This window comes from Psychrobacter sp., assembly GCF_030454045.1.
Taxonomy (GTDB): Bacteria; Pseudomonadota; Gammaproteobacteria; order Pseudomonadales; family Moraxellaceae; genus Psychrobacter.
In genome coordinates, this window is sequence record NZ_JAKDJE010000018.1 from 1 (window position 1) to 46,031 (window position 46,031).

General features: G+C 43.7%; 34 protein-coding genes. 12 read left to right on the forward strand and 22 right to left on the reverse strand.

Going from position 1 to position 46,031, the window contains the following annotated elements; translation table 11 throughout:
- Positions 1-58 precede the first annotated feature (58 nt).
- The 3 genes from L0G63_RS05170 to ychF all read right to left on the reverse strand — a co-directional run bounded on the left by L0G63_RS05170 (position 59) and on the right by ychF (position 3,370).
- Positions 59-1,477 carry a deoxyguanosinetriphosphate triphosphohydrolase gene (locus tag L0G63_RS05170; RefSeq protein WP_301449677.1) on the reverse strand — a complete coding sequence of 473 codons (1,419 nt, stop codon included), beginning with the start codon at positions 1,475-1,477 and terminating at the stop codon, positions 59-61.
- A gap of 78 nt (positions 1,478-1,555) precedes the next feature.
- Positions 1,556-2,092: a hypothetical protein gene (locus tag L0G63_RS05175; RefSeq protein WP_301449678.1), complete on the reverse strand. Its 537-nt coding sequence runs from the start codon at positions 2,090-2,092 to the stop codon at positions 1,556-1,558.
- A 186-nt stretch (positions 2,093-2,278) separates the two neighbouring features.
- Positions 2,279-3,370: a redox-regulated ATPase YchF gene (gene ychF, locus L0G63_RS05180; RefSeq protein ID WP_301449679.1), complete on the reverse strand. Its 1,092-nt coding sequence runs from the start codon at positions 3,368-3,370 to the stop codon at positions 2,279-2,281.
- Between the two features lie 443 nt (positions 3,371-3,813).
- Here ychF and L0G63_RS05185 point away from each other — a divergent pair, with 443 nt between their 5' ends.
- From L0G63_RS05185 to L0G63_RS05200, 4 genes are all read left to right on the forward strand, one after another.
- Positions 3,814-5,556, forward strand: a complete 1,743-nt coding sequence (locus L0G63_RS05185) for an ATP-dependent helicase (RefSeq protein ID WP_301449680.1) — start codon at positions 3,814-3,816, stop codon at positions 5,554-5,556.
- A gap of 152 nt (positions 5,557-5,708) precedes the next feature.
- Positions 5,709-6,152 (forward strand): 3'-5' exonuclease, encoded by a 444-nt coding sequence (locus tag L0G63_RS05190; RefSeq protein WP_301449681.1) that lies wholly within the window; start codon positions 5,709-5,711, stop codon positions 6,150-6,152.
- A 264-nt stretch (positions 6,153-6,416) separates the two neighbouring features.
- Complete coding sequence (locus L0G63_RS05195; RefSeq protein ID WP_160020936.1) at positions 6,417-7,664, forward strand: FAD-binding oxidoreductase; 1,248 nt, start codon at positions 6,417-6,419, stop codon at positions 7,662-7,664.
- A 54-nt stretch (positions 7,665-7,718) separates the two neighbouring features.
- On the forward strand, positions 7,719-8,057 hold the full coding sequence (locus tag L0G63_RS05200; RefSeq protein WP_367618354.1) for a RidA family protein: 339 nt from the start codon (positions 7,719-7,721) through the stop codon (positions 8,055-8,057).
- A 178-nt stretch (positions 8,058-8,235) separates the two neighbouring features.
- Here L0G63_RS05200 and L0G63_RS05205 read toward each other — a convergent pair whose 3' ends face one another.
- A complete protein-coding gene (locus tag L0G63_RS05205) occupies positions 8,236-8,361 on the reverse strand; it encodes a hypothetical protein (protein WP_301449683.1) in 126 nt (41 codons plus the stop codon).
- A 258-nt stretch (positions 8,362-8,619) separates the two neighbouring features.
- A complete protein-coding gene (locus L0G63_RS05210; protein ID WP_301449684.1) occupies positions 8,620-9,120 on the reverse strand; it encodes a lactoylglutathione lyase family protein in 501 nt (166 codons plus the stop codon).
- 107 nt (positions 9,121-9,227) lie between these two features.
- Here L0G63_RS05210 and L0G63_RS05215 point away from each other — a divergent pair, with 107 nt between their 5' ends.
- Entirely contained in the window at positions 9,228-10,097 is an 870-nt protein-coding gene (locus L0G63_RS05215; protein WP_301449685.1) for a LysR family transcriptional regulator, read from the forward strand.
- Between the two features lie 100 nt (positions 10,098-10,197).
- Here L0G63_RS05215 and L0G63_RS05220 read toward each other — a convergent pair whose 3' ends face one another.
- The 7 genes from L0G63_RS05220 to ppsA all read right to left on the reverse strand — a co-directional run bounded on the left by L0G63_RS05220 (position 10,198) and on the right by ppsA (position 18,654).
- Entirely contained in the window at positions 10,198-11,334 is a 1,137-nt protein-coding gene (locus L0G63_RS05220) for a glycerate kinase (protein ID WP_301449686.1), read from the reverse strand.
- A 39-nt stretch (positions 11,335-11,373) separates the two neighbouring features.
- Positions 11,374-12,732, reverse strand: coding sequence for a GntP family permease (locus L0G63_RS05225; RefSeq protein ID WP_301449687.1), 1,359 nt, complete (start codon positions 12,730-12,732; stop codon positions 11,374-11,376).
- 1,011 nt (positions 12,733-13,743) lie between these two features.
- Positions 13,744-14,250, reverse strand: coding sequence for a 50S ribosomal protein L9 (gene rplI / locus L0G63_RS05230; protein ID WP_301449688.1), 507 nt, complete (start codon positions 14,248-14,250; stop codon positions 13,744-13,746).
- 20 nt (positions 14,251-14,270) lie between these two features.
- Positions 14,271-14,501, reverse strand: coding sequence for a 30S ribosomal protein S18 (gene rpsR, locus L0G63_RS05235; protein ID WP_010198808.1), 231 nt, complete (start codon positions 14,499-14,501; stop codon positions 14,271-14,273).
- Between the two features lie 16 nt (positions 14,502-14,517).
- Positions 14,518-14,922, reverse strand: coding sequence for a 30S ribosomal protein S6 (gene rpsF / locus L0G63_RS05240; protein WP_301449689.1), 405 nt, complete (start codon positions 14,920-14,922; stop codon positions 14,518-14,520).
- A 264-nt stretch (positions 14,923-15,186) separates the two neighbouring features.
- Positions 15,187-16,158, reverse strand: coding sequence for an RDD family protein (locus tag L0G63_RS05245; protein WP_301449690.1), 972 nt, complete (start codon positions 16,156-16,158; stop codon positions 15,187-15,189).
- 114 nt (positions 16,159-16,272) lie between these two features.
- Positions 16,273-18,654, reverse strand: a complete 2,382-nt coding sequence (gene ppsA / locus L0G63_RS05250) for a phosphoenolpyruvate synthase (RefSeq protein WP_301449691.1) — start codon at positions 18,652-18,654, stop codon at positions 16,273-16,275.
- A gap of 655 nt (positions 18,655-19,309) precedes the next feature.
- Between ppsA and L0G63_RS05255 the strand changes: the two genes are divergently transcribed.
- From L0G63_RS05255 to sthA, 3 genes are all read left to right on the forward strand, one after another.
- Entirely contained in the window at positions 19,310-20,143 is an 834-nt protein-coding gene (locus L0G63_RS05255; protein ID WP_301449708.1) for a pyruvate, water dikinase regulatory protein, read from the forward strand.
- 69 nt (positions 20,144-20,212) lie between these two features.
- The gene (locus tag L0G63_RS05260) at positions 20,213-20,614 is read left to right on the forward strand and encodes a DUF4377 domain-containing protein (RefSeq protein WP_301449692.1); all 402 of its coding nucleotides are present in this window, start codon (positions 20,213-20,215) and stop codon (positions 20,612-20,614) included.
- 76 nt (positions 20,615-20,690) lie between these two features.
- The gene (gene sthA, locus L0G63_RS05265) at positions 20,691-22,340 is read left to right on the forward strand and encodes a Si-specific NAD(P)(+) transhydrogenase (RefSeq protein ID WP_301449693.1); all 1,650 of its coding nucleotides are present in this window, start codon (positions 20,691-20,693) and stop codon (positions 22,338-22,340) included.
- Between the two features lie 88 nt (positions 22,341-22,428).
- On the opposite strand, the gene L0G63_RS05270 is transcribed toward sthA, so the two are convergent.
- The 5 genes from L0G63_RS05270 to L0G63_RS05290 form a co-directional block, all read right to left on the reverse strand.
- Positions 22,429-23,631: an ABC transporter permease gene (locus L0G63_RS05270; RefSeq protein WP_301449694.1), complete on the reverse strand. Its 1,203-nt coding sequence runs from the start codon at positions 23,629-23,631 to the stop codon at positions 22,429-22,431.
- The gene (locus tag L0G63_RS05275) at positions 23,631-24,869 is read right to left on the reverse strand and encodes an ABC transporter permease (protein ID WP_301449695.1); all 1,239 of its coding nucleotides are present in this window, start codon (positions 24,867-24,869) and stop codon (positions 23,631-23,633) included. The genes L0G63_RS05270 and L0G63_RS05275 overlap by 1 nt, the downstream gene beginning before the upstream one ends.
- Before the next feature lie 3 nt (positions 24,870-24,872).
- The gene (locus tag L0G63_RS05280; protein ID WP_301449696.1) at positions 24,873-26,036 is read right to left on the reverse strand and encodes an HlyD family secretion protein; all 1,164 of its coding nucleotides are present in this window, start codon (positions 26,034-26,036) and stop codon (positions 24,873-24,875) included.
- Between the two features lie 48 nt (positions 26,037-26,084).
- Positions 26,085-26,951, reverse strand: a complete 867-nt coding sequence (locus L0G63_RS05285; protein ID WP_301449697.1) for a YihY/virulence factor BrkB family protein — start codon at positions 26,949-26,951, stop codon at positions 26,085-26,087.
- Between the two features lie 225 nt (positions 26,952-27,176).
- On the reverse strand, positions 27,177-28,835 hold the full coding sequence (locus L0G63_RS05290; RefSeq protein ID WP_301449698.1) for a TolC family protein: 1,659 nt from the start codon (positions 28,833-28,835) through the stop codon (positions 27,177-27,179).
- Between the two features lie 505 nt (positions 28,836-29,340).
- Here L0G63_RS05290 and glpK point away from each other — a divergent pair.
- From glpK to L0G63_RS05310, 4 genes are all read left to right on the forward strand, one after another.
- Positions 29,341-30,951 carry a glycerol kinase GlpK gene (glpK, locus tag L0G63_RS05295; RefSeq protein ID WP_301449699.1) on the forward strand — a complete coding sequence of 537 codons (1,611 nt, stop codon included), beginning with the start codon at positions 29,341-29,343 and terminating at the stop codon, positions 30,949-30,951.
- Positions 30,952-31,469: 518 nt separating this feature from the next.
- Positions 31,470-31,982, forward strand: coding sequence for a hypothetical protein (locus L0G63_RS05300; RefSeq protein ID WP_301449700.1), 513 nt, complete (start codon positions 31,470-31,472; stop codon positions 31,980-31,982).
- Between the two features lie 192 nt (positions 31,983-32,174).
- Positions 32,175-33,194, forward strand: coding sequence for an endonuclease/exonuclease/phosphatase family protein (locus L0G63_RS05305; protein ID WP_301449701.1), 1,020 nt, complete (start codon positions 32,175-32,177; stop codon positions 33,192-33,194).
- Positions 33,195-33,431: 237 nt separating this feature from the next.
- Entirely contained in the window at positions 33,432-34,124 is a 693-nt protein-coding gene (locus L0G63_RS05310; RefSeq protein WP_301449702.1) for a TetR/AcrR family transcriptional regulator, read from the forward strand.
- Positions 34,125-34,222: 98 nt separating this feature from the next.
- On the opposite strand, the gene L0G63_RS05315 is transcribed toward L0G63_RS05310, so the two are convergent.
- From L0G63_RS05315 to L0G63_RS05335, 5 genes are all read right to left on the reverse strand, one after another.
- The gene (locus tag L0G63_RS05315; RefSeq protein WP_301449703.1) at positions 34,223-35,008 is read right to left on the reverse strand and encodes a hypothetical protein; all 786 of its coding nucleotides are present in this window, start codon (positions 35,006-35,008) and stop codon (positions 34,223-34,225) included.
- A 135-nt stretch (positions 35,009-35,143) separates the two neighbouring features.
- On the reverse strand, positions 35,144-40,477 hold the full coding sequence (locus L0G63_RS05320) for a hypothetical protein (RefSeq protein WP_301449704.1): 5,334 nt from the start codon (positions 40,475-40,477) through the stop codon (positions 35,144-35,146).
- 145 nt (positions 40,478-40,622) lie between these two features.
- Complete coding sequence (locus tag L0G63_RS05325; RefSeq protein ID WP_301449705.1) at positions 40,623-42,698, reverse strand: hypothetical protein; 2,076 nt, start codon at positions 42,696-42,698, stop codon at positions 40,623-40,625.
- A 112-nt stretch (positions 42,699-42,810) separates the two neighbouring features.
- Entirely contained in the window at positions 42,811-43,275 is a 465-nt protein-coding gene (locus tag L0G63_RS05330; RefSeq protein WP_301449706.1) for a hypothetical protein, read from the reverse strand.
- Positions 43,276-43,624: 349 nt separating this feature from the next.
- Positions 43,625-45,658, reverse strand: coding sequence for a hypothetical protein (locus L0G63_RS05335; protein WP_301449707.1), 2,034 nt, complete (start codon positions 45,656-45,658; stop codon positions 43,625-43,627).
- Positions 45,659-46,031 lie beyond the last annotated feature (373 nt).

A 46,031-nucleotide genomic window follows, 5' to 3' on the forward strand; every position in this document is an offset into this window, starting at 1 on the left:
TAAAAAATAGTCGCTGTCAGTGCCATGGTCGAATGTTCAACACGCCCTAATTAATCTTTTAAACCACCGTACCCCAGTGACCCTGCAGTTCTTGCGCTAGTCGATAGGCTTCGTGGTCATTCATGCCTGTTATAAAATCTAAAATATTCAATATATTGTGATAAACATTGTCTGATAATGCGCGGCGATGCTCATCTAAGTGTGGCTGTAGTAATCTTAACAGACTCTGTTGCTCAAACGACATAGATGATGACGTAGCCTCACTCGTCTCAGTCCCCGTCCAAGCCAGTGGTACAAAAGCATCCATTAGACGATGCAAGCATTGATTGGCCATTAGCTCCATTCTTACCTTGTTTGGATGATTAAATATTTTTTCGCGGGCCAATTGCTTGGCCTGCAAGATACCGTTTTGCACACTGGTGTTGCAATGGGCAAACAAGCTGCCTTGGAGTGTACCTGCCAGCAAGTCTTCACTATTGGCCACAAAAGCATCGGTGATCGTATTGACCAAGCGCATCATAGCGCGTGATCGCAAAGAGGCCAGACTCTGCCTGACTGACATATGCACAGGCAGGCTGACGCTATCAGGACGCTCGCCAATCAGCTCATAAAAAATCGTAGCCACCTCACTATAGGTTAGCATATTCAGATTAATACCATCTTCTAAATCTATCAGCGCATAGCAGATATCATCTGCAGCTTCTAACAGGTACGCCAACGGATGGCGTGCAAAGCCATCGTGATGTGTTGAGCGCGGCAAATGCAAACATGCTGCCAGCTCCTCTAACTGAGAGGTCTCGCTATAAAAGCAGCCGAATTTCTGTACATTATGGGCGTTGTCATCTGCATCATTGCTGTGAGTGGCAAGCCAAGGATATTTCATAAAAGCGCCTAGCGTTGCGCAGGTAAGACGCATTCCGCCTTTATCAGGATGATGCTCGTTACGTACCAATAACCGAAATCCTTGTGCATTGCCTTCATAAACTAGCAAGTCCAAGCGCTCATTGGGGTTTAATTTTTGTAGTATCGCTTGAGGGTTAGACTGCCGAAACCAGTCACGAATGGCGTACTCTCCAGCATGACCAAACGGCGGATTACCAATATCGTGAGCGAGGCAGGCTGCTTGTACAATTACGCCAATATCAGATGGCGAGACTCCTGCTAGTAAACCATTGCCTAGCTTATCATGGAGCTTTTCTGCGGTCATCATCCCTAAAGAGCGTCCAATAGAGGAGACCTCAAGCGAATGGGTCAGGCGAGTATGGATACCCAGCTGATTGGTCAATGGATGAACTTGGGTTTTTTGATTCAACTGCCTAAACGAGTGAGAGAATACCAGTCTGTCATAGTCTTTGTGAAACTGTGAGCGAGTACTTGTATTAGCGCCGTATTTTTTGGCAGCGCCAAGACGCTGTGGGTTGAGAAGATGAGACCATTGCGCAGTAGAAGACGACAAAGAGGTTGGGGTACTTAGCATATTGGAACATCCGAAACCAAGGGAGCCTCTAGCATAACAAAATAGAGCCGTTGGTACAGCCACTAAGCGCCATGGCAATTAAGATTTATGACAATCAAAAATTACCTCTTCCTCGTCGATAGGCACATCACTATTTAGTGTTTTGTTTAGCAAGGTTGCGTTGTCACCATCCACTTGCCATATAATGCCATGAGTGTCATCTAATCCAATATCACTTGTGTATATGGTTTTGTCAGTAAGGGCGTCGCTACCAGAGGCAGCTGTCAAATCGTATTCGATACCGTCAATAAGTAGGTGCGCGGTCTGCGGTGTGGTATCGGTATGATAGTAGACGCCGATAGTAGCAGTAGGCTCACAAGAGAATGGTGTGCTGTTGCTAGCGTGCTCAGAATGGTCGTGACCCTCATGATCATGTCCTTCGTGAACGTCCATGTCATTATGACTTTCATGGTCATGTCCTTCATGATCGTGTTCCATATCATCATGGGCTTCGTAATCATGCCCCTCATGGGCATGTTCATCGTGCTCTGCATGATTGTCTACGGTTGTCACATCTTCAGATGCTGCTGGCTCACCGTCTGTTTTTGGCTGACATCCTAACAATGAAACTGTCATAACACTGCCTACTATAGCAGCACTTGCAAATTTGGAAAAAGAGAAAAAGTCAGTCAAAGTATAAGCCCTCAAATAAGTAAAATAAAGATATGTTATAATATAACAAAAGGATAATAAAATAAAGCCGATGCTGGAAAATATCCAACATCGGCTGATTAGCTATCAGACAGTATTGACTAGCTAAAGCTACACGTTAAATCTAAAGTGCATGACATCGCCATCTTGAACGATATAGGTTTTGCCTTCTAGGCGTGACTTACCAGCGGCAGCGGCGCCTTTTTCACCGTTGTATTCGATGAAATCATCATAAGCGATCACTTCAGCACGGATAAAACCACGCTCAAAGTCAGTATGAATCACGCCAGCGGCTTGCGGTGCCGTCGCGCCAACTGCGACTGTCCATGCACGGACTTCTTTGACACCAGCGGTGAAGTAAGTCTGCATATCAAGTAAGTCATAGCCACCGCGAATCACTTGATCAAGACCAGCCTCTTCCATGTCCATTTCAGCCAAAAAGTCTTTTTTGTCTTCTTCATCAAGCTGGGCAATTTCAGCTTCGATTTGGTTGCATAGAGGAATGACGATAGACTCTTCCCCCGTGGCATAGTCACGAACAGCGTCGAGATAGGGGTTGTTTTCAAAACCATCTTCAGAGACGTTGGCGATATACATGGTTGGCTTTAGGGTGATGAGGCCGTAGCTACGGATGAGTTTTTTCTCATCAGCGTCTAGATTGGCCGCGCGCGCCGCTTTACCTTCTGCTAATAATGGCCCAATCTTTTTGAACACATCCAGCATGGCGCTAGCGTCTTTGTCACCGCCTTTGGCTTTTTTGGTCAAGTTCAGTATCGCGCGTTCAACCGCTTCTAAATCTGCCAATGCCAACTCAGTATTGATGGTTTCGATATCATCGATTGGGCTGACGCGACCATCGACGTGTACCACATTGTCATCATCAAAACAGCGAACGACGTGGGCAATCGCATCAGTTTCGCGGATGTTGGCGAGGAACTGGTTGCCCATGCCTTCGCCTTTTGACGCGCCTGCCACCAAACCTGCGATGTCTACAAACTCCATCGTCGTTGGCAATACGCGCTCAGGATTAACGATATCAGCCAATTTCTTTAGGCGTGGATCTGGTACTGGTACGATACCGGTGTTGGGATCTTTGGTACAAAACGGAAAGTTTTCAGCGGCGATACCCGCTTTGGTCAACGCATTAAACAAGGTGGATTTACCCACGTTTGGTAGGCCGACGATGCCGCAATTAAAACCCATAACATTCTCTCAATGTATTAATAAAATAGTTGGTACTGAGTGACTATCAGACTGGTCATACAAGTCGTCCAAACCTACGCTTGTATAAACTCAGCCCACTTACAGTATCAGTCAAATAGACAATTAAAATTGGGCACATTGTAGCAAATTTACGGGAATAGGGGTGAGGTTGTTACTTTATATGCTAAGGTTTTTATTCAGCGTTGTTGGGTGTTTTTCTACTAAGGCTCAGATAGGTTAAACGCTGAAAAATGAATACGATTGGTCTTTCCTTATTTAGATAAGTTGTATTCGATTTGGTATTCAGTATTTTTTGCTATAGTACGTTATCATAGATAAATAGTGGCATTAGCTCACAAGCAGTCAGTACAATTTGCTGATTGGAATAATTTTTTTCAAACAATCAGCTCGCTCCAAAACACAATGTAAGGCAATATCCGATAATGACAACTTCGATTTTTGATACACGCCGCTATAAATATCCACAAAACTTCCTTGAGATGAAGCCCAAACTTGCTCGACTTGAGCAGGCCATCAAAAAGCTCGAAACAAACCTCATCGATGCTAATGTTCAAGCAAATACGAAGCTGTTGACGCAAAGGTTGGATAGTCATTTGGGATTGAAGGTCGACTATGCCAGTGAGCTCAATCCCGATCAGCTCATGGCTGCCACCACTAGCGAAGGTAAAGTGTTGGTGATTGCGGGTGCAGGATCGGGTAAAACCAAAACCTTGACCTATCGCACCAGCTATTTACTAGAAAATGGCGTGTCGCCCAAAGAGATTTTGCTATTAACCTTTACTCGTAAAGCGGCAAATGAAATCAAAGATCGCGCTAAATCTTTGCTGGCAAGTAGTCTTTCAAATCAAGAGCTATCTGATGACGCATTGGCTGAAGATAAGCTACCAACAGATAAAGCATTAAACAGTATCACCAGTGGCACCTTTCACTCATTTTGCAATATGCTGCTGCGCCAATACTCTGGTCTGCTCGGTATCAATCCACGATTTACGATTTTAGATACTGGCGATAGTGAGGATGCTATCGACTTGGTACATAAAGAAAAAAAGTATCCTACCCAAACCAAAACCCAAGCCTTTCCGCGCAAAAAAACATTGCAAAATATCATTTCAACCTCTAGAAACAGACGCATTCCTATTCGCGACCTAATAGAAAGTAGCTATCCTGATATCGCCGTACATATTCCTATCATCGAGCAATTAGCAATTGATTTTCATGAGTATAAGCGCGCCAATCACTTATACGATTTTGACGACATTATCAGTCAAGTGGTACGTCATCTAAAAACCAATGAGACCTTTAGGCAGCGACTTCAAAACACGTATCGTTATGTCATGGTTGATGAATATCAAGACACCAATATTCCGCAAAAGCAGCTAATTGACTTAATATGTGAGCCTGATTCGGTGTCACTAATGGTCGTTGGCGATGACAATCAAAGCATCTATGCCTTTCGCGGTGCTAATTACGAAAATATTTTGCTATTTGGTGAGACGTATCCCAATGCCAAACTTATCAAGCTTGAGCAAAATTATCGCAGTACACCTTCGGTACTAAACTATATCAACGCGTTGTCAGCGCAAATCACGCTAGGCTATCAAAAGCAGCTGTATTCTGATGCGCCAATAGCAGGCGACAAGCCAATATTTCGACGACTCAGCGATGAGACAAAAGAAGCGAGTTATATCATTGATAAGATAGTCGCGCTCAAGCCTGAGTATGATTATAACGACTTTGCGGTATTGTGCCGCACGTCTTTTCAGTCCAATTATGTACAGCTAGAATTTATGGCGCGCAATATTCCCTTCATCGTGGTGGGCGGTATCAAGTTTATTGAAAGACGCCATATCAAAGACGTGTTGGCTTTTGTCAAAGTTCTCTATAACCCGAACGATACGATTGCTTGGCATCGTATTTTAACTTTGTTTAAAGGGGTAGGCGCAGTCACGGCGACGCGCTTAACCCAAGCCATCACCGCTGACAATAATGCGTTTGAGTCGCTACTGGCAGCATCGTTTGCCAAAAAAAGCGATCAGCTAAAGCCTCTATATCACACGCTTACCAAGGCCCAGCAAGCAGAAACGGTTGAGGCAGCCATTGAGCATATTCTTGAGTTTTATATCCGGTGGTGTTCTAAAAAGTATGCTGGCGATAAAAGTCAATAAAAGATCTATGCTAAGTTATCTGATTCTATAGGGCTTTCAAGGCTTCAAAAATTGTTCAAATTTTAATCAGCATACTTTTTAACACACCACCTTATATCCCTGTGTTAAAGTTGATAGAAGACAACTGGCGTGAGCGTAGCGAGGACTTTCGGGTGCTAAAAAATTTAGCGACAGAGCACACGAGCCTCGATAGCTTTTTAGAAAATCTTGCGCTCGATCCGCCCAATGACTCGGTTGCTGTCATGGGAAGCGCTGACGATGGACAAAGTAATGATAAAGTCACGATCTCAACCATTCATAGTGCTAAGGGGCTTGAATGGCCAGTGGTGTTCGTTAACTCGTTGGTCGATGGCATCACGCCGCATCATCGTTCATTAGATGGCTTTGAAGCATTAGAAGAAGAGCGTAAGCTGTTCTATGTGGCCTGTAGTCGTGCAAAAACGCAGCTGTATCTGACCGCGCCGAATTACTTCTCTAGTTACTCTGGATACTTTGATATGGCCTCACGCTTTATTGCGGAGCTATCGGCTGACGAGGTAACAGTAGAGACGGTAAAATCGCCTATCAAGAAAAATGATGACCCAATATGGTGGTGATTTTTTGAGGATATTGATGGTATCTATCATACTAGGTTTTAGTGTGTATTTTGCGGATTTTGGTAGTCCAATAATGGCTTGATACGCCAACTATTCCTTTTGAAAATGACCTACAAATAAAGGTATAGCCAAAAGTATTTAATAGCAAAAATATTTTTCAGATAAGGGTTTAATATTGAGCACAATGCGTTACTATGACCACCTAATTCTGTTAGACCTTTATATTTGATACTCTGTATTAACACCCTAAGAAAAGGATAGGTTATGCGCTACGAAGTGATCGTTATCGGTGCAGGTATGGTTGGCACGTCAATCGCGTGGCATCTACAAAAAAATAACTCAAACGTATTACTCTTAGACAAGAAATTGCCAGGGTCAGAGACCTCATATGGTAATGCCGGTTTGATTCAGCGCGAAGCGATTCATACGCATCCTTTTCCTCGTCAGCTGACAGAGATGATCCGAGTATTACCTAACCAAGGTACTGATATTCGTTATCGTATTCCAGCTATTCTGCGTTATCACCAAGCGCTGCTACAGTACTGGAAATACTCAACGCCTGCGTCAGTCAAAAAAATCGAATCTGAGTGGCAGACCTTGATTGAGCATTGTACCAGTGAGCACCAAACCATGATTAGCGCCTCTGGTGCTGATGAGCTCATTACTCGTGATGGTTGGCTACAATTGCATCGCTCAGAAGAGACTTTCAAAGAAGCGCAAGCATCCGCCATTGATGCACGTAATCAAGGGGTTGAGCACAATGTATTGAACCTTGAACAACTAAAAGCAATGGAGCCTCGCGCCAATTTTGACGGTTTCGTTGGTGCTATTCATTGGTTGAATTCATGGCAGGTATCAAACCCAAGCTCGCTGGTAAAAGCCTATGCAAAAAACTTCCAAGACATGCAAGGTACGATCAAAGAAAACGATGTCAAAGAAATCGTCAAAGAGGCGGATGGCTGGAAAATCATCACTGACAAAGATACCTATTATAGTGATAAATTGGTCATCGCAGCAGGCCCTTGGTCAAATGATTTGATCAGACCACTTGGTTACAATCTGCCATTGTTCCCAATGCGTGGCTATCATCAGCATTTCAAAGTGACAGACAAGAATACAATCCATCACAGTATGTTTGATATGGATAAAGGGTTTGTCATGGGGCCAATGCAGCAGGGTATCCGTATCACTACGGGCGCTGAGATGACTACCATGAATGCGCCAAAGAATTTTGGTCAATTACAAACGGTATTGAAGCTTGCAAGAAAAATTTTGCCATTAGAAGATGCGGTTGAGAGTGAAGCATGGGCAGGATCGCGTCCTTGTATGCCTGACATGAAGCCCGTCATCGGTCCTGCTGATAAGCATGACAAGCTCTGGTTCGCATTTGGTCACAGCCATCAAGGCTTCACTTTGGGACCAATGACAGGCCGTCTGGTTGAAGAGATGATTCATAATAAGCCAGCATTGGTCGATTTAGCGCCATTTAGCGCTCAGCGTTTTTCTAACTAAGCGCGACTTGACTGACTAAACACAGATTCAAATTAATAAAAAGGTATAGACATGATTAAGAAGCTACATAGCAATCAGCGCATGAGCAAAACCGTAATCCATAACCAGACGATCTATTTGTGTGGTCAGGTCGGTAATGTAGAAGACGATATCAAAGCACAAACGTTGACGTGTTTGGAAAAAATCCAAACGCTATTAGAAGAAGTGGGCAGCGACAAATCAAAGCTACTATCAGTCACCGTTTGGATCAAAGACATGGCGGATTTTGCTGCTATGAATGAAGTCTATGACCAGTGGTTTGAAGGCATACAGCCACCAGCGCGCGCTTGCGGCGAATCAGCATTGGCACGTCCTGAGCTATTGGTTGAGATGATTGCCATCGCTGCTGAGTAATAAGCGGCTCGTAGTACTTGTATCAAACATAAATGAAAAAGGCCATGATAGCGATATCATGGCCTTTTCTATGCGTAGCAATAAGCCAACTCGATTATTGAAAAGGAATATGCTAGCTTTTTAATCCAAGCACGCGCCGTATAACGTCAGCGAAGCAATACAATGATTATTATAGGAATTAGCATTCTTTCCATACCGCTTGGCGTTTCTCAATAAAAGCATCAATCCCTTTACCCACATCGTCTGCCATCATATTACCCGTCATGACCTCACTGGCATAGTCATAAGCGTCTTCGACACTCATATCCAGCTGCTTATAAAACATACAGAAGGTCATCTCTATCTAGAGTGGTGCCTAATTGAGTCATTTATCATCCTTGATAATGGGTTGGTTTATAGTTTTATATATAGCTGACTAAATAGTAGCATGGCTCATATTCTATACAATAGATGGAGCACATAGAAAGCGCATAAAAAAATAGCGCACTCAGGTGAGGAGTACGCTATTGGTTTTTCAGTTAAATATAAGCTAAATTCATACTAAGCTGTATTTATACTGAACCTAGTATGCGCCTTCACTATAGATAAGCTCGTAGCTGTGGCTATAAATCTCGACGATGTTGCCGAACGGGTCTTCCATATAGATCATGCGATATGGCTTTTCGCCAGGGTAGTAGTAGCGTGGTTTTTCCATACGTTTTTTGCCACCTGCGGCAACCATACGCTCAGCCAGCGCTTCAACGTTTGGATCTTGGACGCAGAAGTGAAAAATACCTGTTTTCCAGTATTCAAAGTTATTTTCAGGGTTTTCCTGATTTTTAAATTCAAAAATCTCAACACCGATACGGTCACCAGTGGAGAGGTGAGCGATCCGAAAGCGGCCCCAACCAGCACCGAATACTTCAGTACACATCTCACCAATCGGGCTGTCATCTTCAACAATCTCAGTAGGCTCCATGATGGTGTACCAACCCATCACGTCAGTATAAAATTTTACGGCGGCATCTAAGTCAGGGACTGAAAGACCGATGTGCGAAAAGCTTCGTGGATAAACATTGTTCATAGCTTGTGCTCCTGTTTGCTGTACTCTTGTTTAACGTGAGGCCAGTATACAAACGCATTGTCATTATGTAAAATTATCAAATATTATAAAAATAAGTATAAAAAGTAATGATTAATGTCACATGGCTACGAACTTTTTGTACGCTTGCCGAAGTTGGGCATTTTACTCGTACCGCTGAACGTCTATATATGACGCAGTCTGGTGTGAGCCAACACATACGTAAGCTAGAGGAGAAGCTGGATACGGACTTGTTAATTCGACAAGGAAAGCAGTTCTCATTGACCAATGCAGGTGAGCAGCTCTATAGGGAGGCAGACGAGATATTACAGCGTCTATCTAATTTGGAGCAGCGCATCGGTGAAGATCCGCCTAACGAAGGGCTAGTACGGTTGATGTCACCGGGTAGTGTGGGACTCAAGCTATATCCGCAGCTTTTGACCTTACAGCAACAGCATCCAAAGCTAGTGATTGATTATCGCTTTGCCCCCAATGCTGATATTGAGCAGGCATTGGCAAATCACGAGATCGATATTGGTTTTATGACGGATATCTCAGATGATGTCACCGTCAGTTGCACGCCTATGGCTCAAGAAGCATTGGTACTCGTAACCCCTGCGGCAACAGCAGCGCCAAGTTGGGAGCAGCTTGCCGAGCTTGGATTTATCGATCATCCAGATGGGGCGCATCATGCCAGCATGCTACTGACTGCCAATTATGAGCAATTTGAACATATTAACGATTTTGAGAAAAAAGGCTTCTCTAATCAGATTGGTCTAATTTTAGAGCCAGTCAGCAGAGGAATAGGCTTTACGGTCTTGCCAGCACATGCGGTGGCTGCTTATCCAAAGCCTGAGCTGATTAATAGTCATCATTTACCAGTTGCCGTTAGTGAGACGCTATATCTGGCAGTCAGACGACAACAGGCGCCCGCCAATAGAATGCTGACAGTCATTGATGAAATTAAAAAGTGGTTATAGGGGTTTTGAGAATAAAAGCACACGGCACAGCTATTGAGGGTGTGGTAGCTGTGCCGTGATTATGAGCAGATATGATAAATATATGGCTGTTAGAGCACGACTATTTTAAGTGTTGTCCAAGTTTGATACTCGCGGCGATATTCACCGCAGTCGTCTCAATGTTGTTGTAAGCGGAGCCTAATACGTTATCGATCGTGTCTATTTTTTGGATACTTGGCATCACAACATTGAACTGACTGGTCTGAGCAGGTTTTAGTCCGTCAACACTGCCGCAGATAGCGATGACTGGGGTACGGCTGGCCTGAGCAATTTGACTGATACCACCAGCGACCTTACCCATGGCGGTTTGTGCATCGAGCTTGCCTTCACCTGTGATGACAAGATCAGCCTCTGCGATATGCTGTGACAGGTGAGCCACTTCGGCAACCGTATCAAAGCCTGACTTTAGCTGAGCGTCAAAGAACGTCATCATCGCATAGCCAAGACCGCCTGCCGCGCCTGCGCCTTCAACATGCTGACAGTCTTCGTAACCATGATTGCCGCAGACAGTTGCAAAGTGACTGAGCGCTTTATCCAAAGTATTGACTTGTTCTGGACAAGCACCTTTTTGCGGGCCAAACACGGCGCTGGCCCCAAGCAGACCACAGAGCGGATTGGTCACATCACAAGCAACCTCAAATACTGTGTCTGATATCTTTGCGTGAAAGTTAGTATTATCGAGTTTGTGCAGGCTGGCGAGGGCACCGCCGCCATGAGTGAGCAGACTGTCATTGATATCATGAAAGGTGATCCCGAGGGCCATTAGCATACCAAGACCTGCATCATTGGTTGCGCTACCGCCCAGACCAATGACAATACGCTTAGCACCTTCTGCTAACGCATCTTCGATCAGCTCACCAACGCCATAAGTGCTAGCAACGATAGGATTACGCTCATCGGCTGTTAGTAGGTGCAACCCGCAGGCTTGGGCAACTTCAATAACCGCCGTCGCATTGGGCAATAACAAATACTTGGCGATGATTGGTCTCATCAATGGATCATGCACTCTGACTTCTTTCCAGCGCCCACCCAAGACATAAGACAATACCGCTGAGGTGCCTTCACCGCCATCCGCCATCGGCAATAATTTGTAATCAGCATCTAGAAACACTTGGCTAAAACCAGATTGAATGGCGTGGCAAACATCGAGTGCTTCTAGGCTTTCTTTAAACGAGTCAGGGGCGATCAAAATTTTCATGAATGTCTCTTTATATCTTTTTGGATAAATGCTAGCGCCTTAGATAAATACTAGGGTTAACAGCCAGATGAATACGATGCTAGTCACCCCTTGAATACCAGTGGCCATTGAGTGCGCTTTGTACGCTTGTGCCACGCTCATGCGACTAAACTGACTCACGATCCAAAAGAAGCTGTCATTGGCGTGAGAGATCGTCATGGCACCGGCACCAATTGCCATCACGCAGAATACACGGCCAAGTTCACTGTCCAAGCCAATTTGGTTCAATAGTGGGGCAACCATTGCAGAGGTTGTGACCAATGCCACCGTGGTTGAGCCTTGTGCTGTTTTTAGCGCAGCAGAGACGATAAATGGCATAAAGATACCTAAACCCAAGGCCGATAACGTTGAACCTAGATAATCGCCAATTGGTGTGACTTTTAGCATGGCACCAAATGCGCCGCCAGCACCAGTAATCAGTAGGATAGGGGCGGCCACTACCAAGCCTTGTGAGATACTGTCACTGATTTGCTGCGTTTTTTGCTCTGAATCAATCAATAAAAACGATAAAAACAAACCAATCAACAATGCAGTCAGTGGATTACCGATGAATATCAAAACCTCTGCCAGCATGCCACTACCGAACGGCGCACTTGGGAAATTGGCAACCGAAGACAGACAAATTAATATGATAGGCACAATAATCGGTAAAAAAGCCATTGTTGCTGAAGGCAGTTTGCTGTAGTCATCGCGTGTTTTTATGCCTTCAGGTAGGGTCGCTGCTTGAGCATCTGTGGCATTGATATTGTCTGGCGTGGCATTAAGAAAGCGATTCGACCACCACCAACCGGCCAATACGGCAACAGCCGTGACAACCACACCGACCATGATAACCAAGCCTAAGTTTGACTCTAGTCCTAAATTACCTGCCGCCGCGATTGGACCTGGAGTTGGCGGTACGAAGGTATGAGTGGCGTATAGGCCAGTAGCTAAGGCAATGCTCATCGACACACTAGAGACGTGCAGACGTTCTGCTAAAGACTCTTTTAAAGAGTTTAAGATAATGTAGCCAGAATCACAAAATACAGGCACTGAAACCACTGCACCAACGATAGACATGGTCAAGGTAGGAAAGCGCGGCCCCAATACATTGATGACTGACTCTGCCATCACAATAGCAGCCCCTGTTTTTTCAAGGATTAAGCCAATAATCGTACCAAACACAATCACAAGACCGATGTAGCCTAGAATCCCACCAAATCCGTCAGAGATTGTCTTTGCAACAGTGTTGAGCGGTACTTGGTAAAAAAGGGCAACCAAAAAAGCAGACAAAATCAACACCAAAAAAGGATGCCACTTGAGTTTTGCGGTTGCGAAAATAATAAAAAGAATGGTCAGCACAAGCCAAAATACAATCATCACTGTCTCAATATGGTTTATATCTTAATGGGTTATCGATGCAGATACAGTCAATCTTGTATAAGCCATATACAATGTCAGATTCACTCAGCCGACATAAACACTTGCGCGCGCTTTATGTGCAAATGAGCTATTTTAAACTCACTATAACCATCAATAACAGTACGAAATTTTGAAGGGGCATATTTTATAGTAAATAGGCGCTATTAGGAAACACCTTTGGCAAAGAGAGGCTGTTTATTGAATGATGATATAAAAATCTGCCAGTAATGAGGACGTCTTTCAGACGCTAAGAGTGGCTTATAAAATTGCTTGGAACGACCTTTTTAACCAAAAAGGACTGATCATGATAGTGAGCAGTCCTTGAAGACATTGCTGATTCCATCGATATTATAATTTTATGATGAGATGGTTCTACAAGCAATGAGGTTAAGCGATTTTATCAAAAAAAGCTTTATTGTTGGTGGCTGTCATAGAATCAAAGCTTACATAAATACCTTCATCATCTAGTGTCGCATACTAGTGATCACCATCGCCGCTGGTGAGTATTTGGAAGTATTTATCGTTAACGATTCTACCTACCGTATAAATCTCTCCCTCTGAATAAAAGTCGTTGCCCTTGATACAAAGTAACTTGTCGTCGGTGTTTATTTCATCAGTGTTGGTCATATTAAAGTACTCTATCAATGAATAGTATAAGAATAGAAAAACCTTTCTACTCGTTATGATGAATACAATTATATAGATAGTATCTTGTTGGTTGGTATAGCATTTTTAAGTGAGTTGTTGCAAATGGTTACTGCAAGATATCGTGTTGGCAACTGATACTGTGGTCAGATTTTGACTAAATTACACAGCCTTGCTACATTTAGAACAAGAGCCAACCAAGTAAGTCTATGTTAGCTAAAACGACGAGAGATATTAATCTGCCCATATATAAAATTCCCATAAAAAAAGCCAGCAACAAAAGGTTGCTGGCTTTTTTTAGACTGAATCTAATTATTTAGAAGATTACTCTTCAGAATAATCTTCTTCAGCTTCTTCTTCGTCAGCTACATCTTCATTGTTACCATCTTCAGAAAGAATGGTCACTAAGATGCTAGCAGTCACGTCATGGTGTAGCTGAATATCAACATTGTATTCGCCAACTTGACGTAGCGTGCCTTCAGGCAGCTTGATTTCAGCACGGTCAACTTCTAGACCTGAGTTAGTCAATGCTTCAGCGATATCGCGAGTACCGATAGAGCCAAATAGCTTGCCTTCGTCACCTGATTTAGCACGCATGATAACATTAACGTCAGTTAGTGCATCAGCACGCTCTTGAGCAGTAGCGATTTCTTTTGCTTCTTCAGCTTCAAGCTCAGCACGACGTGCTTCGAACTTTTCAATGTTAGCTTTGGTCGCAGGTAGCGCTTTGCCCTGAGGGATAAGAAAGTTACGTCCGTAACCTGGTTTTACATCGACAGTTTCACCGAGTTTACCAAGGTTGACGATACGCTGTAACAAAATAATTTGCATGAGTCATTCCTAGTTAGCGGTTAACCTTGATGGTTATCAGTGTATGGAAGTAGCGATAAATAACGAGCTTGCTTGATAGCAGTCGCTAGTTGACGCTGATATTTTGTAGACGTACCAGTAATACGGCTTGGTACGATTTTACCATTATCACTAATGTACTGTTTTAGCAATTCAACATCTTTATAATCGATGTGAGTGATGCCTTCAGCAGTGAAACGGCAGAATTTGCGACGGCGATAGAAACGTGCCATGAGTATTCTCCTTTAATTAGTCTTCACTGTTGTCGTTGTCGCCATTATCGTTTTCACGATTGTCTGGACGACGAGTAGTTGCTTTGCGTGCGCGTTTTTCATCGGCATTCTTGGCTAACTGCGACTCTTCAGTGACAGCTTCGTCACGGCGCATAACTAGACTACGAATGATCGCGTCGTTATAACGGAATAATTCTTCAAGTTCTGCCAAAGTCTCGCCGTCAGTTTCAATGTTGAAAAGAACGTAGTGAGCTTTGTGAATCTTGTTGATTGGATATGCCAATTGACGACGGCCCCAATCTTCTAGACGATGGATAACACCGTTGTTGTCTTGAACTAACTTGATGTAGCGCTCAACCATGCCAACCACTTGGTCGCTTTGGTCTGGGTGTACAAGTAACACCAGTTCGTAATGTCGCATTATGACTCCTTACGGATTAGTAGCTATTAACCCTATGTTAATAGCAAGGAGATTTATAAGGTAAACCCAAATTCTCAAAATATAATGAAAAATAAGCTTAGTTTATAAAGCGCCGTATTATAGCAGCACTTGGCGATTAACACAAAGGGTAATCACCAAGCGGCTGCCAATAAGATATAAAAAGGTGGAAAATAAGCGTTGCTCAATAAAAATGCTGCGATCTTGCGCAGCGTTTTTATCTGAAACAATGTGGTGAATAAAATATTATTCAGACTTCGATTTTTTGACCAGTTGGCTACTGTCTGCTTTGACGACTAATGTTTTAGCCAGTTTGTCATGCCAGCCAATATTTTTAGGGTTTTTTGATGCCATGTAATAATGGATGGTTAAAGGTAGTAATAGTATCGGCCATGTAGTACATAAAGGGACGTAAATTAGTGATAGTAAGAAAGTACGTATTATAACTAATCTGAGAAAAGAAGGCAGGCGATGATGAGTCTGATCTACAACACGAATCCCCGTAATTATTTTACCTAAAGACTGACCTCGTAAGATAATAAAGAGTAATTGCAAAGCGATAAGACCGAATACCATGACATTCGACATTAGCTGTGTCGCTTTCGGAATGCGTTCTGATAAAGTTGCCGAGTATTGAAGTGCTGCATCTATACTTTGAAAGCTTGTAGGTATGTCGCCTAAGTTTCTCATAGCCAACATTAATGGTAAGAATGCCATTATCAATAGCAGCCAATCAATAGCCGTTGCCAATACGCGTGACATAATCGGCGCAAGTACCACATCACCAATGACTTTATCATTATCTGCGACCGTCTTTTTGAGAGCAGTTTTGTTTAATGACACATTGTTGTGCGGTGTTTGATGACGGTTGGTTGTCATGTCTGCTTTGACATTCTTTGAACGCTCAGGCTTGCCATACAATCTATCTAGCGATACTGACTTGTCGTCTTTAGTAGTAAAATTCGTATCTTCAGGGAAGACGGTGACGTTATTAATGATGGAGTCATTAGTTTCAGGACTGCCTGAATGAGTCGGCCGATAAACTGTCTGGTTATTGGTCACATTACCGAGGCGCTGCCACTGATCTAAGCCTTCATGCCAGATTAAATCATCAAGCAATACTTCGCCTGATGCCAGCATAATATTAAGCTGCTCCAAATTGTATGGACCAGCTTGTACGTTATTTCGAGCAAGGAAAATCTGCATAGTTGCCTGCATAGTTAGTCATGTCTTAAGACATTATATTAGGGTCTATTTGAAAAAATCAAATAGACCCTAATAGTCGTATCTTTAATGACTGTGTGAGTTACCGCTGCGACTAAACGTAACGGTCTACTTTTCTTCGCCAGCTAGGAAGAACCAAGTATCTAGAACAGAATCAGGGTTTAGTGATACTGAGCTGATACCTTGTTCCATTAACCAGAACGCTAGATCTGGATGGTCTGATGGACCCTGACCACAAATACCAACGTATTTGTTTTGCTTACGGCAGGCATCAATGGCCATCTTTAACAGTTTCTTCACAGCAGGATCACGCTCATCAAATAGGTGTGAGACGATACCTGAGTCACGATCAAGACCGAGCGTCAACTGAGTCAAATCGTTAGAACCAATTGAGAAGCCATCAAAGTACTCTAAGAACTCTTCTGCGAGTAACGCGTTGGTTGGAAGCTCGCACATCATGATGACACGCAGCCCGTTCTCACCACGTTTTAGACCGTTTTTCTCAAGCAACTCGATCACTTGGGCAGCTTCGTCAGTCGTGCGAACGAATGGAATCATGATCTCGATGTTGGTCAAGCCCATCTCATCACGTACGCGCTTTAGGGCTCTACACTCAAGCTCAAAACAGTCACGGAAGTTGTCAGAGACGTAACGGCTAGCACCGCGGAAACCAAGCATGGGGTTTTCTTCTGATGGCTCATATAGCTTACCACCAAGCAAGTTAGCATATTCGTTTGATTTGAAATCTGACATACGAACGATAACTGGCTGATCCATAAAGGCAACGGCTAGGGTTGAGATACCTTCGACCAATTTGTCCACATAGAAGTCAACTGGTGAGGCATAGCCTGCGATACGCTCTTGGATGGCCTGTGCGATCTCACGTGGCAAGCTATTCATGTTTAGCAGCGCTTTTGGATGCACACCGATCATACGGTTGATGATGAACTCTAAACGCGCAAGGCCGATACCTTCGTTTGGCATTTGGGTGAATGAGAAGGCGCGATCTGGGTTACCAACGTTCATCATGACTTTGAATGCAAGCTCTGGCATAGACTCAACCGAGTTGGTTTGTACTTCAAAGTCGATCTGACCTTCGTAGATAAAGCCTGTATCGCCTTCAGCACAAGATGCAGTCACGTCTTGACCGTCGACCAATAGCTCAGTGGCGTTACCACAACCAACGATAGCTGGCACGCCAAGCTCACGAGCAATGATAGCCGCGTGACAGGTACGACCACCACGGTTGGTGATAATGGCAGACGCGCGCTTCATGACGGGCTCCCAATCTGGATCAGTCATATCTGATACAAGTATGTCGCCTTCTTCTACTTTGTCCATCTCGTTTAAGTTGCTAACGATACGTACTTTACCTGAACCGATACGCTGGCCGATTGAACGACCTTCACACAATACTTTTGCGCCAGTCGTGTCGATAACATAACGCTCCATGACATTGCTGTCTTGGCGGCTCTTAACAGTCTCAGGACGTGCTTGAACGATAAAGATCTCACCGCTATCGCCGTCTTTTGCCCATTCGATATCCATTGCATGACCATAATGCTGCTCAATGGTTACTGCTTGCTTGGCAAGTGAGATCAGCTCTTCGGTAGTCAAAGAGAACTGCATGCGATCTTGTTTTTCAACATCAACGGTTTTTACTGATTTTGCGGTACTGCCTTCATCACCATAAACCATTTTCTTGTGCTTGCTGCCTAGGTTACGGCGAATCACTGACGGCTTACCATTAGCGAGCAATTTCTTTGAGATATAAAATTCGTCTGGGTTGACCGCGCCTTGTACAACCATTTCGCCAAGACCATAGCTTGAGGTAATGAAGACCACTTGATCAAAGCCGCTTTCGGTATCAAGCGTGAACATAACACCAGCCGCACCAGTCTCTGAGCGCACCATACGCTGTACGGCAGCGGACAATGCAACGCCTTCGTGCTCAAAACCTTTGTGTACACGGTAAGAGATCGCACGATCGTTATATAAAGAGGCAAACACTTCTTTAATGGCAATTAGGATGTTATCAATACCGCGAATGTTCAAGAAGGTTTCTTGTTGGCCAGCAAATGAAGCATCTGGCAAATCTTCAGCGGTGGCAGAAGAGCGTACCGCAACTGCGATGTCTTCGCCACCACTCATGGTTTCGAACGCTTGACGTACTTCTTGCTCAAGATCGCTTGGCAATTCTTGCTCAATAATCCAAGTACGGATCTTTTTACCAGTCGCCGCAAGCTTATTAACATCATTGACATCCAATGTGTTTAGCTCGTTGTTGATTTTTTCTAATAAGCCTGTTTCTGTCAAAAAGCGATTGAATGCGTTTGATGTGGTGGCAAAGCCGCCTGGAACACTGACACCCAAATCAGAAAGATGACTGATCATCTCGCCTAGTGAGGCGTTCTTGCCGCCAACCATTTCAATGTCGTCTTTTCCTAGCTGATCAAGATTGATTACAAGTGCTGTAGATTGCGCTGCCATGATAACTCCAGAAAATAAGGTTATTTAGTAAGGATTATAACGGTGAATTATACCGCCATATTAAGAGGATTTCGAGGGGTTTGACCAAAAAACTTGTTAAAAATACACAAATTGTAGGATTTGCTACACAGAGTAAGGCCAGTTTCTCGCTATCTTACCTGCAGCAAGATAAAAAAATATCAAGAGCGAGCAGAATAATAGGTGACAAAAGAAGCCACTCCATCTATAAATAGATGCGCTTGAAATGCTTGCCAACAAATGACTTGTGCGCTTTATGCCTTATATGTGACAGGTGGTTATAAAAAGCGCTTGCTGATAGACAGTGACGGCGGCAGAGACGCGCAGAGTAGAGTGGATTTGTAAGTGTACACCTGTAACATTGATTTCTATTCAGGCGCTAATATGCGTATAATGTAGCGCATAGATAGGTGGTGTAGATCGCTCAATAGATACGTCATATAAAGGTGGTCATCGACCTTTGTGCCAAGCATAAAATGTGTGCTTGGCCGGCAAGAGGCGGTAGTTATCACCAACCCATTACTGAACGCTACATGAAGACCATTACTGAGTTTCCAACTAAGGTGTCAATGTTATGTACTCAAGCAATCCATCTGAATCCGCTAAGTCCACTATTCAAAATCGTCATGCGCTGAACTTGGATAGCTCACAAGCCATTAGAACGGCATTTTTTATCTCAGATGGAACAGCGATCACGGCTGAGACACTTGGGCGTGCTATTTTGAGTCAATTTGCTTCTGTGCCTTTTGAGACGCGTGTCTTGCCCTACGTGGACAGTCTTGAGCGTGCTGAGGATGCGGTTGAACAAATCAACATGGCGTATCAACGAGATGGATCGTTGCCGCTGGTATTTGACACGATTGTCAATGCTGAGATTCGTGAAAAAATCAATTCTGCAGATAGTTGTAATTTAGATATGTATGAAGGTTTGATTGGCCGCGTCGCAGAAGAAACAGGCGTTGAGCCAGATGGTCACTCGGGCCATGCGCATGACGACGTTGATTCTGAAACCTATAAAGAGCGTATTGATGCGGTACATTTTGCCTTGGATAACGATGATGGGGCGCGCACACGTCATTATAATGCGGCAGATATTATTTTGATTGGTGTGTCACGCTCAGGTAAGACACCGACTTCTTTGTATTTAGCATTACAATTCGGTATTCGCGCTGCCAACTATCCGTTGACCGAAGATGACTTATACGACAATCAATTGCCAAAAGCGCTACGTGAGCACAAAGATAAGCTGTTTGGTTTGCTCATTGATACCGATCGATTGGTAAAAATACGTCAAGAGCGCCGTGCGGGCAGTCGTTACTCAAGTTATCAGCAATGCCAGCAAGAACAGCGTGCGATTCAGGGCATTTATATCACGCATGGTATCCCAAGCTTGGATGTATCCGAGATGTCTGTTGAAGAAATCGCCACGCGTATATTACAGATGACAGGTCTCAAGCGCCGTATTGGGTGATGGTTTACTCATTTTACACAATCACGAACACCTCACTTCACACCATATAATTATCATATAGAGAATGTTATGATTTCATTTTATCGCTCTAATAGGTCATCGTTATTATTGGCAGGTTTACTCAGTACAGCAACGCTACTTAGCGCTTGCCAGACATCGCCTTTTGCTCGCGAGCCGGTGCCTGAGCCACGTTATATTCCAAGTATTGTATTGGCAGAAGCACAGACGCTAACCATTATGCCAAATCGTGTTGCTTGTGCCTCAAGTCTGCCGATGCAGTGTTTGCTTGCTAAGTCCAAAGATGGCAGCGTGTTCCAAATTCCTTACGATTGGATTGATGACTTTACGCCAAGCCTTGGCACAGAGTATGTAATCAGCGCCCGTCCACAGGTTGATGAGGCAAAAAAAAGCGCCACTGGACGCTGGACGTTGCAGACCATATTGTCACAGCGTATGGTCAATATGCCTTAGTACTATGAGCTTGTATCAGTCCACTGATTCACTCACATTCTAAATATCTGATCAATAAATATATAAAGAGGACATAATGGCAAGTAAGAATATAAGCGACGCCACCAATGATACTGGCGAGGACATCCATACGGAAGTATCAAATAAATCCAATGGCCGCTCACCTAATCCCGAACACACTGAAGGCAAAAACAAAGAAGAAAAAATCGAGCAGACTCATGAGCAGGTCACTGAAGATATCATGCATCACCCTGATCTCATCAACCCGCTTGATGACACTCGTATTGATATCAAATCTGGTTATACGAAAGATTCTCGTCGTCTAAAAAGCGACGATCATGAGTATGAGTATGATGCGGTTGTTTTAGGGGCAGGTCCTGCTGGTGAAGCCGCTGCCATGAAGCTGACAAAATCTGGCAAAAGAGTGGTGGTGGTTGATCCGCGAGATCAGGTCGGTGGTAACTCTACTCATGTGGGTACTATTCCTAGTAAAGCATTGCGCCAATCAGTATTTAACTTGATTAACTTCCGCCGTGATCCAATGTTTACCAAAGCGATGGAATATAAGCAAGTACCGCTAAATAGAGTGCTTGCCAATGCTCGAAAAGTCATTCGCAATCAGGTTAGTACGCACACCCGATTCTATGAACGCAATCGCATTGAAGTAATTCAAGGTTGGGCAAGTTTTATTGATGCTCATACTTTGCGTGTTGAAACCGATGACAATGTCTTTGAAACCATTACCTTTAATAAAGCCATCGTAACGGTTGGTAGTCGTCCTTATCGCCCTGAAATTTTAGACTTTAACCATCCGCGCGTTTTTGATTCTGATAAAATCTTGCAAATGGATTATGTGGTCAAAAAAATCATCATCTATGGTGCTGGCGTGATTGGCTGTGAGTATGCCTCTATTTTTACAGGACTTGGTTATAAGGTTGATCTTATTAATAACCAAGATCAGCTACTGAACTATTTGGATAGCGAAATCAGCGATGCCATCGCGCATGACTTTAGACAATTTGGTGTTCTGATCCGCAGCAATGAAGAGATTGATCATCTCGAGACTCATGACGACTATGTGGTTCTACATTTAAAAAGCGGTAAAAGAATCAAATCAGATGCCATTCTATGGTCAAATGGTCGCTCAGGTAACACAGAAGGCTTAAACTTAGAAGCCATTGGGCTAAAAGCAAATAGCCGTGGTCAGTTAAAAGTAGATGATACTTACTGTACGGACGTCGACAATATTTATGCTGCTGGTGATGTCATCGGTTGGCCATCATTAGCCTCTGCTGCCTATGATCAAGGTCGCTGTGCTGCTGCCTTTATGGTCGGTGATAGTGATGCCGAGCCAGTATCTAGTGTTCCAACTGGTATCTATACCATTCCTGAAATCTCTTGTATTGGTAAAACAGAGCAGGAGCTAACGGATGAGAAAGTTCCGTATGAAGTGGGTCAAGCGTTCTTCAAACATCTGGCACGTGCCCAAATCATTGGTGAACGCTCGGGCGTATTAAAGATATTGTTCCATCGTGATACGTTGGAGATTTTAGGCATTCATTGCTACGGCAACCACGCTTCAGAGATTATTCATATTGGTCAAGCGGTGATGAAGTGTAAGAGCAATAATACGCTTGAGTATTTTGTCAATACGACCTTTAACTATCCAACGATGGCAGAGGCATATCGGGTGGCTGCGCTTAACGGCTTGAACCGAGTTTTCTAATTTTTAAACGCCACTCAAGGTATAGTGTCATATATAAAAGCGCCTGCTCATACGAGCGGGCGCTTTTTTGTTCAGTTCACAAGCATCATTATTTGGGGGAATGATAAGCGGGGAATCTTTGCGGTATACGCTGGCGTAAGAGGAGCAGTAGAATAAGATAAAATAGCCACAAGCCAGCGAGCGCATAAAATCCAACCGCCACTTGTGAGATACTAGCGCCCATTTGGTTTAGCTGTACAGAGGTGTTGATCGCAGGGGTTGTTGGCACAATCCAGCGGATTACTTGCAAAACTTGGGGCAACTGGTCTGCTGGCCACGGATAGCCGCTCAAGAAAAATATGGGCAGGGAGATAAAGATTAATATCTGCATACTGCGCTCACGCTGCCCGAACCATAGCCCGAGCACGCAGCCAAGGGTTGCAACGGTCGGACAAAACAGTGCTAAAAACAATAGCGTTCCGAGCATATTTTGCCCACGTGGATAATGATGCAGCTCAAAAGCCCAGCCATAGTAAAAACACCCAATAACAAAACTTAGTGAACTCAGCGCTCCGATACGTCCGAGCCAACCGCGTATACTCGCAGCATGACGGCGCTGCTCATACCATGTACCAATCAGCATGGCGGTCGCCATCAATAGCGTTTGTTGCAAAATAATAACAGAGACCGCGGGTACAACATAAGCACCGTAGCCCTCTGTCTGGTTATAAAGCGGCACAATCTGTAATGGCACCGCTTGAGTGCTCTGTGCTGCGGTAGGTGCATAAGCGCCTTTAGCAACACTTTTCTTTACTTTGATGCCTGCAGATACCGTACCAACTGCTTTAGAGAAGCCCAATTGGACATTTTTATTCAAAATAAAATAGCTGCCATTACCCAAAACACTGACATACGCTTGTTGTCCTGATAGTACTTGCTCTTCAATCCCACTTGGAATGACCATATAGCCTGCGATCTGATCTGACCATATTGCTTCTTTGGCAGCCTGCTCACTGACAAAGCGCTCAGTATCTAAGTATGGGCTAGCACTGGTATAGCGAACAAGCGTACGCGACAGATTACTATTGTCATAATCGACAATACCCACGGGCACATGGTTGACCACTTCAGTTGAATAGGGCCACGGATAGAAAAAGCCATAAATAATAGGCGCAATGATCAACATCAAAAGCACGCCTTTATCCCCAAAGACATCTTTTATAGTTTGAGAGAAGCTTGCCCAAAAAGTCTGCGCAGTTAAAGAAGTGGTGGCTTTAGCGTTGTTTTGCTTGGTATTTAAAGGTGATGACATCAGCGTGCTCCCCAGCGTTCAGGATGCGCCAATGCGCGTTTGGTCAATAGGGCTGTCAGTAGCATGGCGATGATAGTGGCAAGCGCCAGACCGTAGACAATAGGCACAGAGATAGCAATAGGCGCTTGCATTTGCAATTGAGCAATGTGTAGCTTGAGGTAGTGGGTTAAGGGCAAGGCATTTGACCAATACTGTGCGCTGTCGCTAATCGCAATATAAGGGAAAGTTACACCAGCAAAAGCATAAGACGGGGCTGAGATAAAGCCTGTCGTCGACAGCCCCATACGTAGCGAGAAGGTGTTCAAGGTAAAGATGGCCCCAAGCCAAAATGATAAGATCATGAGACATAAAAGACCGATATAGACCGTGAGGAGCGACATTAAGCTGATGGATTGATTGGCAGTGACAAACCAGAGTGTGAGAGCCGACCACGAGCTATAAGCCAATATTGGCCAAAAATATTTGCCCAAGAGACCAAACAATAAGACGGATAGGCTAATCGTACGAGGGGATTTGGCAGAGTCTGTTAGGGTAATATCTTTTATGCTAATAAAGCGATACCAGCGGCCAATGTTTTTATCACGCAGCTCTCGACCAATGGTGGTGGCACCAACGACCATCGCCAATATGTGTAGCAGGGCAGGGATGACCGTTGAGGCCAAAAACTGTTGATAGTTGGTTGCAGCATTAAATAAACTAATGCGCTGAATGCTGATAGGCGAGTAAGCCGTCATGACTTGTGATGACGCTACGCCTTGCTTTACCAAGCGCTTGATCTCCACACCTGCAGACAAAGTACTTGCAACGGTTTGAACCGCTGTTTGAATAATGCCAGAGTGTGTACCATACTGTGCGTTTACTTGTAGGATCAATGGGGACGGTTTGTTAGACAAAATATTGCGCGAAAAATCCTCAGGGATGATGACAACCGCGTAAATATCACGTTGTAAGATGGCAGCTTCTGCATCCGCTTGTGAATAATAAAGTTGTTTGACCGTCAGCGTAGGGCTGGCTTCCAAATAGCGTACTGCCGTATTGGCGACAGGGCTGTTATCCTGATCAATCACACCAATAGGCAAGTCAGTAATCTGCGTTTGTGAAAATATCCACCAAATCAAAAGTACTGTCAACAGAGGTATCCACAGCACCATGCTCAAATCCCAAGGGTTTTTGGCTAAAAAACGCCGCTCATAAGCGGCACTGCGCAAAAAAGCCTCACTCAACTTAGTCAAGAGCATGGCTTACTCTTGGGTCTGATTGATAGGGTTGATATGTACGATCACACTCATTCCCGAGCGAATGCGACTGTCTGGCGTGGATGGTCGTGCTTTGACCTCAAAGGTACGCACATCGAAGCCATCGTCATTGTTGGTTGGTCGCCAAGTCGCAAAATCAGATAGCGTAGACGTTGCATAAACGGTGAATTGCTTATTATAAGGAGCGCTTGCCGAGGACAATGCGGGAATAGTACCTGTAAAGGTTTGACCAATAGCAAATTGGTTCAAATAGGATTCGGTAACATTGAGCACAACCCATTGATCTTTGGTATCGACCAGCGTGAGCAAAGGAACGCCTTGACCGATGACCTCTCCTGCACTGACGATGACATCGTCAACGATCCCTGCGATAGGGCTTTTCAGGTTGGCTTCTTTTTTAGCTGCCAGTGCCTCATCTAGCTGAGCATCGACTTGGGCAACTTGTGCCGTCGCTGCAGATTTATCTTCACTACGTGCGCCTTCTAATGCCAGATCATACTGCAAACGTGCCGCTTCAGTCTGATCTTGAGTGGCAAGGTATTGAGCATAAGCTTCATCGCGTTTTTGCCGTGCCATCAATCCTTCTTCGTATAGGCGATTGACACGCTGATAGGTGTTTTCTGCCAAGTCAGACGCCGCTTTATTGGCTTGCCATGCCGCTTTTGCTTGCGCGATTTCTTGTGGACGTGCGCCATTTTCGGCTTTGTCTAGCTGACTTTGCGCCATTTGTTTGCCAGCACGGGCTTGATTGATTTTTGCATTGATCTCAGGCGAGTCCATTTCAATCAGCTGTTGTCCTACGGTGACCATATCACCTTCTGTGACCATGATTTTCGCGATACGCCCCGGGACTTTTGCAGCGATAGAGGTTTGCTGCATCTGCATTTGCCCCTGAAGCGTAATGACTTCTGGCTCACTATGCTGATTGCTTTTATACAATCCGTATGCAATAACCCCTAGAACGATCAAGACAAACAGTACAAGTACGATTTTCTTGGTATGATTCGGTTTGTCTACTTTGGAGTTGCCGCGACTATAAGCAGGTATAGGCTGCTCTGGTGTGACATCAGTATGGTTCTGATGAGTCACTGACTCGGTTGAATCAACGGATTTATTGGAGTCGTTTGATTCGTTTGGCAGTTCAGTCATGACGGTGAGGTTCCTAAAGCAGCAAAGTTAAAAGTAAATAAGTTATGATCAGTACACTCGAACAGCATAAGGTTTGGCGTTGTCGATTGCTTCAGAATTAAAAATCGCACCAAACGCGACGATAAAGGCTGAATAGTACAGCCAAAGCATGATGACCACAGCAGCAGACAGTGCCCCAAATTCAGCGCTGTAGTTATTAAAGTTTTGGACATAGATAGAAAAGAGCACCGACAATATAATCCACAAAATCGTCGCAAGCGCGGCTCCTGGCACCAGTTTTTTTAGTGCGACGGCATCACGATTTGGCGCGAGACGATAAAGACTCAAAAAGCTCAAAAAGATAATACCTGCCAATACAGGCCATCTGCTCCAAAGGGCAATTGTTTCAGCGATTTGAGGGAAGGGGAAGTAGTCTGCTCCCACAGGAATAATAGCGATAGAGGAGACGGCGATAATCAAAACCACCACCGCCCCAAAGGTCAATCCGATCGCTCGTATCGTCCCTGATATAAAGCTGCGCTCTTGAGTGATATGAAAAGCCAGATTGATAAGCGCAATCAAAGACTTAATGCCTTTAGAGCCAGCATAAAGCGCCAGTAGGGTCGAGACGACAAGACTGAACGTCAAAGTGGACTTGGTGTTAGAGACCAAGTCGCTCAAGCGTGAATTGAGGACGTCATATACCGTATCAGGTATAAATGGGCGCAAAATTGAGATATGTTCTTGCATCTCGACAGGCGAAAAGATGAGCCCATAAATCAGTACAAACACCGCCATTGCTGGAAAAATGGACAAAAAACCAAAAAAACCAACGCTTGCACAATGTGCCCAAACATTGGTGGTATTGGCGATCCCCCACGTTTTTAATATGGTCTGTAGCCAACTATTTATCGATTTGGAGGTCACTTTTTTCATAAAACAGGGGTTCACAATACAATGAGTGATAATAAGAATGATTGGGTGTTAGTTTTTATCGCGTCAGCACAGTCAGCTCACTATCAAAACGTCACATTTTAACCTGACCTAAAGCATTCATACAGACTATGATGAACAGACTTTGACGAAGCGATCTTAGCGGTTTTGTAAGCCAAAACAAAAACAGCGTACTTACTATGACACTGTATGAGCCTTATTATAAAATCATTCTTCAGGATATAAGGTTGGCAGTCGAATATCAGCGGCATTGAGGTACGCATTAAAAGCCAGTGGCGTACCGCAGCTTTGCATGAGTGCTGCCAATGCCTGTACATAGTCGTTTGCTGCTTGCGCTTGCTCAGTACGTGCTTTGAGTGATTGTGTTTGCGCTTGTACCACATCGACAGTGGTGTTCACGCCTTCTTGTAGACCCAAACGACGCAGCCGCAAAACTTCTGCTGCCAAATCAACATTACTTTGTAGTGCTTGATAGCGTGATTGCGCATTATTGACATCGTGCCAGTTTTTTTCAACCAATAATAGCAAGTTATCACTGACTTCTATTTCAGAGAGATCGGCTTGACGTATTTTAGCGCTGCTTGATGCCAGCGATGCGGTTTTGTCCAGTCCGCCCCAGAGTTTCCAGCTGGCAGACACACCAGCGACCCAGCTTGGGTTTTTTTCAACTTGTCCATAGCCGTAGAGCAAGACGGTTGGTTTATAGCCAGTATCCGATAGTGCGTGCAACTGCTGAGCTTGTGCACGCTTGGCCGCGACTTTTTGTAATCCTGGGTGATTATTCAAAGCCAAATCCTGAAAGTAGCTGACGTCTGGGAGCGGCTGGCTAGAGACAAACAAAGGGGTGGTTGGTTTGATACGGTATTCGGTGCGCAGTAATCGTTGTAGCGCAATCATAGCGAGGCGAGCGTCATTGTTGGCGTTGATAGATTCGCTTTTGGCATCGGCAAGCGCAGACTGTGCTTCTAGTCTATCGACACGCGAGATAAAGCCTTCTTCAAACAAACGCTCTGCCATATGGTCGGTCTGCTGCAATGTGTCGTAAGCATCTTCACGCAGGTAGGCGGCAATAATCGCCAGCTGGGCCTTAAAGTAGCGTTCAATTAACGTATTATAAAGCGCATTTTTATCAAGGGTGCTGTCTGCTAGCGCCTCCAAAGTGCGTGCTTCTGATACACCAGTCAGCGCATCCGTCCGCCCGGCGGTATAGATAGGCCATACCACCCCAAGTCCTGCGCTTGTTGTAGAGCCTGAGCGCTTGAGGTTATACGAATCTGGAATTCGCTCACCGACCAATTCTCCAAAGTTTGGTAAATCTGGTAGTTGTGCAATCGGAGGAATAACGTCATCAACACTATTGCTTACTTCGTTAGCAATGTCATTTTTGAGAGATGAGAGATCGATATCTTCGTCTAGGTGGTAAGCACTGGCAGAAGCACGAGCAAATACTAATGGATTGTCGATAGTTTTTAGGGCATCAGTTTGATATTCGCTGGCAGCGATGGCTGCTTGATTGGCCGCTATCTTTGGGGAGACTTGCACCAAAAGATTTTGCGCTTGCTCCAGACTCAAAGAGCTCGAGACTGCCAAGGGGTAACTATGCTCAACGGCTTTATGCGTGATTGGGTCGATAAAGGTATCTAAGGCAATTTTATCGATAGGATTCTCTGTGAGCATTTGATCGGAGGCGATGGTATCACTATGATTTTGATTCTCAGCATCTACAATTTCTGTCACCGTCACATCAGGTATCTGAGTGAGTGATGTTATGCTGTCTGAGTCAGTACTTGCATAAGTCACTACAGGCCCGCTCATGAGTACCACTGTCATCATAGCAGTCGGTAGCGCTGATAAAGTAAATTTCATAAGTCGCATAAGCCATTAATTAGTATGTAAAATAACAAACAACATCAATAAATCTCATTGCTTAGGATATAGCGTGGCGACACTATTATAAACGATTTGCGAGTAAGTGAATAAATGATGCTGAAATAAAGTATTTGTCGTTAAATATAACGGCGCTTTTAAGAGAAGCGCGTTAAAAAAGTTAATATAGAGATAAGGCGTACACTGTAGAGCCACAAAAGTGACGGGTCAATGCTCAGTATTTTTCTATTGTCTATTGTATCAACGCTGGCGGTATGATAGTGGCTTTGAGTATTTTTTAAATAGTTGTTTATAAGTAATACCATAGCGAACAACTGGTCTTAAATATCAGTAGGCCATACTTTTGAGTTTCTTTTTTAAATTTTTTATGAATATGTTTTATGAGTCGTTGATAAAATAAATAGCGAATGATAAATCGCACAAAATGGTGAGTGGTGATTTTCTCATCGAATAGAACAAACAATATTAATAGAGGTGACGCATAATGTCAGGATATATTTTGGCGCTGGATCAAGGCACAACATCGAGCCGTGCGATATTGTACGATGATCATGCGCGTCCCATCAAAATAGTACAGCAGCCAACGACGCTTCAAACGCCAAGAGCAGGCTTTGTCGAACAAGATGCACAGCAAATCTGGCAGACTCAGATCAGCTGTGCGCATGATGTCATCAATCAGGCAGGCTTGCTGGCCACCGACGTCACTAGTATCGCAATTACCAATCAGCGTGAGTCTATCGTGATATGGGACAAAAAAACAGGTAAACCATTAGCGCCTGCCATTATTTGGCAAGATAGACGAATGGCAAATTACTGCAAGACTCTCGCGGCTGAAAGCGCTACCAATAGTATGGATGATAGCGTTCATCAGGGTGCTGATAGCGCCAATATGGCCGATGAGGTTCAGCGCATCACAGGCCTGCGGTTGGACCCATATTTTAGTGCCAGTAAAATCACTTGGCTACTAGAAAATCATCCCAAGCTTAGCGTGCGCGCCAGCAAAGGCGAGATAGCCGTTGGGACCATTGACAGCTGGTTGATTTACAAACTAACAGGCGGTGAGCATGTCATCGATGTGACCAATGCCTCTCGCACATTGCTGTTCGATATTCATAAGCTGGCATGGTCAGAGGCGCTTTGTGACAGATTTGCCATTCCAATCAATATATTGCCCAAAGTACTGCCCTCTGACGGTGATTTTGGCAAAACCAAAAAAGGTTTGTTTGCAAAGCAAATACCCATCCAAGCCGTACTTGGCGATCAACAAGCCGCACTTTTTGGACAAGGGTGTCTGGATGCTGGCATGGCCAAAAACACCTACGGTACAGGCTGCTTTATGCTAATGAATATCGGTCAACAGCCAAAACTAAGTGAGCACAAACTACTAACCACTATCGCATGGCAACGCAAAATAGCGCCAGCTCGTCCAGACAATTTATCGTTTGACCAAATCGTGCAATCAGGCAAGCGAATACTACAGCCACCCAAAAAAGAAGTTACTTATGCGTTGGAGGGCAGTGTTTTTATGGCAGGGGCTATCGTCCAGTGGCTGCGTGACAATTTGGGGATGATTCAGCAAAGCAGTGACGTCGAAGATCTGGCCCGTCAAGTAGACAGTAGCGAGGAGGTGGTGTTACTGCCTGCCTTCACTGGACTGGGCGCGCCTTACTGGCGCTCTGATATCAGTGCTAGTATCACAGGGATGAGCCGTGGCACTACCAAGGCTCATATCGCACGTGCAGCGTTGGAGGCAGTTGCTTATCAGACTTATGATGTACTCATTGCCATGCAAAAAGACAGTCCTCATCCATTGACTGAGCTCAGAGTAGATGGCGGTGCTGCAAACAATGACTTGCTGATGCAGTTTCAGGCAGACTTATTAGATGTACCCGTACTACGTCCAAGAGACACAGAAATCACTGCCAAAGGAGCGGCATTGCTCGCCGGTTTAAAAACTGGACTGTATGATGAATCAACGATGAAGGCCTCATGGCAAGTAGATCGCACCTTTGAGCCAAGTATGTCGACTGAGGTTCGTGAGCAACATCTTGATAAATGGCAACGTGCTGTTGCCAGATTACTAATGCAAGTATAGCTTTGATTTTTATAGAAGTTTTATCGTTGTCATAGGTTTATAATTACTCAAAATATGAGTTCACTGTACACAAACGTGATAAAGATACAGGCTGTAACCTAAGACAATCGCAATATGAACAGAGTTTACATAATAAGCCTATCTGTCTCTACCCATAAATTCCTATACTTCAGTTGACTCTAGCAAAGCTGCTAGGTATTAGGGCGTGTTGAACATTCGCAAATAGGCATTGCTGATCGCTAAAATTGTTCCAGACAAGGCACAAAGCGACGATAATGCAGATGCCTTAGCGAGATTTGTAACGCAGTATGGGGCAATTTTAGCATCAGACTCAACGATAAAAGCAGGGACAGGACTCTTTTTTGCCGCTTCATCGTTAAAAATAAGCGTTTAGAATGACTAAACTTATTATTTTTAACATCGAATCGTTTAAAAAATAGTCGCTGTCAGTGCCATAGTCGAATGTTCAACACGCCCAAACAAAATAATAATGTAATAAATCAATTAGGGATAATATTATGAATAACCATGACGCTATTGATCGCAGTGAAGTAAAACACATGTCAAAAGAGACAAAAGAAGATTTAAATGCTGATATGATTACTGGTGAGCCAGGCTCACATCCAGTAGGTACGGGTATTGGCGGTGTTGGTGGAGCAGCAGCAGGCGCAGCCATTGGTACCATGGCAGGTCCACTAGGTACGCTCATTGGTGGTGCAATCGGTGCAGTCGTTGGTGGCGGCGCAGGTCATGCAGCAGCTGAAGCCATTGATCCAACCCATGAGGAAGCATACTGGCGTGCAGAGTATGCCAATGCTGATTACTACAAAGAAGGCTACGAGTTTGATCGCGATCTACACCCAGCGTATGCTGTGGGTTATGCAAACCGCGCTCGATATCCAGCGGATGCCCGTTTTGAAGATCACGAAGCAGACTTAGAACGTTCATGGCATGAAGTAAAAGGCGATTCACGTTTGGCATGGGATGAGGCAAGATTGGCATCACGTGATGCATGGCACCGTGTATCATAAGGCCAATTAAACGCTACACATTTTATTGTTAAGAACGAAGTTGTTATACAATATATACTGCTAATGACCTTTATCAGCAGTATATATTGACTCAAAGCTTCCAAGGTCAAACTTTGGAAGTTTTTTTTGGCATAAAATTTGCTGTGAATCTATATATGCGAATATAAGAAAAATAATAATGACAGGGGACTTATGAATCATCCTGAGGGTAAAAAGCAGTTTTATATTGCGACGGCTAATTTATTGAATTTCGCTAATCCTAATCGAATTTATTATGACAATGCCCCAGCTTATGATAATAAGGCTTATGAGCATAAATTACTGGGATTGACAGATTTATTGACCAAAGCACATGCTGATATTTTGGCTGTCCAAGAGGTATGGGACGCTGATGCCTTAGAGGCTTTGGCTGTCTCATTAGGGTTCAAACCAGAACAAGTCATTATTCCACTTGCCAGTAATGACAGTGCCAGTCCATATACAAAAGGGCAAGGTGCCCAAAATACACCAGCGGTTGGTATTATCAGTCGTTTTGAATCACTAGAGACAACATTACTAGAAGAGATTGCACCAAAAGCTGTGATTGACATTCCAGATTTTGGGCTGCATACACGCTTTAATCGACCTCCATTAATCGTGCGTGTTGACGCATATGGTCAACCTATCACGGTTGTAACGGCTCATCTAAAAAGCAAGCGTGCGTTCTTTTTGCGTGATGACAATGGCAATCTATTAGAAGACATGGACGATCCGAATATTCGTATACGTGCCAAACTGCGGAGTCTGTGTATGCGTGCAGCAGAGGCTGCATCGATACGTATGTCCATTGTGGAGCGTTTGCATCATACACGTGAGCCGTTGATATTATTAGGTGATATGAATGATGTTACCAGTAGCGTGACCACGCAATTGATGACGGAAACGGGGGAGGTCAACTATGATAAGAGTATGCGTGATGTGGCACTTTTTGACGCTGCCCGTATCCAGGCTCGTTATGGTTGGATGAAAGACATGGCATACACACATATTCACCAAGGTATGCCAGAAGTGATTGATCAATTATTTGTTTCAGAAGAATTTTTACCTGATAGTAAGTTTTCGCTCGGTCAGGTCGAAAGAGTTGATTATTTCAATGATCATCTTAAGTGGGATTATGTAGATAGAGTAACAGATCATGGTATCATAAGAGCGAAAATTAGGCTTAATGATTAACCTCATAAAATTAGACAGTTAAGGCTAATAGAGTGTTAATCGATATATTAACTTTTAACCCATTCACGTCCCTTGCTTCATAGTGTATAAGCATTTATGATGCACCCTCGTTGAATATAGTAGCGATAACGTTGGCTCTACATTTGAGCCACTCGTTGATTCTCCAGTGATTTAGGACGAATGCTACTCAATGAAGATTGTATTTATGAAATAGGACGTAACATTAAGAGATTTACAATGAGTGATAACAAAGACGAAAAAATTGAAGATGTGTTAGTAGATTCGGAGTTGGCAAAAAAGCTTGTACCCAACAAGTTTAAATTTACTAGCCAACAGGGTCGCGCACGTCGTCAAAAACTTTTGGCTGGTGCCAAGAAATTGAGTGAAACACAAGCTATTAATGATATTACTCTAGCAGCTGTGTGTGAAGAAGCAGGCATACCAAGAGCTTCTGCTTATCACTTCTTCCCTAATATTGAGGCAATATTTCTAGCGTTGCGTTTTTTGAATGCTATCGAGATATTAGAGATGGTAGAAACCGTTGATATCGGCAATTACGACAGATGGCAAGGGTATCTAACCGCGCTTATCGATCAGTGCGTAATGATATTTCACAATGATGAGACCAAAGCCAAGCTTATCTACGACACCAATACGCCTGATTTTGAAGGGGATGAGTTCGGTGAAGACATGGATCATCAAATCGTTGATTTGGTATATAAGCGTTTATCAGAGCGTTATGAGATGCCAAACTTTGAAGATATCCAAAACACATTACTGATCGCTTATAGCATCGTTAATGCGATATTTACCTTGTCTTATCGTCGCTACCAGACCATTACGGATGACTATATTCAAGAAGCAAATACTGCATTTATCGCGTATTTACGTTGTTATCTGCCAGAGAAATTACCGCGCAAAAACCGTTAATGTATTTTTGAAAACCAAAAAAAGCCGACATATTTGTCGGCTTTTTTTTGGTTCTAATGTTGGCTAAAGCTCTGTGAGCGCCGGTTATGATTGATCGTTTAGGGTCTGGGTGTTAATACTTGTCCGCGGCAGACATCGTCACTGGCGTCTAGAGATGCATACTGGTTGTAGTAGTTGACGATAGATTGTTCTAAAGCCCCATTGGTCTGCGCATCATGGGCATTAATATAGGCTTCACGTGCTTGCTCAAGCCAGCGATCAGCCATACGAAAATGCATACCTGACTCGCGCCAACCTCGCTCGCATTGGTTGGTGGCAGCCCAAATTAACGCCACTTCACTAAATGCTATTTCACGTGGGGCTGACTCTATACCATTCGTGTCTTTGAGCGCACTGAGCGTTGCCCATAGGTCAGGTCGCATGAGAGCAGAGGTGGTTGGGATATCTTGCTGTAACCCTATGTTTTGTATTGTATCGTGCTTTAGGGCTTGCCATATCGACTCTGCCATTTCTGCCGCTAATAGGCCAGCAGGCGATCGGCTATTCATACTGTCCTGATGGATCGCGTAGTTGAGCCATGCTTGTGCTTTATAAGCAAAATATTGCTGACGTGCTGTTTTATCCCGTTGCTGATAAGGCTGTAATTGCTTTACCATACAATTGAGCACACGCTGCTGTCTGCTTTGGTATCTATAAGAAGAGGGCTGAGTGTCGATGTCAGCGCGGCAATCTACATCGCTGCTCACCTGACTAAGTTGAGCGGTATTTACAGCGATATTATCCTGCGCCAAAGCGAGCGGCACTATGCTCAGTAGTAACAGTGCTGTAAGCGTAGAGCGCACTGAATCTTTACACGCAATGGTTTTAATGACAGCGTTAGACATGATACAAACCTTATATGAAGGTAATGAGGACGAGTATTTACCATTATCGAGGCGACACTTACCGTTGATGTTCTAGTACATCATCAGATAACTGTTATGACACCACCATCAATCCGTATTTGCTAGATAATCAGTTTAAAAGGTAGCGTCATTAACTTGAGCAGATGCGCTATTTAGACGTTTGTTCTTACGTGGATCTTCACGCTTGAATAGATCCTCATCAAACTTAAAGCGCAGTCTAAAATAAGCCCCTTCTTGAGTACTATCATCATAAGCAATGTCTTCATCCACAAAGCCCATAAAGTTATAGCCAAGCGACAACCAAAGGTTAGTCATTGGGCTATAGCCAACTTCTGCGCCAAGTATGTAGGACATGTCATCGGCTTGCTCATTCCAGTAAGTGCCGGCCTGTAGGCCAATATCCCAGCGCTCAGTTAAGTCGTATAGACCTCGACCATATAGAGCATGGGCAGTGTTATCGCTACTGATGCCATCAGCACTAAATTTAGTATATTTACCGGCATAACGACCAGACAAGGTAAGCGGGCGAGTTGGGTGATAGTTACCATTCCATGACCAGATAATCGCATCTTTTTGATACGTATCGTTGCTAATATTATTATCGTCTAAACGATATTCAAGTTTGGCGAGCATATCGAGCTGATTACTATCATAGTCACGATAAGCTGCGCCTAACTGGAAACGATTGATAGTACGATCACCATCATCATAATCTACTTGTGAGTAGATGTCTTTAGCAAGCAAAGTTATCTCATCAGTGTAGCGGTAAGCAATACCAGCGCTACCGAGTAGCGTATCGCTAGTCTCGCCCCAACGTTTCTCTAAGCGACCTGAGGCCTTGTAGTTCTCTTGTGCTAAATATTCAACTCCAACACCAGCTGCAGTCGCTGTATTGTTCTCTTCGCCTTCTAAAGACTCAACACGCTCAAATAAGGTGTTTACAGTCAGTCCTTGCTGAATATACCATTTGTTTTTGAGGCCAATAGCCGCTTCAGCTTCACGAGCACTGATCGCATCGCGCATACGGTATTCGCTATAGACCTTACCATCTTTCATGTAGTTGGCGTCAAGCCCGATGACGGTGCGTTGACGCTCTTCGGTATCATCAAGGCCGTAGCTGCCAGATAGGCTATTGATTAGATCATGACGAGCATATAAACGGCCCAAATTACCAAGCGGCGTCTCACCACCGATAGAAGTAGCATTGCGCTCGCTGTTATCGATATCTTGCTCATATTCTGCAAATACTAGCGAGTTATTAAGCTTCGGTAGACGCGCGGTAATACGGGCGCGCGCTGTCGTACCTTCAATATCTTTATCAGCATTATTGACACTGCTAAGTGCGGATTGGTTAACGATATCATCATCGAACAGGGTATCGTCAGACGGGTCAATGGTATCGGTCGCGTCTTGAATATTGCGCGAGGCGGCTGTCGCGTCTTGTTTATAGTAACGGACACCAATCTCGCCGACGACATTAGCGCTCAGGCGCTGCTCGATACTGGCGAGCACTCCTTGACGGCTCGCTTCGGTAGTATGGTCTTTAGTGCGCACGCCTTCTAGTTTAAGCGCGGTCTTTTTGTCATTGATGAGATGCGCGACCTCAAAGCCAGACTCTTGACGACCAGCAGTCTGCGTAGAAGCACCAGTGACAAAGCCTTCGTCTGTATCATTATAATACGCTTTGGCGCGAGTGTTTTTCTTGTCATCATAATCCAGCTCTACGCGTAGCGCATCGCCGTCAGCGTCTTGAATATCTAGTTCTTCAGCATTGATCTGATTGCTAGGCTGGAAGTTTGGATTGTCAGCCTTATTCATTGCATATTCAGCGACCAGCTTTAGCTTGTCATTCATCTTGATAACGGTATTAACACTAGCAAGCTGTTCTTTATTAAGCGGATCATCACTGTTGACATAGCTGCCGCCGATAGCGACTTTATCCGTGAGCTGATGCTTAACGGCTACGCCGCCAACCAAATAATCGTCACCACCTTCGTCGACTTCTACCGTGACGCGTAAATAGATAGGATTACCCGCTAAGTCTTGGCTAGCGATAGGCGAATTCAAAAATAAGCTGCGGCTGATTGGGTCAATCTCATAATCCGCAAAACGCGTGAGGGTCTCACGGTTGACGATTAAGCCAGGATTATTACGGTCGCGAGTGATCACTTCGATAGTTTCCGAGTTCTCTAACACGGCATCGAAGTCTTCAGCTAATGGGTAGGGACCTGAGATACCTAAACCGCGAGTTTCATTAACGCGCTGTGACGTGCTGGTCTCAGCGGCAAAGGCAGTCACACGCGTATTATCATCTTCATACTGGGCTTTCAGGCCCGTCAAAGTACGGTTGTATTGACCAAGCTTGATGCCTTCATCATTATCGATTTGAGTTTTTAGATCGCCGTACATGGCGAACGAGCGGCCTTTATCAACGCGCACATAGAGCTTGCTGGTTGACTGCGCGTCAAAACCTTTGGCTGAAGAGTCGCCGTAGACCGGATAGTACTCACCAGGCTCGATATCACGGAAAAGTCGCTCGCCTTTTTTATCGCTGTCATAAGCGAGCGTTAATAGATAATCACCGCGGACTTTGCCTTTTAGGAACATAGCGGCGCGGCCTGAAGCGGCATAATCGTCATTACCTGATATCTCATGCAGCTCTTCTTCAAAAGCACCTTGAGCGTCAGTGATTTGACCGCCATCAAAGTCTTTGAGCGAGATCGCACCTTCGACAATACCGACCGCGATCAGCGGACGTAGCTGCGCGGTAAACTGTAGCGGAATCACTTGTTTTCTGCTACCGGTATCGATGACCAGCTCGCCTTTACCCGGTACGCTTGGCGCGGTGACGGGTATCAGTAGCTCACCACCATTGACGGTAATCTGGGTGCCTGCCGCTTCTTTACTACTGTCTTTTAGGTTGATACTGCCGATATTGGTATCGATAGTAATCGGCGTAGAAGCGACATAAGGACGACCATCACGATCCTTTAGGCTGATGACGATTTGATATTCACTCATGCCATCGGCTGGGACTAAGCTATCTTGAGTACGATAGTCAATCGCTTGCAAGCTATCGGGCGTCAAGACGTTGATCGTCTGCTCAGAGATGACTTTGCCATTGACGTCAGTTGCCACGCCGCGCAAGGTGTTGCTGCCGCGCTTCAAATCAACCGCGTAATAGTCAAAAGCGGTTACTTTTTGCTTTTCTTGCTCGGCGGTTTTACCGATTTGCTGCTCTGATACGGCTTTGCCATTGGCATAAAGGGTAAAGCTGCTACCTAGTGGCGCTTGTACTTGTACCATTTGCTTATAGCTGTTGAGCTGCTGGCCTTCGCTTAGATTAATAAAGGCAACATCGTTATTAGCAACTTCTTTTAGAAACTCTTCGAGAACTTTTTCTTTCGGTTGAGTGATAGTATTGACTTTTAGGTCCATACGTTCTTTAGCTGGACTAACCATCTCATTGACGATAGCTGAATCACATTGGATACCTTGATCTAGCGCATCGTTAGACTTACAGCCGCTGGCATCGACATTATCATCGTAATCGCGATCGTAGATAGGCTCTAGATCTAGCTTGCTCTTAATCGCTTGCTCAAGCGCGTTATTTTTAGCGCTGATAGACTTACTACGAGCGATGAGCTCTTCGTTTAGACGCTCAGTGCTATCACCCATACCGCCGACGATACCGAAATCGGCACGGTGCAGCTCACCATATTTCAAATCGACGAAACGGCTACCGGCATCGCCAGTATTACGGTTGCTTTGAATCACTAGTTCTGTAGCGTTTGGAATAGTGGTGCGATCGACTTTTAACACGTGCGTTTTGGCGCTAACGCCGTAGAAGTTATACTTACCTTCAGGGTCGGTAACGATAAAGTTGCCGTTTTCCATATAGATACGTACGCCTGCCACGCCAAGCTCGCCATCTTCTTTTTGCTGGATGCCATCGCGGTTGATATCATGATAGACCTTACCGATGATGATGCCGTCCGTATTCATGACACCGCGGCTGACCTCGATAGGCCACTGTGCCTCTATTGAAGTCAGTACTGATCCACCAGTTTCAGAGTCGCGACCCTGTGCGATGGCGCGGTTAATACCGTCGCCACCTAAGGCAGAAGAGCCAATCAAGACACGATAGGTGACTGTTTTGCTTTCATTAACTGCCAGATCACCCAAACCTAAGATTTGATACTTGCCTTCTACTGTGAAGTCGTCTGTTTTAGCGTTATCAACACGCAAGCTACCAGCCACATAGTCAAAGCCACGTGGCATCGCGTCTTTTAACTCAACATTATAGGCAGTAGATTTGCCATCATTCTTGATATTAATCGTATAGTTGACATAGTCGCCTAGCTCAGCAGTTTTCACATCACCTTCTTTGGTGACCTGTAGCGTAGGGGAGGTATCGTTTATGACGATGGTTGTGCTGAGATCTCGGTCAATTTTATTGAGATCAGACGCGCTAGGTTGCTCATCCAATCCGACAGAGGGGGCAATACAGGCGTCTAGGGTAGCCGTCAGCGTGTCGCCTTCTAGTGTCTGAATAATGGCATCGTTAATTGCATTTGCATTATTTTGCGTAGGGGCGTCTAAGCGATATTTACCCGTGTTCACACCGGTTTCGATAGCTTTTAGTGAATAAGTGTCACCAGTTCCAACTGGTGGATTGGCTGACTTGATGGTGACCCATACTTGGTCTTTCTCATCGCTTTGCAGGTTGCATTGTGCAAAGCTGGTTTCGAGATAGACGTTTTTGCCAATTTGTGAAGAGGTTGGCTCACTATCGAAAGCTTCGTTTTTGAAACCGATATCTGGTTTGACAATGACCAAGCTGTCAGTGGCTATGACTTCTTTTAGTGATGGATCCTCGGTGACCACAGCACCAAGCTGAATCTCGGCAGTATTACCGTCCTGAGCGTTGGCGTCAGACAGTGCTTGGACAATGAGCTGAATGCTCTCACTCTGTCCTAGCTTGATTTGGGTACTTAAGTTATCAAGTAACAGCTGCTGATCATCACCATCGACGATGCCGTTATTATTTAGGTCTTGATAGATTTTGATATTGGACAATGTGTCAGGCACGGTCAAAGTCAAATCGACAGTCTGATCGCTATAACTGGTGTTTTTTAGGACATTGATCCAGTTTACGGTGGTACTAGGCTCTACCGTTTGAGTGGCAGGCTGAGTCAGTTCGATACCATATTCGGGTAGTGCAGATGCTTTGACACGAACTTTATTAGAGTCAGACTGTAGAGTAACGTCTGATTGGTCATTGACGGTGTAGCTGGCATTTGCAACGTTATCAATCAGCTGTAGCACTGATTGAGAGGCTGCTTGTGCAGTATTCGATTGCATAAGCAACATCGCTAATGTCAACGCAGATACCTTGGCGGTACGCGATGATGTGTGTGTAAGCGCTGTCTGTATACGAGTAGTCATATATGTTACTTATCCAATAAAACAAAAATGCAAAAAGGGTGCAGCTATCCATCAAGCGATTATAAATAAAGCTTGAAGGCGTCTATAAGTACCGATGGATACTTATAGACGTTGAAAGTAAAGTGATATCAATTAAACTATTAACTTATGGTGTTGTCGTTGCATTACCCTCTTGAGTAATCTTTGCAGAGAACTTAACGGTTGCGACACTCTGAGGTGCTAAGGTTGTAAATTTTCCTATAACTTTAGAAGCAGTCGTCTCGGAAGTATTTGATCCTTGTGAAGGAGCAGCAGCAACATTGTCTTGGTAAGTAACATTAGTATTTAAATCATCCGATAAAATTAAACCTGTTACGTTTACACCACTATCAGCACTAAAGGTGTTGGTTGCTTCTAACTTATAAAATATGCATTGACCAGGAGCACCTTTTGTTTCAGCCTTTTTCCAATCACCATCTGCAATAGCAGTTACTGCCGTACCACATTCAGCAACCGCTTGATATTTTGATAAACTAACACCGCGCATAGTTGTAGTAGAGTTGGTAGGAATAGTCGTTGGAGCAGGTGTTCCATTTACTGTTGTTTGCGGTAAAATGGCAATAATCATTTTTTCAGTTTTATTAATATCATCCTTGCCATCAGTAATGCTTGTACCCTTGGTACTAACTTCTACTTTAATATTTACAGACTCATCAGGTGCTAAACCACCTTTAACTGCATCATTTAGATCATAGTTACCAGTAGTGTCATCTGCTTTTAATAAAGTATCACCAGCGTCATAAACACCATCACCATTAACATCTACAAAGACGCGATCAATGGTAACCGCAGGGTTATCAGTCTCTGGTGCAACGGTGAAGTAAACCTCATCAGGAGCATCAGCTTCTGTGATATCAGTGCCTTTGTTGGTGATAACATAGTCATAGATATTTCCTTCACTTTTCAGAGCTACTTCTTTGTTTGTACCTTCAGAAATAGTGATGTCACGTTTCTGGGCTGAAGGGCTAACTGTGGCATTAGTGTTGTCATCTTTACCATGTTTATCAGGATTATTCGGATCTTCGAATGTGTTTTCTGTTGTATTTGGATCAGTGTCATCGCCAGAGCTATCAGTAATATCGATCGTGCCATCACCATCTACATCGTCTGTAACAACAGCAAAGTTAACAAAGTTGCTAGTATCTTTCCATGCTCCTGCCTCATCTTGAGTTAAGCTAGCATCTGCTTTGGCACGGAAAGTAATGGTGGTAGTGGCACCAATCTCGATATCTTGCCCTTCCACTGTGATGGTTTTGCCGTCAGTTGAAACAATACCAGTTGAGGCAGTTCCATTAACTTTAGGAGCTACATAGTTAGCTTCACTAGGTAATATCGCGATTAAGCCTGCAGGCAGTGCGTCAACAATAGTGACATCCGTGCCTTTAGCGGTACCATCATTTTTAACTGTGATGGTGTAGTCTGCCCAAGCATTTTCATTTTTAAAGTCTAGGTTTTTGTCACCAAGATTAGTAGTTGCAGATTTCGTAATAGCATAAGTAGGTGTTTTGACAATGGCATTGTCAGTGTTTAGAGCAGTAGACGGTTGCTCTGCACCATCTAGATAAGTACTGTCTGCTGTAACAGTAAGGGCACCGTTTTGACCAATATAACGTTCGCCATTAGCTTTTGCATTAATGGTAATGTCAGCATATTGACCGGCTTCAAGCGTGATCGTGTCGCCACTGCTTATCTTGACAGGGCTACCTATATCAGCTCCTGCAGCATTTTTTACTTGATAGGTAATAATATCTGCTTCAGTGATATTATAGTCGAAACCTTTTACACCCTCATCTACGTTATCTAACGTAATCGTATAAGTGTCTTTTACGTTACCTGTGTTTTCTAGTTTGTGAGTAAACTCATTTGGAACTGCATTCTCTGTGGGTAAAATGTCACGGTTTTCGTTAAGGTCATCATTTTGTGTGGCGTCGTTAGATGTGGCGATAAGAGAAAACCACGCACTTTCAGTGACGTTGACAGTAACGGTATTAGATTTAGCTTCTTGTTCAGTATTGTTTCCAGTTACTTTATATTTTGCTGTTGCAACGTTACTAACGGCAAACACGTCAGCATTTTCATATCCATCTGCGCTTGGGCTTGCAGCCATAGCGCTAGTCGAGATGCCCAGCGCAGCAGCAACGCCGACAGCAAGCAAAGTATGGTTGAATAAATTTGGTTTCATAAAGAATCCTAAAAGGTTAAAGCAAAGTATTGCAGGTTAAAGTGAAAGTTCTAAATAGCGAATAAACAAAATGATTATTTATTCATTTAAAAGGAGATTTGATTGGTAATAATTAATTGACAATAGTATTGAGCGAGACATCAGCAGATTTTTTTGCTGGTAATAGCTTAATGTTCCAGCGTAATGCACGATATTCAGACAGTGGGATTTTGACTAGCTTGCCATTGACTTTGCGCATCAAGGGCATGTCAGCATAGTTTTTGCCATCGGTGCTAGCTTGGGCACTGGCTGGATAAGCCTCACCAGTGAAGGTCATATTGGCTGGGACAGGTAGCGTCACTGCCAAGTCGCTGATGTCTTTGTTAATTGTGTTGGTATAAGTGGCCTTATACTGAACGACAGTACCTGCAGCGGCATTTCTGACAGGCAAGTAAACTGTTTTGCCTTCGGCATCTTTCGCTACTTTATTGGCAGTCAGCTCCATAGATAGCGCGTCTTCTGCATAGGCTGCGCTCAGTGCGGCAGTCGATACCACACCAGCGATTAAGATACTACGTAAATAATTGAAACCTTTCATTGGGTATTCCTTTCTAAAATCACGACTATCAATGCAACCTTTACTTTACAGCTCATAGTATGACTTGATTAAGTAAATACGCTATAAATCACTATAATGAGTAGCTACGCTGATAGGAACGAGAAAATGTTCTCAAAGGTATTATTACAAAGCCTTTACAAACATTCATTATAAAAACGATGAGCGGTACTATTTAACCTCCCTATGGTAAGGGTATTATCAAAATACAACTGTTAATGTAAACCTCGCCAGTTGCCTTACAGTCGTCATTACCATCATTGGTATTATCTATCCTTTTATACCTTGTTTTAGTGTTATGCCACTAATAAATAAGCAAAAATCATGCCACTTAATTACCATATTTAGTATTGAAATATAAAGTTGCTTTTGACGGTATCGTGGTAGTAGCAGTATTGGTTAATTTGAATGGCTCGGTGATAATCACGCCATTGTCACCTATATTCACTAGACCACTATTTAGGTCCTTAGTCGTGCGTAAACTTGCAGCGATTCCTGAAGAGTTTGGTAAATGAAAGACTGATTCAACAGGTGTTTTTTGTAAAATGTCAGTAATACGTATATCAGTTAAGGTTATATGACCATGATTATAAGCTTCGATCTTGTAGGCGATACACTGACCAGGATCGACTTTTTCATCTTGTCTAGGGGCATTGATGCTAAATCCATTTAGAGGTGAGTCTTTATCGAGAATGTTGTTGTAATTGAGGTTAGTATCACACTGATGTACGTATTGATATTTTTTCAGTACTAACGCAGTTTGCTCTGCAATTACCTCGCCAAAGTTGTTATCTTCATAGAGATACACAGAGTTGTTAATGGGCACTTCTAGCCTATTAGGCGTTGTATCAACGCTGTAACTCCAAGGATCTGGCTCTTCCTGAATCAAGCAAATCTGGCTCTTACCTGCTACCGCACTGGCAGGTACCGTAAAGCTGTAACTCCCAGTATCCGACACATTTTGATGCGTTGTACCGGTTATGTCTGTGCTATTACAATCTGTTAGTTTCACTTTCAAATTATTAAGAGCACTGCCATCAATACCCGATTCACCATTATCAAACACGCCATTAAAGTATTTATATGTATTAATAAAGCTGTTGGTAAGATCGTTTTTAGGGCTACCGCTTAACCCGCCGTTATCGTTGAAGACGATGCCTGAGAATGTATACTGAGACGGTGTGTTAGTAACGTTACAAGTGATTTCATCACCGTAGCTTACATTATTTATCGCAAACGTGCGCCGCGTACCATCAGCATTCACTGGCATCTCACCACTACTAAAGACTACATCAGTGCCAGTGGTTGCGTTTGAACAGGTATAAGTGGTTTGGTAGTCAAGTAGATTACCATTGATGATTTGCTCAGAGACCGTATAGTTAACTCCTTCGGTCAGGGTAGTGACTGTGGTTGTGTTGTCAGTGACTACATCATTAGATCCAGTCGTTGTAAAAGCTTCTACAAAGTCATTATTATCCGTGCGCCGCAGTTCGATACGGAACTGATCATCACCGTCTACGCGGCTACCATCCAATAGTTTGTTCACGATAATCTTCGGTGGTGCAAGGCAGAAATAAAAGTCAGAATAACCAGTTGCATGAACGCCACTAGTTTCGCGTTTTTCATTACTATGTGCCAAATTCAAAGCCTTATTTGCAATCTGATAGCCCCAAGTAGCATCTATAGTACACTGACCAGTACTACAGTTCTCGCCCTCTTTAGCAGTTACAATATTTCGCTGCGGGTTGATATTGTGAAAAATGCTATTAAAAGTTAAGCGACCATTATTAGCTGAAACGTCAACCTGTTCAATATATGGAGCTCTGTCTTCATAACGTGGAAAAAAAATTCCTCCAACTCTTACGCGAACCGTAGTCGAATCTAAATCTTGTATCTTATAGCCTACCTTACTAACTGGCCGATTGATACTAACGTCTAACGTATGATCGGTCTGAACTTGTGTGGAGTTATGCACTAAATTAATAGCATTAGAACTAACGCCATTATTAGAGCCATAAAACGGCACTGTACCATCCCTATTATTTGCATCTATTAAAAGTGGGAAATTGATAGTAAATGTTTTATTACCTGAGCTTTCATTAAAGATAAAGGTACGTGACCGTTCTCCATTTACCCAAGATGATAAACTTGGAGCTGTACTAGCAGTATTTGCGATAGTATATTTTTTATGACCTATAGGGCAGCTAGCAGCATCGAAGTTATCAGGCGTAGCAAAAGGATTAGCCAAAGCCTGCCTACTAAACATAAAAAACAGTAATACCCCTACCATAACCAACATTTGTTGCAAGTACCTACTATAGAAAGAATTATCGAGAGTTGCTAAAAATTTATGAGACTGACGCATTTTGTCACCTTTAATATAATTATTTATTCGATATCTGTGGCGTAGGTAATACATTTCTTACTGATTTATTGCTAATGAATGCCATAATTTTAGCTATATTTATGCAGCTTGTTAAACTTTTCGATGAACGGTAGTTATCATAGGATAGAAGGTTGTTTTAATAAACTTATGTTTATTAAATAACTTATTACATCTATTCGATAAAAGAGGTGTTTTCCATACCTTTTTGATAAACGGTTAAAAAACCGATATAGCGCGCATACAACTATCACTGACTATAGATACGGCAATAAGTATGCCAAAGCAATCTCTAAATCTTAATATAGTCAGCTCAAAATAAAATTGTTATGGTTAGGGCAAACATCATAAAACA

Bases quoted from the DNA above. Each gene is read 5' to 3' on its own strand.
- L0G63_RS05170 (WP_301449677.1), bottom strand. From the start codon at position 1,477: ATGCTAAGTACCCCAACCTCTTTGTCGTCTTCTACTGCGCAATGGTCT.
- L0G63_RS05175 (WP_301449678.1), bottom strand. From the start codon at position 2,092: ATGACAGTTTCATTGTTAGGATGTCAGCCAAAAACAGACGGTGAGCCA.
- ychF (WP_301449679.1), bottom strand. From the start codon at position 3,370: ATGGGTTTTAATTGCGGCATCGTCGGCCTACCAAACGTGGGTAAATCC.
- L0G63_RS05185 (WP_301449680.1), top strand. From the start codon at position 3,814: ATGACAACTTCGATTTTTGATACACGCCGCTATAAATATCCACAAAAC.
- L0G63_RS05195 (WP_160020936.1), top strand. From the start codon at position 6,417: ATGCGCTACGAAGTGATCGTTATCGGTGCAGGTATGGTTGGCACGTCA.
- L0G63_RS05205 (WP_301449683.1), bottom strand. From the start codon at position 8,361: ATGAGTGTCGAAGACGCTTATGACTATGCCAGTGAGGTCATGACGGGT.
- L0G63_RS05210 (WP_301449684.1), bottom strand. From the start codon at position 9,120: ATGAACAATGTTTATCCACGAAGCTTTTCGCACATCGGTCTTTCAGTC.
- L0G63_RS05215 (WP_301449685.1), top strand. From the start codon at position 9,228: ATGATTAATGTCACATGGCTACGAACTTTTTGTACGCTTGCCGAAGTT.
- L0G63_RS05220 (WP_301449686.1), bottom strand. From the start codon at position 11,334: ATGAAAATTTTGATCGCCCCTGACTCGTTTAAAGAAAGCCTAGAAGCA.
- L0G63_RS05225 (WP_301449687.1), bottom strand. From the start codon at position 12,732: ATGATTGTATTTTGGCTTGTGCTGACCATTCTTTTTATTATTTTCGCA.
- rplI (WP_301449688.1), bottom strand. From the start codon at position 14,250: ATGCAAATTATTTTGTTACAGCGTATCGTCAACCTTGGTAAACTCGGT.
- rpsR (WP_010198808.1), bottom strand. From the start codon at position 14,501: ATGGCACGTTTCTATCGCCGTCGCAAATTCTGCCGTTTCACTGCTGAA.
- rpsF (WP_301449689.1), bottom strand. From the start codon at position 14,922: ATGCGACATTACGAACTGGTGTTACTTGTACACCCAGACCAAAGCGAC.
- L0G63_RS05245 (WP_301449690.1), bottom strand. From the start codon at position 16,158: ATGCAGGCAACTATGCAGATTTTCCTTGCTCGAAATAACGTACAAGCT.
- ppsA (WP_301449691.1), bottom strand. From the start codon at position 18,654: ATGGCAGCGCAATCTACAGCACTTGTAATCAATCTTGATCAGCTAGGA.
- L0G63_RS05260 (WP_301449692.1), top strand. From the start codon at position 20,213: ATGATTTCATTTTATCGCTCTAATAGGTCATCGTTATTATTGGCAGGT.
- sthA (WP_301449693.1), top strand. From the start codon at position 20,691: ATGGCAAGTAAGAATATAAGCGACGCCACCAATGATACTGGCGAGGAC.
- L0G63_RS05270 (WP_301449694.1), bottom strand. From the start codon at position 23,631: ATGTCATCACCTTTAAATACCAAGCAAAACAACGCTAAAGCCACCACT.
- L0G63_RS05275 (WP_301449695.1), bottom strand. From the start codon at position 24,869: ATGCTCTTGACTAAGTTGAGTGAGGCTTTTTTGCGCAGTGCCGCTTAT.
- L0G63_RS05280 (WP_301449696.1), bottom strand. From the start codon at position 26,036: ATGACTGAACTGCCAAACGAATCAAACGACTCCAATAAATCCGTTGAT.
- L0G63_RS05285 (WP_301449697.1), bottom strand. From the start codon at position 26,951: ATGAAAAAAGTGACCTCCAAATCGATAAATAGTTGGCTACAGACCATA.
- L0G63_RS05290 (WP_301449698.1), bottom strand. From the start codon at position 28,835: ATGAAATTTACTTTATCAGCGCTACCGACTGCTATGATGACAGTGGTA.
- glpK (WP_301449699.1), top strand. From the start codon at position 29,341: ATGTCAGGATATATTTTGGCGCTGGATCAAGGCACAACATCGAGCCGT.
- L0G63_RS05300 (WP_301449700.1), top strand. From the start codon at position 31,470: ATGAATAACCATGACGCTATTGATCGCAGTGAAGTAAAACACATGTCA.
- L0G63_RS05305 (WP_301449701.1), top strand. From the start codon at position 32,175: ATGAATCATCCTGAGGGTAAAAAGCAGTTTTATATTGCGACGGCTAAT.
- L0G63_RS05310 (WP_301449702.1), top strand. From the start codon at position 33,432: ATGAGTGATAACAAAGACGAAAAAATTGAAGATGTGTTAGTAGATTCG.
- L0G63_RS05315 (WP_301449703.1), bottom strand. From the start codon at position 35,008: ATGTCTAACGCTGTCATTAAAACCATTGCGTGTAAAGATTCAGTGCGC.
- L0G63_RS05320 (WP_301449704.1), bottom strand. From the start codon at position 40,477: ATGACTACTCGTATACAGACAGCGCTTACACACACATCATCGCGTACC.
- L0G63_RS05325 (WP_301449705.1), bottom strand. From the start codon at position 42,698: ATGAAACCAAATTTATTCAACCATACTTTGCTTGCTGTCGGCGTTGCT.
- L0G63_RS05330 (WP_301449706.1), bottom strand. From the start codon at position 43,275: ATGAAAGGTTTCAATTATTTACGTAGTATCTTAATCGCTGGTGTGGTA.
- L0G63_RS05335 (WP_301449707.1), bottom strand. From the start codon at position 45,658: ATGCGTCAGTCTCATAAATTTTTAGCAACTCTCGATAATTCTTTCTAT.